50 protein-coding genes, 1 tRNA gene and 1 pseudogene (1 of these 52 running past the window's edge) are annotated in these 57671 nt (G+C 31.3%); 28 read left to right on the top strand and 24 right to left on the bottom strand.

The features are described 5' to 3' along the window. Together ABD771_RS03780 and rlmB are read left to right on the top strand one after the other, a co-directional pair. A protein-coding gene (locus tag ABD771_RS03780) for a BamA/TamA family outer membrane protein (RefSeq protein WP_345090882.1) crosses the window boundary here: on the top strand, positions 1 to 169 show its end. Its footprint begins 1496 nt before the window's first position; the window shows 169 of its 1665 coding nt (coding positions 1497-1665); its start codon lies off the left edge, out of view; its stop codon occupies positions 167 to 169. Between the two features lie 53 nt (positions 170 to 222). Beyond that, entirely contained in the window at positions 223 to 957 is a 735-nt protein-coding gene (gene rlmB / locus ABD771_RS03775) for a 23S rRNA (guanosine(2251)-2'-O)-methyltransferase RlmB (protein ID WP_345090879.1), read from the top strand. Positions 958 to 1082: 125 nt separating this feature from the next. Here the strand turns inward: rlmB and ABD771_RS03770 are convergent, their stop codons facing one another. Continuing rightward, positions 1083 to 1865 carry a rhomboid family intramembrane serine protease gene (locus ABD771_RS03770; RefSeq protein WP_345090876.1) on the bottom strand — a complete coding sequence of 261 codons (783 nt, stop codon included), beginning with the start codon at positions 1863 to 1865 and terminating at the stop codon, positions 1083 to 1085. 219 nt (positions 1866 to 2084) lie between these two features. On the opposite strand from ABD771_RS03770, the gene ABD771_RS03765 reads away from it, so the two are divergent. Beyond that, a complete protein-coding gene (locus ABD771_RS03765) occupies positions 2085 to 3362 on the top strand; it encodes a replication-associated recombination protein A (RefSeq protein WP_345090955.1) in 1278 nt (425 codons plus the stop codon). Between the two features lie 8 nt (positions 3363 to 3370). On the opposite strand, the gene ABD771_RS03760 is transcribed toward ABD771_RS03765, so the two are convergent. From ABD771_RS03760 to radC, 3 genes are read right to left on the bottom strand one after another with little or no spacing between them, the layout of a single operon-like run. Further along, on the bottom strand, positions 3371 to 4123 hold the full coding sequence (locus ABD771_RS03760) for a hypothetical protein (RefSeq protein WP_345090874.1): 753 nt from the start codon (positions 4121 to 4123) through the stop codon (positions 3371 to 3373). After that, entirely contained in the window at positions 4123 to 4806 is a 684-nt protein-coding gene (locus ABD771_RS03755) for a YjjG family noncanonical pyrimidine nucleotidase (RefSeq protein WP_345090871.1), read from the bottom strand. The genes ABD771_RS03760 and ABD771_RS03755 overlap by 1 nt, the downstream gene beginning before the upstream one ends. 50 nt (positions 4807 to 4856) lie before the next feature. After that, positions 4857 to 5540 carry a RadC family protein gene (gene radC / locus ABD771_RS03750; protein WP_345090866.1) on the bottom strand — a complete coding sequence of 228 codons (684 nt, stop codon included), beginning with the start codon at positions 5538 to 5540 and terminating at the stop codon, positions 4857 to 4859. A 96-nt stretch (positions 5541 to 5636) separates the two neighbouring features. Between radC and ABD771_RS03745 the strand changes: the two genes are divergently transcribed. Beyond that, positions 5637 to 6278 carry a DUF1287 domain-containing protein gene (locus ABD771_RS03745; RefSeq protein WP_345090862.1) on the top strand — a complete coding sequence of 214 codons (642 nt, stop codon included), beginning with the start codon at positions 5637 to 5639 and terminating at the stop codon, positions 6276 to 6278. Here the strand turns inward: ABD771_RS03745 and bla are convergent. The 3 genes from bla to ABD771_RS03730 all read right to left on the bottom strand — a co-directional run bounded on the left by bla (position 6250) and on the right by ABD771_RS03730 (position 9124). Continuing rightward, positions 6250 to 6999: a BlaB/IND/MUS family subclass B1 metallo-beta-lactamase gene (bla, locus tag ABD771_RS03740; RefSeq protein ID WP_345090859.1), complete on the bottom strand. Its 750-nt coding sequence runs from the start codon at positions 6997 to 6999 to the stop codon at positions 6250 to 6252. The two genes, ABD771_RS03745 and bla, sit on opposite strands and share 29 nt — an antisense overlap. 10 nt (positions 7000 to 7009) lie before the next feature. Next, complete coding sequence (locus ABD771_RS03735) at positions 7010 to 8365, bottom strand: UDP-N-acetylmuramate--L-alanine ligase (protein WP_345090856.1); 1356 nt, start codon at positions 8363 to 8365, stop codon at positions 7010 to 7012. A gap of 69 nt (positions 8366 to 8434) precedes the next feature. Next, the gene (locus ABD771_RS03730; protein WP_345090854.1) at positions 8435 to 9124 is read right to left on the bottom strand and encodes a tetratricopeptide repeat protein; all 690 of its coding nucleotides are present in this window, start codon (positions 9122 to 9124) and stop codon (positions 8435 to 8437) included. Between the two features lie 130 nt (positions 9125 to 9254). On the opposite strand from ABD771_RS03730, the gene ABD771_RS03725 reads away from it, so the two are divergent. Next, entirely contained in the window at positions 9255 to 15740 is a 6486-nt protein-coding gene (locus ABD771_RS03725; protein WP_345090851.1) for an alpha-2-macroglobulin family protein, read from the top strand. A 239-nt stretch (positions 15741 to 15979) separates the two neighbouring features. Here the strand turns inward: ABD771_RS03725 and ABD771_RS03720 are convergent, their stop codons facing one another. The 5 genes from ABD771_RS03720 to hpt form a co-directional block, all read right to left on the bottom strand. Further along, positions 15980 to 18130, bottom strand: a complete 2151-nt coding sequence (locus ABD771_RS03720; protein ID WP_345090849.1) for a S46 family peptidase — start codon at positions 18128 to 18130, stop codon at positions 15980 to 15982. 240 nt (positions 18131 to 18370) lie between these two features. Continuing rightward, the gene (obgE, locus tag ABD771_RS03715) at positions 18371 to 19405 is read right to left on the bottom strand and encodes a GTPase ObgE (protein ID WP_345090847.1); all 1035 of its coding nucleotides are present in this window, start codon (positions 19403 to 19405) and stop codon (positions 18371 to 18373) included. A 148-nt stretch (positions 19406 to 19553) separates the two neighbouring features. Then, positions 19554 to 20783, bottom strand: a complete 1230-nt coding sequence (locus ABD771_RS03710) for a hemolysin family protein (RefSeq protein WP_425556443.1) — start codon at positions 20781 to 20783, stop codon at positions 19554 to 19556. Between the two features lie 171 nt (positions 20784 to 20954). Next, the gene (locus ABD771_RS03705; RefSeq protein ID WP_345090842.1) at positions 20955 to 21527 is read right to left on the bottom strand and encodes an adenylate kinase; all 573 of its coding nucleotides are present in this window, start codon (positions 21525 to 21527) and stop codon (positions 20955 to 20957) included. Between the two features lie 35 nt (positions 21528 to 21562). Beyond that, entirely contained in the window at positions 21563 to 22093 is a 531-nt protein-coding gene (hpt, locus tag ABD771_RS03700) for a hypoxanthine phosphoribosyltransferase (RefSeq protein WP_345090838.1), read from the bottom strand. Positions 22094 to 22192: 99 nt separating this feature from the next. Here hpt and ABD771_RS03695 point away from each other — a divergent pair, with 99 nt between their 5' ends. The 10 genes from ABD771_RS03695 (at position 22193) to ABD771_RS03650 (ending at position 30558) form a co-directional block, all read left to right on the top strand. Further along, positions 22193 to 22726, top strand: coding sequence for a hypothetical protein (locus ABD771_RS03695; protein WP_345090835.1), 534 nt, complete (start codon positions 22193 to 22195; stop codon positions 22724 to 22726). A gap of 42 nt (positions 22727 to 22768) precedes the next feature. Further along, a complete protein-coding gene (locus tag ABD771_RS03690) occupies positions 22769 to 23920 on the top strand; it encodes a 5-(carboxyamino)imidazole ribonucleotide synthase (RefSeq protein WP_345090833.1) in 1152 nt (383 codons plus the stop codon). A 221-nt stretch (positions 23921 to 24141) separates the two neighbouring features. After that, on the top strand, positions 24142 to 24627 hold the full coding sequence (gene purE, locus ABD771_RS03685; RefSeq protein ID WP_298119717.1) for a 5-(carboxyamino)imidazole ribonucleotide mutase: 486 nt from the start codon (positions 24142 to 24144) through the stop codon (positions 24625 to 24627). Between the two features lie 98 nt (positions 24628 to 24725). Continuing rightward, positions 24726 to 26750: a M3 family metallopeptidase gene (locus tag ABD771_RS03680; RefSeq protein WP_345090829.1), complete on the top strand. Its 2025-nt coding sequence runs from the start codon at positions 24726 to 24728 to the stop codon at positions 26748 to 26750. A gap of 143 nt (positions 26751 to 26893) precedes the next feature. Continuing rightward, positions 26894 to 27397 (top strand): GbsR/MarR family transcriptional regulator, encoded by a 504-nt coding sequence (locus ABD771_RS03675; RefSeq protein WP_288132980.1) that lies wholly within the window; start codon positions 26894 to 26896, stop codon positions 27395 to 27397. A gap of 399 nt (positions 27398 to 27796) precedes the next feature. After that, positions 27797 to 28507 carry a YqjF family protein gene (locus ABD771_RS03670; RefSeq protein ID WP_345090825.1) on the top strand — a complete coding sequence of 237 codons (711 nt, stop codon included), beginning with the start codon at positions 27797 to 27799 and terminating at the stop codon, positions 28505 to 28507. Further along, complete coding sequence (locus ABD771_RS03665; RefSeq protein ID WP_345090822.1) at positions 28504 to 28866, top strand: hypothetical protein; 363 nt, start codon at positions 28504 to 28506, stop codon at positions 28864 to 28866. Before ABD771_RS03670 ends, ABD771_RS03665 begins: the two co-directional genes overlap by 4 nt. Beyond that, a complete protein-coding gene (locus ABD771_RS03660; RefSeq protein ID WP_345090819.1) occupies positions 28863 to 29303 on the top strand; it encodes a hypothetical protein in 441 nt (146 codons plus the stop codon). The genes ABD771_RS03665 and ABD771_RS03660 overlap by 4 nt, the downstream gene beginning before the upstream one ends. 11 nt (positions 29304 to 29314) lie before the next feature. Further along, complete coding sequence (locus tag ABD771_RS03655; RefSeq protein ID WP_345090816.1) at positions 29315 to 30097, top strand: fatty acid desaturase family protein; 783 nt, start codon at positions 29315 to 29317, stop codon at positions 30095 to 30097. A 2-nt stretch (positions 30098 to 30099) separates the two neighbouring features. Next, positions 30100 to 30558, top strand: coding sequence for an SRPBCC family protein (locus tag ABD771_RS03650; protein ID WP_345090814.1), 459 nt, complete (start codon positions 30100 to 30102; stop codon positions 30556 to 30558). Here ABD771_RS03650 and ABD771_RS03645 read toward each other — a convergent pair. After that, complete coding sequence (locus tag ABD771_RS03645) at positions 30535 to 31350, bottom strand: UbiA prenyltransferase family protein (RefSeq protein ID WP_345090812.1); 816 nt, start codon at positions 31348 to 31350, stop codon at positions 30535 to 30537. The genes ABD771_RS03650 and ABD771_RS03645 overlap by 24 nt on opposite strands. A 150-nt stretch (positions 31351 to 31500) precedes the next feature. Here ABD771_RS03645 and gcvP point away from each other — a divergent pair, with 150 nt between their 5' ends. The 7 genes from gcvP (at position 31501) to ABD771_RS03610 (ending at position 39110) form a co-directional block, all read left to right on the top strand. Then, positions 31501 to 34344, top strand: coding sequence for an aminomethyl-transferring glycine dehydrogenase (gcvP, locus tag ABD771_RS03640; protein ID WP_345090810.1), 2844 nt, complete (start codon positions 31501 to 31503; stop codon positions 34342 to 34344). A gap of 145 nt (positions 34345 to 34489) precedes the next feature. After that, positions 34490 to 34870 carry a group III truncated hemoglobin gene (locus ABD771_RS03635; protein WP_345090808.1) on the top strand — a complete coding sequence of 127 codons (381 nt, stop codon included), beginning with the start codon at positions 34490 to 34492 and terminating at the stop codon, positions 34868 to 34870. Positions 34871 to 34991: 121 nt separating this feature from the next. Further along, a complete protein-coding gene (locus ABD771_RS03630) occupies positions 34992 to 36053 on the top strand; it encodes a 3-oxoacyl-ACP synthase III family protein (protein ID WP_345090805.1) in 1062 nt (353 codons plus the stop codon). Between the two features lie 74 nt (positions 36054 to 36127). Further along, the gene (locus ABD771_RS03625; RefSeq protein ID WP_345090803.1) at positions 36128 to 36658 is read left to right on the top strand and encodes a methyltransferase; all 531 of its coding nucleotides are present in this window, start codon (positions 36128 to 36130) and stop codon (positions 36656 to 36658) included. Between the two features lie 17 nt (positions 36659 to 36675). Continuing rightward, positions 36676 to 37524, top strand: coding sequence for a glycosyltransferase family 2 protein (locus ABD771_RS03620; protein ID WP_345090800.1), 849 nt, complete (start codon positions 36676 to 36678; stop codon positions 37522 to 37524). A gap of 68 nt (positions 37525 to 37592) precedes the next feature. Then, positions 37593 to 38342 (top strand): MlaE family ABC transporter permease, encoded by a 750-nt coding sequence (locus ABD771_RS03615; RefSeq protein ID WP_345090797.1) that lies wholly within the window; start codon positions 37593 to 37595, stop codon positions 38340 to 38342. Between the two features lie 3 nt (positions 38343 to 38345). Continuing rightward, complete coding sequence (locus ABD771_RS03610) at positions 38346 to 39110, top strand: ABC transporter ATP-binding protein (RefSeq protein WP_298308861.1); 765 nt, start codon at positions 38346 to 38348, stop codon at positions 39108 to 39110. Position 39111: 1 nt separating this feature from the next. Here the strand turns inward: ABD771_RS03610 and ABD771_RS03605 are convergent, their stop codons facing one another. The 9 genes and pseudogenes from ABD771_RS03605 to ABD771_RS03565 form a co-directional block, all read right to left on the bottom strand. Beyond that, positions 39112 to 42912: a T9SS type B sorting domain-containing protein gene (locus ABD771_RS03605; protein WP_345090794.1), complete on the bottom strand. Its 3801-nt coding sequence runs from the start codon at positions 42910 to 42912 to the stop codon at positions 39112 to 39114. Positions 42913 to 42977: 65 nt separating this feature from the next. Further along, positions 42978 to 44039 carry a mannose-1-phosphate guanylyltransferase gene (locus ABD771_RS03600; protein WP_345090791.1) on the bottom strand — a complete coding sequence of 354 codons (1062 nt, stop codon included), beginning with the start codon at positions 44037 to 44039 and terminating at the stop codon, positions 42978 to 42980. Positions 44040 to 44495: 456 nt separating this feature from the next. Beyond that, on the bottom strand, positions 44496 to 45098 hold the full coding sequence (locus tag ABD771_RS03595) for a SprT-like domain-containing protein (protein ID WP_345090788.1): 603 nt from the start codon (positions 45096 to 45098) through the stop codon (positions 44496 to 44498). A gap of 12 nt (positions 45099 to 45110) precedes the next feature. Next, complete coding sequence (locus tag ABD771_RS03590; RefSeq protein ID WP_425556442.1) at positions 45111 to 45740, bottom strand: SDR family NAD(P)-dependent oxidoreductase; 630 nt, start codon at positions 45738 to 45740, stop codon at positions 45111 to 45113. Between the two features lie 157 nt (positions 45741 to 45897). Then, positions 45898 to 46536, bottom strand: a complete 639-nt coding sequence (locus tag ABD771_RS03585) for a hypothetical protein (RefSeq protein ID WP_345090785.1) — start codon at positions 46534 to 46536, stop codon at positions 45898 to 45900. Beyond that, complete coding sequence (locus ABD771_RS03580) at positions 46536 to 47414, bottom strand: ATP-grasp domain-containing protein (RefSeq protein WP_345090782.1); 879 nt, start codon at positions 47412 to 47414, stop codon at positions 46536 to 46538. The genes ABD771_RS03585 and ABD771_RS03580 overlap by 1 nt, the downstream gene beginning before the upstream one ends. A 157-nt stretch (positions 47415 to 47571) precedes the next feature. Then, complete coding sequence (locus tag ABD771_RS03575) at positions 47572 to 48279, bottom strand: NRDE family protein (protein WP_345090780.1); 708 nt, start codon at positions 48277 to 48279, stop codon at positions 47572 to 47574. Continuing rightward, positions 48267 to 48755 (bottom strand): DinB family protein, encoded by a 489-nt coding sequence (locus tag ABD771_RS03570; protein ID WP_345090777.1) that lies wholly within the window; start codon positions 48753 to 48755, stop codon positions 48267 to 48269. The genes ABD771_RS03575 and ABD771_RS03570 overlap by 13 nt, the downstream gene beginning before the upstream one ends. A gap of 250 nt (positions 48756 to 49005) precedes the next feature. Then, positions 49006 to 50047, bottom strand: a pseudogene (locus ABD771_RS03565) (acyl-CoA dehydrogenase family protein). Positions 50048 to 50142: 95 nt separating this feature from the next. Between ABD771_RS03565 and ABD771_RS03560 the strand changes: the two are divergent. The 4 genes from ABD771_RS03560 to ABD771_RS03545 all read left to right on the top strand — a co-directional run bounded on the left by ABD771_RS03560 (position 50143) and on the right by ABD771_RS03545 (position 54662). Next, positions 50143 to 51204 (top strand): anhydro-N-acetylmuramic acid kinase, encoded by a 1062-nt coding sequence (locus tag ABD771_RS03560; protein WP_345090775.1) that lies wholly within the window; start codon positions 50143 to 50145, stop codon positions 51202 to 51204. A 109-nt stretch (positions 51205 to 51313) separates the two neighbouring features. Beyond that, the gene (locus tag ABD771_RS03555) at positions 51314 to 52540 is read left to right on the top strand and encodes a Glu/Leu/Phe/Val dehydrogenase dimerization domain-containing protein (RefSeq protein ID WP_345090773.1); all 1227 of its coding nucleotides are present in this window, start codon (positions 51314 to 51316) and stop codon (positions 52538 to 52540) included. A 1-nt stretch (position 52541) separates the two neighbouring features. Beyond that, on the top strand, positions 52542 to 53696 hold the full coding sequence (gene nhaA, locus ABD771_RS03550) for a Na+/H+ antiporter NhaA (RefSeq protein ID WP_345090770.1): 1155 nt from the start codon (positions 52542 to 52544) through the stop codon (positions 53694 to 53696). A gap of 45 nt (positions 53697 to 53741) precedes the next feature. Continuing rightward, the gene (locus tag ABD771_RS03545) at positions 53742 to 54662 is read left to right on the top strand and encodes an energy transducer TonB family protein (protein ID WP_345090767.1); all 921 of its coding nucleotides are present in this window, start codon (positions 53742 to 53744) and stop codon (positions 54660 to 54662) included. A gap of 176 nt (positions 54663 to 54838) precedes the next feature. Here the strand turns inward: ABD771_RS03545 and ABD771_RS03540 are convergent, their stop codons facing one another. Beyond that, on the bottom strand, positions 54839 to 55234 hold the full coding sequence (locus tag ABD771_RS03540; protein WP_345090764.1) for an ExbD/TolR family protein: 396 nt from the start codon (positions 55232 to 55234) through the stop codon (positions 54839 to 54841). Continuing rightward, entirely contained in the window at positions 55218 to 55928 is a 711-nt protein-coding gene (locus ABD771_RS03535; RefSeq protein WP_425556441.1) for a MotA/TolQ/ExbB proton channel family protein, read from the bottom strand. Before ABD771_RS03535 ends, ABD771_RS03540 begins: the two co-directional genes overlap by 17 nt. Before the next feature lie 127 nt (positions 55929 to 56055). On the opposite strand from ABD771_RS03535, the gene ABD771_RS03530 reads away from it, so the two are divergent. After that, positions 56056 to 57276: a bifunctional folylpolyglutamate synthase/dihydrofolate synthase gene (locus ABD771_RS03530; RefSeq protein WP_345090761.1), complete on the top strand. Its 1221-nt coding sequence runs from the start codon at positions 56056 to 56058 to the stop codon at positions 57274 to 57276. A gap of 72 nt (positions 57277 to 57348) precedes the next feature. Beyond that, a tRNA-Val gene (locus ABD771_RS03525) sits at positions 57349 to 57423 on the top strand. Positions 57424 to 57671 lie beyond the last annotated feature (248 nt).

The following is a 57671-nucleotide window of genomic DNA, read 5'->3' as shown; positions in this document are numbered from 1 at the left end:
AGATAAAACCACTGATTCTAATGGTAATCTTCTTGGACTTGGTTTCGGATTTGGATTGTTGACAAAAAACGGACTTTTCAATTTGATTTACGCCAACGGAAGCACCAACGAACAAGCCATAAAACTTTCTAATTCTATAGTTCATATTAGTTTGAAAGCAACCTTTTAAACTCTTAACCATTTAAACTTTTAAACCTTCTTAAAAAAGTTTACCTTTGCGCCATGGAAAAAGAAAACCAAATCTTCGGAATTAGAGCAATTATAGAAGCTATAAATGCAGGGAAAGAAATCGATAAAGTATTCGTTCAAAGCGATGCCCAAAGTGAGTTGATGCAGGAATTGATGAAAACTATGAAAAAAAATAGCATCAATTTCTCATACGTTCCAGTTGAAAAATTAAACCGATTAACTCCAAATAACCATCAAGGTGCGGTGGCAACCATTGCTCCTATTTCGTTTGTAAAACTAGAAACTCTTGTTGATAGCGTTGTAGAAAGTGGAAAAATGCCTTTATTTTTAATCCTCGACCAATTGAGCGATGCTAGAAATTTTGGTGCTATAATTAGAACTGCCGAATGTACTGGTGTTGACGGAATTATTGTTCAAAAAACAGGCTCAGCACCAGTAAATGGCGATACTGTAAAAACTTCAGCTGGAGCGGTTTTTAATGTGCCAATTTGCAAAGTAGATCACATTAAAGACGCGATTTTCTATCTTCAAGGAAGCGGAATCAAAACAGTTGCCGCAACCGAAAAAACCGAAGATAGTATTTACGATATTTCATTAAACGAACCAGTTGCTATCATCATGGGAAGCGAAGACAGAGGAATTAATCCATCGGTTTTGAAAATTGTTGATGCTAAAGGAAAACTACCTATGTTCGGAACTATTGGTTCACTAAATGTTTCTGTGGCTTGTGGAGCATTTTTGTATGAGACAGTTCGCCAACGACAATAACAATTTTATTAGAAGCGAATGGCTTGGGCTTTATTTACAAACCATTTTCCCGCTATACATTACAATCTCGTCTCGTTCCAAAAAACGAGACGAGATTTTCATTCCTATCGGGGCTAAAAAGCAAACTATTCGTCTACTTGATCTTCTTCCTTACTCTCCTTAAAAACATAAACATATTTCACAGGTTCAGCTAAAATTTCTTCATATTCAACCATTAGTTCTTCAGGTTTTGGTGGATTTACGAAGTTGCCGTTTTCATCAAATCGTTTCATAAAGGCATCTTCTTGCGGATTGAAATCAGGTTTTTCCCATTCGTATTGTATGTCTTTTACGTAATCAGGTGTTTTGAATCTTACAGCAAAAACAAATCCTGTTAGTAATCCAGCTAAATGTCCTTCCCAAGAAATTTTGTGGTCTACATCTGGAAAAACATACCAAATCATTCCACCATATAAAACAACAACCACAAGTGATAATGCCATCAATCGATAATATTTGGTCATCATTCCTTTAAAGAAAATGAAGGAAACCAAAACATAAATTAATCCGCTGGCGCCAATATGATAGGATTCGCGACCAATAATCCAAGTGATTATACCTGAAAATAATATTCCGTATACCAAAACTTTTAGTGAAACTTCTCTGTAAAAATAAATTAGCGCAGTTGTTAAAATAAAAAGTGGCAACGAATTATTAGCAATATGACTCAAATCACCATGCAAAAACGGACTAAAAATTACACCTTGCAATCCTGAGAAAGTTCTTGGTAGAATTCCGTGATTACCTAAATCAATATTAAAAGAATTTTCTACATAAAACACAAACCAAATCACAACCAACAAAAAAGTTGGAACAATCCAAGTTGATGGTGAAAATTTAAAATGGTTTATTTCGTTATTGTGTCTCATAGTGACAATTGATTTATCAAAAATACAACCAATAATTATTTAATGCTATTTTGTCATAGTTTAATGTAAAAATGAATCGATGTGAAAGTGAAACAATTTATTATGAAAATTAGAAAATGTTTGAATATCAAATAACTCAAATTAATACTTAAATTTGTACAATTATCAATCTTTCTGAAAATTGATACATTGATAAATTATCAAATTGCCACATTAGAAATGGAAGCACCTTTAGCCGAACGCATTCGTCCGCAGAAATTAGAAGATTATATTAGTCAGTTGCACTTAGTTGGACCGAGCGGTTCGCTGACGCAACAGATTGCTCGTGGCGTTATTCCGTCAATGATTTTTTGGGGTTCACCAGGAACTGGAAAAACGACTTTGGCACAGATTATTGCTAAGCAAAGTAATCGTCCGTTTTATGAATTGAGCGCCATAAATAGTGGTGTGAAAGACATTCGCGATGTGATTGAAAAAGCAAAACAAAGTGGCGGATTATTCACGGCTAAAAATCCGATTTTATTTATTGATGAGATTCATCGTTTTAGTAAATCGCAGCAAGATTCACTTTTGGCAGCTGTAGAAAAAGGTTGGGTAACATTGATTGGAGCAACAACTGAAAATCCGAGTTTTGAAGTGATTCCTGCGTTATTGTCACGTTGTCAGGTTTATGTTTTAAATCCGTTTTCGAAGGAAGATTTATTAGCGCTTTTGGAACGAGCAATGAAATTGGACACTATAATTTCTTCCAAAAAAATAAAAATCAAAGAATCGGAAGCGTTGTTGCGACTTTCTGGTGGTGATGGACGCAAACTATTAAATATTTTTGAATTGGTTGTAAACGCAAGCCCTGAAGGTCAAATTACAATTACCAATGAAAAAGTTTTAGAATTAGTACAACAAAACACAGTTCTTTATGACAAAACTGGCGAACAACATTATGATATTGTTTCAGCTTTTATAAAATCAATTCGTGGAAGCGACCCAAATGGTGCTGTTTATTGGTTGGCTCGAATGATTGAAGGTGGAGAAGATGTAAAATTTATAGCCAGAAGAATGTTGATTTTATCAAGTGAAGACATTGGAAATGCAAATCCAACTGCTTTTATTATGGCAAATAATACGTTTCAAGCGGTTGCCACAATTGGTTATCCTGAAAGTAGAATTATCTTGAGTCAGTGTGCTGTTTATTTAGCAACATCTCCGAAAAGTAATGCAAGTTATATGGCGATAGGCGAAGCGCAAGCTATTGTAAAACAAACTGGCGATTTACCAGTTCCAATTCATTTGCGAAACGCTCCAACCAAATTAATGAAGGAATTAGGTTATGGTGATGAATACCAATATTCTCACAATTACGCAAATAATTTTAGCGAACAAGAATATTTACCTGATGCAATTAAGGAAACTAAATTCTACGATCCTGGAAGTAATTCTAGAGAAAATGGAACGAGAGAATTTTTAAAAAATCGTTGGAAAGATAAATATGGTTATTAGTAAATAGTTTAGAATTTTACTTCTACTTTTTCAGTAACTAATTTGTCGTTTTGATAGTATTCGAAAAACCATTCGTTGTTTTTTGAAAAGAAAACACCTTGAATTGTTCCTTTTGTAGCGATATAAACATCTTTTGTTGAAGTATTGAAGATTTTATAAATCACTTTTGGTTCAGAGTCTATGATTTGAAAACCATTTGTGATTGGTTGAACAAATAAAGATGAATTATCAACTTTAGAAGTATAAACCTTGACATTCTCGCTAGTTACAACAACCTTTTCTACATTTACTTTAGCTGGAGCTGGTTCACCAATCATCCCTAAACTCTTTTGTGAAGGTTGGTATTTGTGGGTTTTTAAAATACTAAAACTATCAAAAGCCATTCGTAAAGCTTGATTATAGGCAACTTTATATTCTTTATCTTTACTTGTTCCTTCTTCTGAAGTATATAAAATTGTTCCTCTACAGTCTTTTATAACAACTTTCACTCTTGTTGTGAAAAAATTATTATTAGGAATAACATCAACAAATACTTTATTACAATTATTTGCGATAAAATCATCAGGAGCAGTTTCATTACTTAAATAGGTTTCGAAACCATATTTTTCCATAAATAATTTAGTCAAAGCATTTAAGTTATACATGTTTTCTTCTTTCAAAAAGTTGAATTTTGAAGGCACCATTGCATACTTATAGTCATTCAAATTTTGACTAAATCCGATAGCAGAAAGTAATAAAAATAAAAGATAATATTTTTTCATTATAGGTAATTTTTTAATTCTATTAAGTGATTCACTTGTTTTATATGGGAAGGAATTTCAATTTTACTTTCGTTAAAAAATATTGCATCAATCCCAAAATCTAACGCTCCTTTAACATCAGCATCTATACAATCGCCAATCATAATACTATTCTGTTTATTGGCATTTGCCTTTGATAAAGCATACTCAAATATCTTAGGATTTGGCTTTTTTACACCAGCCATTTCCGAATTGGTTACAGAAATAAAATAATCTGAAATTCCTGAATTATTTAATTTTTTATATTGAACTTCTGCAAAACCATTGGTTATTATATGCAACTTATATTTAAGATTGAGATAGTCTAAAACTTCTTTTGCGCCATCAAATAACATGTTGTTTTCTGGCAAATAGGTAATATAATCAACTGACATTTGATTTATATCCTCATCAGAAATTGAATAGTTTAGCGCATCAAACGAATCTTTCAATCTTTTGTAACGTAGTTCCTCGTGAGAAATTTTATCAACTTGATACAATTTCCAACAAGCTTGATTGATTGGCGCGTAGATTTCTACAAACGATTTTGTATCCACTTTTGGGTGATTTTCTTTAAATATTTTATCAAAAGCCAGCTCAGAATTTTTATCAAAATCCCAAAGTGTATGATCTAAATCAAAAAAAATATCGGTAATATGTTTCAATTTTAAATTTATTAATTGACTTGAAAAATTGCTAAGTTTTGAATTTATAATTAGAAAATACCATTATCATTGAAACTATAATAACCATTTTCTGTAATAATAATATGATCCAATACAAAAATATCCATTTGTTGACCCGCTAATTTCAATTTTTTGGTCACTTCTTTGTCTGCATCACTTGCTAGCAATTTTCCAGACGGATGATTGTGTGTCAAAATTAACGAAGTTGCGTTATATTCCAATGCGGTTTTGAAAATTATTCTGCTGTCTACAACTGTTCCTGTAATGCCTCCTTTTGAAAGTTGTGATTTATGGATTACTTTATTGGAATTATTGAGATATAAAACCCAAAATTCTTCATGTGGCAATTCACCAATTATGGGTTGCATGATTTCGAAAACAACTTTGCTTGAAGTTATTTTATCTAAAGTAATCGCATCTTCAGATCGTCTTCTTCTTCCTAATTCTAATGCTGCTGCGATAGAAATCGCTTTTGCCTCGCCTATTCCTTTAAATTCGGTAAGTTGTTGAATGGATAATTTTCCGAGTTGATTTAAATTGTTGTTGGCTGAAAATAAAATGCGTTGACAAAGTTGCACTGCGCTTTCATTTCGAGAGCCGGAACCAATTAAAATAGCAAGTAATTCGGAATCTGATAAGGAAGATTTTCCTTTTAGTAGAAATTTTTCTCTTGGGCGATCGTCTTCAGCCCATTGATTGATAGGTGTGTACATAATTATTTTGGCGTTTATAAAGCACAAAGAACTATATTTTTTTAAAGAGTTCAAAATAAAATGATTAGAATTTTCGTTTGAATAAAAAAACAATTCATGAAACTACCTTTAATTCTTCTTGTGATTTTATTTTCTTTTGGATGCAAAAAAGCTGAAAAAAATAAATTGAAAACTGAAAACATTTCAGTTGCTGCGATTGAAAATCCTTCTACTTTTGAAGAGAAGCTTTCAAATGCTGCAATTTCAATTATTGATGAAAATGTAGTTTATACTCCAGATTATGTTTCATTAAAATATCCTAATGGTGATGTTCCTGCTAAAACTGGAGTTTGTTCAGACGTTGTAATTCGTGCCTACCGAAAACTTGGAATTGATTTGCAAAAAGAAGTTCACGAAGATATGAAAGCTAATTTTTCGAAATATCCAACCAAATGGGGTTTTAAAAAAACAGATACTAATATTGATCATAGAAGAGTTCCGAATCTTGAAGTTTTCTTTGAACGAAAAGGTAAAAAACTTAAAGTTTCAAATAATCCAAATGATTATAAAACAGGCGAAATTGTAACTTGGATGATTAATGGAAAATTACCTCACATTGGAATTATAACCTACAAAAAATCAATAGATGGAAACCCTATTATTGTTCACAATGTTGGTGGCGGACAAGTCGCAGAAGATTGTTTGTTTAGTTGGGAAATTGTTGGTCATTTTAAGTATGAGAAACAATTTGTTGAATAGATTCCTTAATATCGTTTTCTATTAACTTCAATGTATGTTTTAAGGATTTTTTACTTTTCCATCTTTGATGACCTGTAATTATATATTTTGGTTTTGGAAACAACTGGATAACTTTATTAATAGATTTTTCCCATTCTAAAACATTTGCATCGGATAGATTTCCTAAATCTTTAGCTTGACTACTTTTAACAAAACAACCTCCATATAGGATTTGTTCGTTTTCAAACCAAATCACAATATTATCTGGCGTATGTCCTTTTCCTGGATAAAATGTTTTAAATGAGTATTGTCCTAACTTAAAAAAGGTATCTTTTTCAAATAAATTAGAAGCTCGCTCTTCAACATTAATCTTGCATATTTCATCCGTTTGTTTAGTCGAAAAAGTTTTAATTCCTTTTTGATTATAAATCCCTAAAGAACCTGTTCTGTCATCATGAGAATGTGTTGCAATACACATAACTACTTCTTTATTGTGCTTTTTTCTTATGCTATCCAACAAAGGCAATGCTTGCGTTGTATCCCAAGGTGAGTCGAACATCACAACTCCTTCATTAGTCACAAGATATATTCCGTTTGCAGAAATTGGTTTGTTTTTGTAAAATTTATAAGTTTCATAAACATAGAAATCTCCGGTTAACTTTGTTATTTTTAAAGCAGATTTGTGCTGTCCAAACACAAAAACTGTGAATAAAACAAATACTATAATAGCATATTTTTTCATTGACAAATTTCTAATTGATTAACTCCTTAACCTCATCAAAATTCAATCCACCATAATTTCCTGAACTCATTAATAACAATGCAGAATTATCAAAGTTTTGACTGAATAAGAAATTCTTAAAATCGGCTGGATTGGTATAAATTATTAGATCTTCCCTTTGAAATGATTGCGCAATTTGGTCGTATGTTACTTCTTCTAGCTGCTTGATTTTTACAGCATCTGGAGAATAGAAAACAACGGCTACATCTGCTGCGTCAAGTGCGCCTTGATATTCTTTTAAAAATTCGGCATTCAAACTACTATAAGTGTGTAATTCTAAACACGCTATCAAAGTTCTATCTGGATATTGATTCTTAACCGCTTTTGTCGTTGCTGAAACTTTACTTGGTGAATGGGCAAAATCTTTATAAGCTACTTTTCCTTTTCCTTCTGCAATTTTTTCTAATCGTTTACTTGCTCCTTTAAAACTGGCTATGGCTTCATAAAAATCGGCTTCATCAACGCCCATATTTTGACAAATCCACTTTGCTCCTGCTAGATTATTCAAATTGTGAGCGCCAAAAACTTCTATTGGCATTGGACCTTCCGGCGTATCAAGCAAAGTAGTTCCATCTTCAACCGTGTAACTTGGCGTTTGATAAGCAATTTTTCTGATTGGGTTTTCAGAATTTTCGGCTACTTTTTTTACGGTTTCGTCTTCTTCATTGTAAACAAGAATTCCGCCTTTCGTAATTTGATTTACAAAAATTTCAAATTGCTCTACATAATTTTCAAAGGTTGGAAACACATTAATATGATCCCAAGCAATTCCCGAAAGTAATGCAATGTTAGGTTGATATAAGTGAAATTTTGGTCGTCTATCAATTGGAGAAGACAAATATTCATCACCTTCAAGGACAATAAAATCGTTACTTTCTGTTAGATGAACCATGGTGTCAAATCCTTCTAACTGAGCTCCAACCATATAATCAACTTCGATATTATGATAATGCATTACGTGTAAAATCATTGAAGTTATAGTTGTTTTTCCGTGTGAACCACCAATTACAACTCTTGTCTTATTTTTAGATTGCTCATATAAAAATTCAGGGTAAGAATAGATTTTCAATCCTAATTCTTTTGCTTTTAACAACTCAGGATTGTCTGCTTTGGCGTGCATTCCTAAAATAATAGCTTCAATATCTTGAGTGATTTTTTCAGGAAACCAACCCATTTCAATTGGCAGCAAACCTTTTTTTTCTAAACGTGATTTTGATGGTTCAAAAATCGCGTCGTCGCTTCCTGTAACTTGATATCCTTTATTGTGTAATGCTAATGCTAAATTGTGCATGGCTGCACCGCCAATGGCTATGAAATGTGTACGCATTTGAAATTCCAATTATTAAAATTCCAAATCCCAAACCTATAATTATTGGAATTTGGAATTTGAGTTTTGTTATTTTTTTTCGAATTGTTCTTTTAACTTTGTTGCTTTCGCCTTGTCTTTAATTTTATTCAAATATAAATTATATAATTTTTGAAAAGTGGTTTTTGAATTGCCAATTTCGTGTGCTTTTATATAATTTGCTTCTGCTTTTTTATAACGGTTGAAATATTCGTCGATGTAACCTTTGGAAAGGTAGCCATCTACTTTAGAAAGTTCCATTAATTCGTTAGAATATTTTACAGCTTTAGCCTCACTTCCACCAACAATTCCTGGCAATTCTATGTAAAGCATTACCAATGCCCAACGTGAATCGATATGTTTCACATCTAATTTTGCTGCTGTGAGAAAAGCGCTTTCCACATCATCAATCATTCCTAAAGCCTTGAATTTATTAACTGATTTGGCTTTCATTCCGAGAGCTCCACCATATTTGTACCAATAATTGGCTGTTTTAGGAAACTGAGTTTTTAAAACTTTATATTGTTTGATAGCTTCATCCCACTTTTTTTGATGCCCTGCGATATCACCAAGAAACTCAACCGTTTTGTAATGATTTGGATTGGATTTTAAATAGCTTTCAAAAAGAGTTTTAGCTTGATCGTACTTTTCTTGTTTGTAGAGTTTTTCTGCTTTTTCAAAATCAGTTTCAGCCATCATATTGAAGGAAATTAGAAGAAATAAAAAAGGTAGAAATTTCATGGGTTGTTATTATTTTTCAAAAATAAGAAATTGGTTTGAGTATGTTATTTTTTTAAACTAATTTTAATAAAATAAAACCAATTCCAACCTTTTTAAAAAAATCATACTCTATATATAGAAACTCACATTTATGAAAAAAATTACAATCTTACTTATTTATATATTTTCTATATCATCATTTGCACAGAAGTATGAAAAATCTTGGGAAAAAGTTATTAAGCTTGAAATTGATAATAAAACAAAATCGGCATTTCGCGAAGTAACAACAATTTACAATAAAGCAGTTACTGACAAAAATGAGGTTCAGATTATAAAGTGTTTTTTTTATAAATCCAAGTATATTATGTCTTTAGAAGAAGAGGCTCAATATAAAATTATTTCTAATTTAGAATATGAAATTAACAAGGCCTCAATTCCTTCAAAAGCATTATTGAATTTGGTTTATGCAAAATGTCTAAATTCTTATTTGTTAGTTAATAGATATAAACTTCAGAAAAGAACAAAACTTGATTCAATAAAAGCTAATGATTTTCTAACTTGGACAGATAAAGATTTTGAAGATAAAATTGAAATTACATATGAAGAAACGCTTGAAAATGAAGAAATTTTAAAAAATACTAATCTTAAAAACTATTCAGAAATTTTCGATTTCTTTAATGAAGAATACTTTAATAAATCATCATTATACAACTATTTAATCCAATCAAATATAGATTATTATAGTACTAAAATTAGAGAATGGCATTACTACAACCCTAATAATAATCAACAATCTAGAAACTTATTTTCTGTATCAAATGAAGAATTCAAAAAAATAAAATTTGATTCATTAAAAGATAAAAATATAAAAAAGATCTTACTTCTATATCAACAATTTGATTATCCTGCCGGATTATCTGAAATGGAATTAGAAAGGTTACTATTTTGCAATAATTACATTTTAAAATCTGATTTTAATTTTTTAAAGAAATTAGACCTTTTGAAAAAAGAGACATCTAATGAAATTTTAATGCAAAGAATTTTATTTGAAAAAGCTAGTATCTACAATAAATATGCATCAAAGGATAAATATCCTGATTTTAATATTAAAGCTGTTGCTTGTTTAGACAGCGTTCTTACTTTAAAAAACAGATCAAATACATTTAAAAAAGCAACTTTAAAACAACATCAAATTACATTAAAAGAGTTAAGCATAAAAATTCAAAAACAATCTTATGAAAATGAAAATACTCGTGCCTTTATTAGCTATAAAAACATAGACAAATTTGATATTAATTTCTATAAGATAACTTCTAAATTTGATAGTAAAGATCTTTTAAATGACAGTATCGTTAATAATTTTATTTCTAAAAACAAAATCTATAAATCACACGAATTCTCTTTAAAAAGTAATAATGATTATTTTAATTATACAACAGAAGTACTGTTACCAAAACTAGAACTTGGAAGTTACTTACTTAAAATTGAAAATTTTGATGATAAAAAAGCTATCTATAGAATAATTACTATTTCTAATAGTTGTGTTTTAGGATACGAAAACAAATCAAATTCAGTTTACCAAGTATTAGACAGAAAAACAGGTAAACCAATTGAAAATTGTCAAGTAAAAAGCAATGATTTTAATTTAATCACAGACAAAGAAGGAATAATTCAATTTGATGAAAGCAAAATAAAAAACTCAAACTATAATTATCGTAAGATAACTATTATAAATAAAAGTGATACATTAAATTTAGATGGGAATTATTTACATAATTTAAACAAATATGAGAATGAAGAAGATGAAGAAATAAAAGCAAAAGTATGTATTTATCTTGACAGAGGTATTTATAGACCTGGACAAACTGTTTACTATAAAGGAATAGCTATACAAAACCAAAATGGAGTTCATAAAGTGATTCCTAACTTTCTTGTTCACATTATAATTGAAGACGCAAATTATTCAGAAATAAAATCATTTGATGTTACAACTAATGACTTTGGCTCATTCAATGGAGAATTTATTTTGCCAAAAAATGGTTTAACAGGTGAATTCACAATAAGTGCCGAAGAACCTGAAAACTATGAAAACGATGCATTATTCAATAAAATCGAAGAGGAACACCCTATTTGGGATAATGGCAAATTTGAATATTCTGAAATTAGATTTAGCGTAGAAGAATATAAACGACCTAAATTTGAAATTAATTTTGAACCAATCAAAGAGAGTTATACTTTAAATGATAAAATAACAATTACTGGTAAAGCAAAATCATTTGCAGGAAGTTCAATATCTAACGCAAAAGTTTCCTATAGTATTAATAAGAGAAACTACACTAATAATGATGAATCTTTTATTTCTTCTAACACAACAACTGATAATCTTGGGAATTTTAAAATTGAATTTGTGGCAAAAGCTGACGAAGATTTTGAATTTGAAAAAAATCCAACTTATTACTACACCATAAAAGCTGACATAACCGATAATAATGGTGAAACCCATTCTGCAGAAACTAATATTACTATTGGAAAACAATCATTAAAACTCGACATTAAAATTCCAAGCAAAGTTATCTCAAACGAAAAAAACAATATTTTATTAAATAGTACTAATTTAAATAATCAATTTGTTACTACAAATGGAGAACTAAAGCTTTTTTTTATTGATGGATTTAAAAGAAAGTTTAAAAAACGTGTTTTTGAAAAACCAGAAATAAATCTAATTACTAATGAAGATTTTGAAAAATTATTTCCAAATGAAAATAATCAAAAAATCAATGAAGAAAATACCGTTGGAACCTTAGTGTTTTCAAAAAAAATAAACACTAGTGTAGATAAATCTATTGCATTAGATTTTATTTCTAATTACAAATCAGGCTATTATAAATTAGTTTTTACAGCTAATGATAAATCAAATAATAACATAGAAACTAAAGCTTCGTTTGAATTGTATCAAATTAATGACAAACAATCTTTTGCTGATGAATTAATCACCATACAACAACTTAACAAAGACCCAAAAAAAGATGGGTATGTTTTAGTTCAAATAAATAGTGCTGTACCTGAACTTTATTTATCTAGTTATGGCGTTTTTGATAGTAAAGTTTTTTTTGAAAAAAGCCTTTCAATTGAAAACAATAAGACTGAATTAAAGATACCCATTCAAAAAGAAATTAAAAATGTTTTTAAAATTGGATTGGAAACTGTTTATGACAATCAACGCTTCATATTTACCAAAGACGTTTTAATAATTGAAGATACTCCGAAAATAACTATAGAAACAGAAACATTTAGAAACAAATTAGAACCTGGAAAAAACGAAAATTGGTCGTTCATAATAAATGAAGATGGTCAAAAATTCGAATTTGAAGCATTGGCTTCAATGTATGATAGCTCACTAGACCAATTTAAAAGTAGTTATTGGAATAACTTAATTTCACAACAATATTATAGAAGTTATTTTTCTGGAAAAACTGCTATTGGATTTGAGACAATAGAGTTTTTCATAAATAATTTTAATTATAATTTTTCTACTATTGAATTTCAAAATGAAAGTAATCAATTAATGTGGTTTGGATTTGATTTTAACAATAAGAACAACCAAATAGTAACCAAAGAATATAAAAAACAAATCACCAAAAAAGCTAGAAAACCAATAAATGCTAAAACAATTTACGGATTTATAACCGATGGCAAACTACCATTACCAGGCGCAAATATTGTTATTAAAGGAACAACAAGAGGAGTGTCCTCAGATATGGACGGTTATTTTGAAATCGAAGCTGCTCCTGGAGAGACACTTATATTTTCTTTTGTTGGCTATGAAAACAAAATTATTACAGTTAATGAAGCTAAAAGCATAAAAGTATCTCTTAAAGAAGATGAGACTGTTTTAAATGAAGTAGTTGTTGGCGCAATGGGAATAAAAAGATCTAAAGACGCTACTGTTTCTGCTCAAAAACAAATTGGTTTCAAAGAACTTGTTCAATCTTCAAATCCAAATGCTATTCAAACTTTATTAGGAAAAATATCTGGTGTACAAATAAACACTACAGGAGTTGGAGAAAACTCAAATGTAAAAATTTCATTAAGAGGAAACAAAAGTATAGACGGCAGTAATGATGCTTTGATTGTTATTGATGGTAAAATTTCAGATGCAAATACACTAGCGCAAATGCCTATTGATTCTATAATTGACCTGAACATAATTAAAGGTGCACAAGGAGCTGCTCTTTATGGTTCACAAGGTGCAAATGGTGTAGTAATAGTTACTACAACATATGGAGCTCAAGAAATGTTAACCACTGTAAAAACAAGAACAAACAGAAACGAAACAGCTTTTTTCTATCCAAATCTTAAAACGGATGCTAACGGAAAAATACATTTTAGCTTTAAAAGTCCAGAAGAATTAACTCAGTGGAAATTTAGATTATTGGCTCATAAAAAAGATGCTACAATGGGCTATATAGAAAAATCCGTAATTACCCAAAAAGAACTGATGATAGTTCCAAATATGCCAAGGTTTTTCAGAGAAAGTGACACTATAGAAATTTCAGCTAAAGTGAGCAATCTAACTTCAAGTTCTAAAATTGGAACTGCTATTTTACAATTATTTGATGCAACTACAATGGAAAACATTGATAGTAAAACATTCAATTTAAATAGTGCAAAAAACTTTACAATAACTCCAACTGGAAATACAATTATGAAATGGAAAATTACAATTCCTCAAGGAATTCAAGGAATTCAATATAAGCTAATTGCTAAAGCAGATAATTTTTCTGATGGAGAAGAAAGTGTCTTACCAGTTTTAACAAATAACATACTAGTTACAGAGAGTATTCCTATTTGGGTTAGAGAAAACTCCAAAAAAGAATATTCGTTTGATAATTTAAAAAACAACATTTCAAATACTTTAACAAATCACCAATTTGTATTAGAATACACTTCCAATCCAACTTGGATAGCAATTCAATCACTACCCTATTTAATGGAATATGAACATGAATGTGCCGAGCAAACTTTTGCAAGGTATTATGCAAATGTATTGGCAACCAAAATAATAAATAGTAATCCAAAAATTGGAAAAGTATTTGAAGATTGGAAAAATTCAGGAAAGCCAGTGTCTAAATTAGACCTAAATGAAGAACTAAAATCATTAATTTTAGCAGAAACTCCTTGGATAAATGATATTGAAAACGAAGAAGAAAAAAAGAAAAAACTAGCGTTATTATTTGACTTAGAGAATATGAAGACCTCATCTAATAACATTTTTAATAAATTAAAAGAAAAACAAAGACCATCTGGAGGGTTTGCTTGGTTTGATGGAGGAACAGAGAATGAATATATTACAACTCATATTGTTGCAGGACTTGGTCATTTGCAAATACTTAAAACAAACAATGATAACAATTTGAGTTTTAAAGAAATCAATAATACTGCACTACCTTATTTAGATACTAAATATTTAGAAAGAAACATCAATATTGAAGTTAAAAACTATAAAAACAATCCTTATGAGGATTTACATTATTTATATGCTAGAAGTTTTTATTTAGATAGTTTTCCTATTTCGGAAAAAGTAAAACTAATTATTAATAAGCAACTAAAAACAATCAAATCGAATTGGCACAATTATACTATTTATAATAAAGGTTTAGCGTCATTAGTCTTAAATAGATTTGATGAAAAATTTACTGCTAAAAAGATAATTGAAAGTCTAAAAGAAAATTCATCTAACAATGAGGATTTAGGAATGTATTGGATTGAAAACACATCAGGTTGGAATTGGTATCAAGCACCAATTGAAACACAAGCATTACTTATTGAAGCTTTCTCTGAAATTAATAATGATTCAAAATCAGTTGATGAAATGAAAGTATGGTTATTAAAAAGCAAACAAACTAAAAATTGGCCAACAACAAAATCAACAACTGAAGCCATTTATGCTTTATTACTTCAAGGAAAAGATTGGCTTAGTATTAAGGATAATACAATTTTTAACATTGGTGATAAAAAAATAATGACACGAAAACTTTCTGAAAACGAAAAAGAAGCTGAAACAGGTTATATTAAAATGGCATGGAAGTCTAATGAGATTACTAAAGAAATGGCTTCTATTTCTATTCAAAACAAGACTGATGTTCCGGGTTACGGTGGTGTATATTGGCAATATTTTGAAGATTTAGACAAAATAAAAACTAATATTGGAAGTTTATTATCCACTACTAAAGAACTATTCATAAAGAAAAATACTGCTAAAGGTGAAGAATTACAAAGAATTACAGCCGAAAACACATTAAAATTGGGAGATTTAGTTACTGTTCGCTTAGTAATCACAACAAAAGAAGATCTAGAATTTATTCATTTAAAAGATATGAGAGCTTCTTGTTTTGAACCAGTAAATGTTCTTTCAGAATATAAATGGAATGATGGTTTAGGATATTACTTGAGTACAAAAGATGCTGCAACTCACTTCTTTTTTGACAAAATAAACAAAGGAACTTATGTTATAGAATATGATATTAGAGTGAATAATATTGGTGATTTTTCAAATGGAATAACAACAATACAAAGTATGTATGCTCCAGAATACACTAGCCATACTAAAGGATTAAGAGTAATTGTAAATGAGTAACATTTGTTCGATACAATTACTATCTAGCCCTGATTACCTCACTTGACTTTTATTTTATATAAGTGTTTGGTGAATGCTCAGCATTTGAAGCAACTGCCGTGCAGTGCGAAAAGCAGGAATATGGAAACAAAAAATTCCCGAGCCTTTCGCTCATAAAAAAACTCCGAACTAATTTCTTAATTCGGAGTTATTATTTTACGATTATCTCGTAATTCGTATTTTGTAATTCGTACTTTGGTTTATCTTACCAAAGTCATTTCGTCAACGATGTGTTTAGCACCTGAGAAATTTTCGATTACCCAAAGTACGTAACGAATATCTACGTTGATTGTTCTTTGTAATTTGTTATCAAAGATTACATCACCAGCCATTGCTTCAATGTTTCCGTCAAAAGCTAGTCCGATTAATTCTCCTTTTCCGTTAAGAACTGGCGAACCTGAGTTTCCTCCTGTGATATCATTATCCGTTAAGAAATTCACGTGAAGTGAACCATCTTTATCTGCATAACGACCGAAATCTTTGTTTTTGTTCATTTCTAAAACACGCGCTGGTAAATCAAATTCTTGATCTCCTTTTTTGTATTTTTTAACTTGACCTGCAAGTGTAGTGTAGTTATTTACAACTGCATCATTTCTTTTGTCAGCAGGAAGTGAACGAACTTTTCCGTAAGTTAAACGCAACGTTGAGTTAGCATCTGGATATTTAATAGCTCCAATTTTAGATTCTCTTAAACCTTCTACCAATAAACGGAATGAAGAGGCAAAATCATTTTGAGCTTTAGTTACTTCATCCGATTTTTTTCCGAAATGTGCAACCATATCATTTGACAAAGCATATAATGGATCGTTTGTTAGCATAGCTTCACTTGGTAAATCTAAGAATGCTTTAACTCTATCTACTGATGTAAAAATACTTAAATCAAATGCAGCGTTTACATATTTTGTAAAATCATTATTGTTAGCATCTCCAATTTGTTTTACCATAGGAGCAATTGCATAACCTGTTGATTTAGTTGCATATGTTTTCAATTGAGCTGCAAGAATGTCTTTTTCTGCAGGAATGTGTAATTCTTTAAACATTTCTGTAGCCATCTCAGTGATTTGAGGTGCCATTGTAGCACGTTTTGCAGCATCAGCTTTCACATACAAATCTAATTGTCTTCCTAAACTTCTTCCAATAGTTCCGAAAGAAGATGTTCTGAATAATTGTTGTAAGTAGTTATCGTGACGAGATTTCTCGTTTGTTAAAGCATAAAAATTATTTATGTTAGCAATTACGTTTCCGTATTTAGCTTTATTTGCTGGTTTGTTTGCCCATTTATTAAATTTAGCTTCTTGGGCTGCTTTAGATTTTGCAGTACCAAATTTGGTTAAAGCATCAATCATTCCCTGACGGTTTTTCCAATAATTAGCAGTTGAAGCATATTTAGAAGCATATACAAGATTCAAAGCATCACTTTGATTCATATATTTTTTCATTCCATCCATACCTGTTTTCGCACCTTCAACCCAAGCAGGATATGCAAATTTTACATTTTGCTCAATTCCACCGGCTGGCATCCAACGGTTAGTTCTTCCTGGATATCCAAGAATCATTGCAAAATCATTTTCTTTAACACCACTTAAATTAACTGGTAAATAATGTTTTGGTTTTAACGGAACATTATTTTCAGAATATTCTGCTGGAGAACCATCAGCGTTTGCATAAACTCTAAACATTGAGAAATCTGCTGTGTGACGTGGCCATTCCCAGTTGTCTGTATCACCACCAAATTTTCCTAAACTTTCAGGTGGAGTTCCAACTAAACGAACATCTTTATAATCTTGATAAACAAAATAATAGTATTCATTTCCTTGAAAAAATGGACGAACAGAAACTGTATATTTTCCACCTTCGTTATTTTCTTTTTCAATTTTAGCAATTTCAGCATTGATAGCTTTTTCTCTATCTGCTTCGCTCATACTTGAGTTTACTACTGCTAAAATTCTTTTTGTACAATCGTCCATACGAACAAAGAAGCGTACATATAAGCTTGATGGTTTCATTTCAGATTTTCTATCTGCAGCCCAATAACCATCTTTTAAATAGTTTTTTTCTGCTGATGATAATTCTGCAATAGCATCATAACCACAGTGGTGATTTGTTAAAACTAAACCATCTTTAGAGATGATTTCTGCTGTACAACCTCCGTTGAATTGTACAATAGCATCTTTCAAACTATGATTGTTGATGCTGTAGATTTCTTCGGCTGTCAATTGCAAGCCCATTTTTTGCATATCGCGGTGATTCAAACGTTCGATGAACATTAAAAACCACATTCCTTCGTCAGCTTTAACACTTGTTGGAACAAGCATAATGGCAGCAATTAAGGATAATAAAATTTTCTTCATAATTGAAAATATAAAAGGTTAATTGTTTGTTAGCTAATAGTCTATTTAAAATGCAATTTGTTACACTTTGAATTGAATATTGCAAAATTTTAGTGTTGCGAAATTACGATTTTTTGAGGATTATTTAAATTTTATGGTCGAAAACCTGAATTAATAAGTTAATTTTAACTTTACTTTAGGAAATCAAAACACAAAAAAAAGCCTCGAAAATTTCGAAGCTTTACTTTATTTAGAAATATCTTACAAACCGTGGCTGTTCTCAGGCTTTTCATCTTCTACATTTAGCATTTCCCAAAGTTTATCTTTTAATTCTGTTAAACCTTGCTGTGCAACAGATGAAATGAACATATATGGAATTCCGAGTTTGGATTTATCTAGATGTTGTTTCATTTCTGCTTTTAATTCATCATCAAGCATATCGCATTTTGAGATTACTAAAAGTCTGTCTTTATCTAGCATTTCTGGATTGTAACGACGTAATTCGTCTAATAGAATTTCGTATTCTTTTTTGATATCATCAGCATCAGCTGGAACTAAAAACAATAAAGTTGAATTTCTTTCAATATGACGTAAGAAATAATGTCCTAACCCTTTTCCTTCAGCTGCACCTTCAATAATTCCAGGAATATCTGCAATTACAAACGATTGAAATTCTCTGTAAGCAACAATTCCTAAATTAGGTTTTAAAGTTGTAAACGGATAATCTGCAATTTTTGGTTTAGCAGAAGTTAAAACTGAAAGTAATGTCGATTTTCCTGCATTTGGGAAACCTACTAAACCAACATCGGCAAGAACTTTTAATTCTAGAATAACATCCAATTCAGTTGAAGGCATTCCAGGTTGTGAATATCTTGGCGTTTGGTTTGTGGAACTTCGAAAATGCCAGTTTCCTAAACCACCTTTTCCTCCTTGAGCTAGAATTCGTTCTTCACCATGTTCTGTAATTTCAAAAAGAATTTCTCCTGTTTCGATATCTTTCACAACAGTTCCAAGTGGCACTTCAACGTATTTATCTTCTCCATCGTGACCTGTACTTCTGGAACTTCCTCCATCACCACCGTGACCACCACGCATGTGTTTTACAAATTTCAAATGGAATAATGTCCAAAGATTTTTGTTTCCTTTTATATAAACGTGTCCACCACGGCCACCATCACCACCATCTGGGCCGCCTTTTTCAATAAATTTTTCTCTGTGCAAATGCGTAGAACCTTTACCTCCTTTTCCGGAAGTAACATATATTTTTACGTAGTCTACAAAATTTCCTTCTGTCATTTTATTAGTGTTCAGTGTTCAGTGTTCAGTATTCAGTGATTTAGATTATCTAAAAAAATACTTTCACCTATCACTATTTATTTTTTCAATGAACAAATTCAATTCATCAGAAAAACTGAGAACTGATTACTGATCACTGAATACTTATTTAATTAATTTTAATATTTGTAACAAGAATCTTGTCTATTTTGACTCCATCCATGTCTAAAACTTCAAATTCTAGTTTGTTCCAAATTAGTTTTTGTCCTTGTTTTGGAATGATTCCTAATTCGGTTACGATCAATCCGCTTACTGTTGTTACTTCGTAATCTCCTATCAAATCGTCCATATCGAAATACGTTAGAAAATCGTGTAGAGAATAATGTCCGTCTACAAGCCAACTTCCGTCTTCACGAGCAACGATTTTGAATTCATCTTCATAGAAATCGGCAGCATCACCAACTAGCGCTTCTAGAATATCATTTAATGTAATAATTCCTTGAAAAACTCCGTGTTCATCGGTTACTAAAGCATAGTGCACTTTAGATATTTTAAAATTTTCTAGGGCTTTATATGCTGATGTATGTTCGATGAAATATACTGGTTCTTTAGTGATTTTCTTCAAATCAAACTCACCACCTTTTTCAAAACTTACGAATAAATCTTTTAGAAGAACAATTCCTTCAACATCATCAAGATTGTCTTCACAAACTGGATAAAACGAGTGTAATTCGTCAAGAACTTTGTCTTTTATTTCTTGAACAGAATCTTCATAAGAAAAGTAAACAATAGAATTTCTATGTGTCATTAACGAATTTACTTTTCTATCTCCAATGTGAAAAACGCGTTCCACAATATCGTGTTCGATTTCTTGAATTTCTCCGCCTTCTGTACCTTCTTTAATAATTGCTTTGATTTCTTCTTCGGTTACTTTTCCGTCGGCAGTAGGTTTTATTTGCAATATTTTCAGTAAAAAATCTGTAGAAGTTGTTAGTAACCAAATGAAAGGCATAGTAACCTTAGACACAATTTTCATTGGAACTGCAACGGCTTTTGCAATTGATTCTGGATAATTTAATCCAATACGTTTTGGTAATAATTCACCTAAAACCAAAGAGAAAAAAGTTAAAGTTACTACTACAATTCCAACCGCTATTGAATTTGCATAAGGTTTTAATGATTCAAATGATGCTACAAAATTTTGAACATCGGTTGTTATTTTATCACCTGAATAAATACCGGTTAGAATTCCGATTAATGTGATTCCAATTTGAACTGTTGATAAAAATTCGTTTGGTGAATTTGCCAAGTCTAAAGCCGCTTTGGCATTGGCATTTCCTTTTTTTGCAGCCGTTTCTAATCGGTTTTTTCTTGCCGAAATCAATGCGATTTCTGACATTGAAAAAACACCATTCAAAATGATTAGAAAAAGTATTATTAAAATTTCCATAGTTTAAAATTACAAAAAAAGAGCATAAATCCCTATTATCGGAAATAGCTCCTTTTGTGAGTGCAAATATCTGAAAAAAAATTGAATGCTCGAAATTTATCTCCAAGTCAATTCTTTAGACTATAATTTATCGAAAATTTGATTCAATCGTTCGTTAACTTCTAAAATGGTTCCAATACCATTTACAGAGTGAAATTTTCCTTGAGCTTTGTAATAATCCATCAAAGGTGCTGTTTTTTGGTTGTATTCGTCATAACGATTTCTGATTTTTTCTTCATCTTGATCGTCTGGTCTTCCAGAAGTTTTTCCTCTTTCTAACAAACGAGCTACAAGAATATTATCATCCGCTTCAAGTGCAACAGTAGCCGTAATATTTTGATCTTTAGATTCTAAAAATTTATCTAAAGCTTCTGCTTGCGCTAAAGTTCTTGGAAAACCATCAAATAAAAATCCTGCCGAATGTGGGTTTTTATCAACTTCGCTTTGCAACATTTGGATAGTTACTTCATCTGGAACTAAATCGCCTTTATCCATATAGGTTTTGGCTAATTTTCCTAAATCAGTATCATTTTTGATGTTAAATCTAAAAATATCTCCTGTTGAAAGATGCGTTAAATTGTATTTTTCTTTTAAAAATTCAGCTTGTGTGCCTTTTCCTGCACCTGGTTTTCCGAAAAGAACGATGTTGATCATTTTGATTAAGATTGTTAGATTATTGGATTGTTAGATTATTGTGCTAATTGATAAACGTCTGCTAGATTTCTTCCCAATCCGTCGTAGTCTAGACCATATCCAACGATGAATTTGTTAGGAATTCTAATCCCTACGTAATCAATTTTAATATCTTTTTTATAGGCTTCTGGTTTGAAGAATAAAGTTGCGATTTTTAAATGCTTTACTCCTTTTTCTTTGAAAATTGTTTTTAATTCTTCAATTGTATTTCCTGTATCTACAATATCTTCAACGATTACAACCGTTCTTCCTTCAAGATTTTCGTTGATTCCGATTAGTTGCTTAACATCATTGGTAGATTGTGTTCCTTCGTAAGAAGCCATTTTCATAAAACTCACTTCACACATTCCTCTGTAATGTTTCATCAAATCGGACATTACCATAAAAGAACCATTTAAAATTCCAACAAAAACTGGAACTTCATCAAAAAAATCGTCGTCCATTTGTTTGGCCATATTTGCAATTGCGAAGTCAATTTCTTCTGAAGAAATAAATGGCTCGAAAGTTTTATCGTGAAGGTGTATCATTGTGTTGTTGTTTTAAAAAATAAAGGAGCAAATTTACGAACTAATAACTATTTAATAACAAGTATTTTGACTTTTTTGCTAATTTAATATATTTACAAAATGAATACAGCATATTACAATCAAATTGCTAAAAGCACGGCACATAGGAAAAGTAGAGATGATAATAAAAATTTCATCTTTGCCAATCCTTATTATTTAAAGTATTTATTAGAAATTGCATTTAATGTTAAGGATAAAAACCATCATAAAGCGTGTTGGATTTTGGAATTGATTTGTGAAGAAAGAATGGATTTGTTTTTACCTTTTTTAGATAATTTTCGCGAAACGTTACATCAATACAAATCTGATTCTGCAATTCGTTCTATTTCTAAAATTTGTTTGTTTTTATCCAATTCTAAAAAATATTTATTAACCGAAAATCAAGAAGAAAAAATAATTGAAACTTGTTTGGATTGGTTGATTGAATCTAACAAAGCTGCAAATGCTACCTATACCATGCGAACTTTGTACAATCTTGGCAAAAAACACACTTGGGTAAATGAGGAATTAAAAGTTTTGCTTCAAAGAGATTGCAGCTATCAAACTCCCGGTTACAAATCGGCAGTGAAAGATATTTTGAAGCGATTAAAATAATTTTCAAATGTTTATCTTTGCACAAACAACTACAACAACACAATGAATTATTTCTCATCCGATTTTAAATTAGGAATTCTCGGTGGCGGACAATTAGGCAAAATGCTATTGACCGAAACTAGAAAATTCGACATTCAAACTTTGGTTTTGGAACCAAGCGAAGAAGCTCCGGCAAGATACAGTTGCAATGCTTTTTATAAAGGGAGTTTGATGGATTATGACACCGTTTACCAATTTGGAAAAATGGTAAATTTGTTAACCATCGAAATCGAAAACGTAAACCTTGATGCTTTAGACGTTTTGGAATCGGAAGGATTACCTATATTTCCATCACCAAAAACATTGCGATTGATTCAGAATAAAGGTCGTCAAAAAGACTTTTATGTTGAAAATAACATACCAACTTCACCTCATCAACGATTTGTAGATTTGAATGATTTGAGAAAATCGTTAGAAAAAGACGAATTAGAATTTCCTTTTGTATGGAAATGTGCACAATTTGGTTACGATGGAAATGGTGTAAAAATAGTTCGTTCAACAATAGATTTAATTAATTTACCCGAAGTGGAATGCATTGCAGAGCAAATGGTTCCGTTTAAAAATGAGTTGGCAGTAATTGTTACTCGTTCCGTTTCTGGAGAAGTGAAAACCTATCCTGTAGTGGAAATGGAATTCCATCCCGAAGCTAATCAAGTTGAATATGTAATTTGTCCTGCACGAATTGATGATAAAGTAGCTCAAAAAGCAACCGAGATTGCACTTAAAGTTTCTGAAGCTTTCAATCACGTTGGATTATTAGCGGTAGAAATGTTTCAAACAGAAGACAATGAAATTTTGGTAAACGAAGTTGCTCCAAGACCTCATAATTCGGGACATTATTCGATAGAAGCGAGTTATACTTCGCAATTTGAAAATCATTTACGTGCCGTTTTAGATTTACCATTAGGAAACACTGATAGCAAAGTTGCCGGAATTATGGTAAATTTGGTCGGTGAAGAAGGTTTTTCGGGTCAAGTAATTTACGAAAACATTGAAAAAATCATGGCGATTGATGGTGTAACGCCACACATTTATGGCAAAAGAGAAACAAGACCTTTCCGAAAAATGGGACACGTTACAATTGTAAATGAGAATATGGTTGAAGCTAGGAAAGTTGCGGAAGAAGTTAAGAATAGTATCAGAGTTATAAGTTAATATGGATGTTTTAGACATCATCATTAATTTTATTAATGTGACAGATTCTTCAAATCTTATAAATAAGAATTGGATAATTTTATCTGATAAAAATGAATATCAAGGAGAAAGAAATAAAGCATTTTTTTCATTTCTTATACTAATCATTCTTTACCTTTTCATAATTACATTTATAATCTATTTAATCAAATATTTATTTTTCAAATAATAAAACAACAATAATGAGCAAAGTAGCCATAATAATGGGAAGTATCTCCGATATGCCCGTGATGCAAGAAGCGATCGACATCTTAAAAGGATTTGACATCGAAACCGAAGTGGATATTGTTTCGGCACATAGAACTCCTGAGAAACTATTTGATTTTAGTAAAAATGCACACACTCGCGGAATTTCAGTAATTATTGCTGGTGCTGGTGGTGCGGCTCATTTACCTGGAATGGTTGCTTCTATGTCGCCTCTTCCTGTAATTGGAGTTCCTGTAAAATCTAGTAATTCTATCGATGGTTGGGATTCGGTATTATCGATTCTTCAAATGCCAGGTGGAGTTCCTGTAGCAACGGTTGCTTTAAACGGAGCTAAAAATGCCGGAATTCTAGCCGCACAAATCATAGGAAGTCATGATAAATGTGTGTTAGACAAAATCATTTTCTACAAAGAAAGTCTAAAAGAAGCGGTGAATAAAGCTGCATCTGAATTGAAAAAATAAAAATTGCACAGAGAATCACTGAGATTTGCTCAAAGAAAATAGTTCTTTTTTTGTAAATCTCTGTGAAAAAACTCTGTGAAACTCTGTGAAATAAAAAAATGAAAATACTTACCTCAATATTCAACACCAAACATAATACTGCACCTTTTTCGCAAATAAAATTAGAAGATTACAAAGCTGCTTTTATCGAAAATATCGCTCAAGCAAAAGCTGAAATTGATGCCATAATTACAAATTCTGATGCTCCAACATTTGAAAATACGATTGTTGCTTTAGATTTTTCTGGCGAACAATTGGATAGATTATCATCGATTTTCTTCAATTTGAATTCGGCAGAAACTTGTGACGAAATGCAAAAAATTGCTCAAGAAGTTTCTCCGTTGATGACTGAATTTAGTAATGATATCGCTTTAAATGAAGATTTATTCAAACGAGTTAAAGCCGTTTATGATCAAAAAGATAATTTGACTTTAACTACAGAACAAGCGACTTTATTGGATAAAAAATTCAAAGGATTTTCAAGAAATGGAGCTTTACTTAATGAAGGAGACAAATTAAAATTACGCGAAATTGATACTGAATTAGCCAAAATCAAATTGACGTATGGCGAAAATGTTTTGGCTGAAACCAACAACTATCAATTGCATATTACAAACGAAGCTGATTTAAAAGGTTTGCCTGATGGCACTAAAGAAATGGCAGCGAGTTTGGCAAAATCAAAAGAATTGGAAGGTTGGGTTTTCACATTAGATTTTCCTAGTTATTTACCTTTTGTTACTTATGTTGAAAATCGTGAATTGCGAAAAGAAATTGCAATAGCAGCTGGAAAAAAATCGTTTCAAAATAACGAATTCGATAATAAAGAAAACGTAAAACGCATTGTAGAATTACGTCATAAACGTGCTAATTTATTAGGATACAAATCACATTCTGATTTTGTTTTGGAAGAACGAATGGCTCAAAATCCTGAAAAAGTACTTTCTTTTTTGAATGATTTATTAGAAAAAGCAAAACCTGCTTCCCAAAAAGAATTTGCTCAACTAACTGCTTTCGCAAAAGAACTAGACGGAATTGACCAACTAGAAAAATGGGACGGCGCTTACTATTCAGAAAAATTGAAACAAAAATTATTCAACTTTGATGATGAAATTTTAAAACCTTATTTCAAGTTAGAAAATGTTTTAAATGGAGCATTTGCTATTGCAGAAAAACTATTCGGAATTACTTTTAAAGAAGTTTTTGATATAGACAAATACCATGAAGATGTTCAAACATTTGAAGTTTTGGATTTCGAAGGACAATTAGTTGCCATTTTCTACTCCGATTTTTTCCCAAGAAAAGGAAAACGAAATGGCGCTTGGATGACATCATATAAATCGCAAGCAGTGAAAAACGGAATCAATGAAAGACCACACGTTTCTATCGTTTGTAATTTTACTCCACCAACAGAAACGAAACCTTCACTCCTAACCTTCAATGAAGTAACAACTTTATTCCACGAATTTGGTCACGCATTACACGGAATGTTAGCCAATACAACTTATCCAAGCCTATCTGGAACTTCTGTTTATTGGGATTTTGTGGAATTACCAAGTCAAGTGATGGAAAATTGGTGTTACGAGCCAGAAGCTTTGGCTTTGTTTGCTAAACATTATGAAACAGGAGAAATCATTCCGCAAGAATATGTAGAAAAAATCAAAGAAAGCGCGAGTTTTTTAGAAGGAATGGCAACGTTACGTCAATTGAGTTTCGGAATTTTAGATATGACGTATCACGGAAAATCTCAAACTATTGCTGATGTCAAAGCTTTTGAAAAACAAGCCATGGAAGGTACAAGTCTATATCCTGATGTAGAAGAAAATTGCATGAGTACTTCTTTTTCACACATATTTCAAGGAGGATATTCCTCTGGATATTACAGTTACAAATGGGCAGAAGTTTTAGATGCTGATGCGTTTGCTTATTTTCAAGAAAAAGGAATTTTCAATAAAGAAGTGGCTACGAAATTTAAAGACAATGTACTTTCAAAAGGTGGAACAGAATTACCAATGGAATTGTATAAAAAATTTAGAGGTCAAGAACCAAAAGCTGATGCGTTGCTGAAACGTGCTGGATTGATTTAAAGTACGAGTTACGAAATACGAAGTCCGAAAAAAAATGACCGAAGTTCAGCTTCGGTTTCTTTTTAAAATAAACTTTCATTTTTTTTTGAAACTTTAAAAACTTTTATATATCTTTGTCCTATCAAAATGAAATAACCATCAAAATGGAATTCAAAGAAGCTAAAAATAAATTCGTTCAAACTTGGGGTGCATTGGGTAGTCAATGGGGAATTAACAAAACCATGGCTCAAATTCATGCGCTGTTGATGGTTTCGCACGAGGCAGTTTCGATGGAAGACATTATGGAAGAATTGCAAATTTCAAGAGGAAATGCTTCTATGAACTTAAGAGCCTTAATGGATTGGGGAATTGTTTACAAAGAATACAAAGCTGGTGAAAGAAGAGAATTTTTCACTGCCGAAAAAGATTTAGACGAATTAGCAGTGAAAATTTCAAGAGAACGTAGTAAACGTGAAATCAAACCTGCTTTGAAAGTTTTAAAAGAAGTTTCCTCAATAACATCTGACAATACAGCAGAAGAAAAACATTTTGTAGATCAAACCACTAAATTGTATGATTTTGTTCTAAAAGCAGATAATATGTTAGACAAAATGACGGAATACAAAGACAATTGGTTGGCAAAATTGGTTGTTAAAATAATGAAATAAAACTAAAAAAATTTAATCAAAACTTTCATTTTTTTCTGAAAGTTTAAAACAATAAATAATCATGAGACAGTTTGTATTTTACCTAAACTTAATTCTAACAATAGTAGCTCTTATTCCTGTTTTCATAGAAAATGTTGTTGGCTACAATTTAGATAGCAGTGATGGATTCTTAATGTTGCTTGGATTCTTTCAGGTTTTTATAGCCTTTACTTTAACGTTTTATGCTATTGCAAATGATAGACTCTTGCTAATTCTTTTAATAATTTATTGGTTTATTGTAACACTATTTTTCAAATTTTTCATAAATGAATTCTTTTATGCGTGCCTAATAATTGCACTTTATAATTTATACATAAACTATTGCAGCTTTTCTGATTCTAAATTTAATATACTTAACAAATGAGCTTCTTAACAGCAGAGTGGAATGATTTAGCAATGTTCAATTACGAAATTGATCCAAAAATTTTAGAAAATTATGTTCCAAAAGGTACCGAAATCGACTTATGGAACGACAAATGTTACATCAGTCTAATCGGATTTATGTTTGAAAACGTAAAAGTTTTAGGAATCAAAGTTCCTTTTCATATAAATTTTGAAGAAGTCAATTTACGATTTTATGTGAAAAGATTCGAAAATGGAATTTGGAAACGAGGCGTTGTTTTCGTTAAAGAGATTGTTCCGAAGCATGCCATTTCAATTGTTGCCAACACCTTATACAATGAACATTATCAAACCATGAAAATGCGTAATTCCAGAACTGAAAACGAAACTTCAAAATCTTTTCAATACGAATGGTATAAAAATGCTAAATGGAATTCTATCGCAATGACAACTGAGAAAAAAGCAATTCCAATTGAACCAAATTCAGAAGCCGAATTCATCACTGAACATTATTTTGGTTACACCAATTACAATAAAGATAAATCAATTGAATATGCTGTTTCGCATCCAAGATGGGAACAACTAAAAGTAATTCAATCAAAAATTAATGTTGATTTAGAAAGTATTTATGGTAACGATTTTAAATTTTTACAAGACTTGGTGCCAACATCTGAATTTCTAGCATTGGGTTCAAAAATTACTATTGAAGGTAAAAAAACTATACGATGAAAACTTTAAGAAAAATAAACAATATTGCATTTTATACTACATTAACTCTATTTATTACTTTATATCTTGGAATGTTAGCACAAATTCCACTTGGGATAATTCAAGTTATATCTGCAATTATTCTAACTTATATTACTTATCTGAAATCAAGATATGCTAAAAAACATTTAACAATATACTGGTTTGCAACTATAACAGAGCTCACTTTGCTTTATTTAGAGCAGTTTTACTATCAATCAAGTAATGATTTCATTGAACTTACATTAATGGTACTCTTCCCAATGTCAATTGCAATATATTTTTTTATTATTATGAGAAAAATCACAAGCGAATACGAACTTAAAAAAATAAACTTATGAACTTCATTATACCAAATTGGCTGATTATCCTAAGTGGAATAGGTCAAATATTTACAGCAATGATTTATCCTTACATCCGTCATCAAGTTTTTGATTGGTATAATGATGTGAAACAATTGAAACCATTAAACCAAGAAATTGCAAAAACCTACGGAAGATATATCCAAGGTTTAAACTTCTCATTTGGATTGATTGCCATTTTATTTACAAATGAATTAAAAGAACAGTCAGCTCTTGCAGTTGCATTAACTGGATTGATTGCTGCTTATTGGGTTGGAAAAGTAGCCACTCAAATTGCGTATTATCCAATGTATGACATTCCGAAAAGAACCTTATTTAAAGTTGGAAGCTATTTTATGAATACTCTTTTTGTTCTTTTTGCAGTGGTAAATACACTACTTTTCATTCATAATTTAATTGGGCATTATAAGTTGTAAAATATCAAAAAATGACACATCAAGAAATCCTTAAAAAAGTGGAGTGGAAAGATTTGAAAAACCTAACTTTCAAAGAAATGTTAATTGAAAATAATCTAACTATTCCGTGGTTTGTTATTTCGATAACTTTAGCTTATTTTGGATATTATCTTTTAGCGTTACCGTTTTCTGCCTTTTTCTTTTTAACCGGTTTGAGACAAGTTCATAATGGTTTCCACAATTCATTAGGAACTAATAAATTTTTAACTTGGTTTACAGTTTATTCAAATAGTATATTACTAATGGTTTCAATTCATGCAGTGAAATTCAATCACATTAGGCATCACAAATATTGTTTGTCTGATGAAGATTATGAAGGTAAATCAGCAAAAATGAAATGGTATGAGGCTATTTTATATGGACCAATTCATATGTTTTTAATTCATAAAGTCACTTTTGAACTTGGAAACAAAAATTACATAAAAAACATGATTTTAGAGTTGTGTTCCATTGCAATATTCGTATTTATTGCATTCTACTTTAAAATTGATTTTTTAATTTATCACATTTGTATAATGATTTTTGCTGAATTTCTAATGGCTTTTTTTGCTGTTTGGACAGTACATCACGATACAGAAGAAAATCCTGAAATGGCTAGAACTCAAAGAGGCAAATGGAAAAACAAAATAACCTTTAGTATGTTTTATCATTTAGAACATCATTTATTTCCAGCAGTTCCAACAATCAAACTACCAGAATTAGCAATGAGAATAGATAAAATATTACCAGAAATTGAAAAGAAAAATACTTTCTAATAATGACCACAATAAACCTTACAACTAAAATTAAAGCACCGATAGCAATAATCTTCGACTTATCAAGAAATATTGATGTTCATAAAATATCCACAGCAAAATCTAACGAAACTGCTATTGATGGGATAACTTCTGGCTTGATTAATAAAGGAGAAACCGTTACTTGGCGTGGTAAACATTTTGGATTCTATTTAACTCATAAAAGCATAATCTCAGCAATGGAAATTCCAAGTTATTTTGTGGATGAAATGGTTGAAGGTAAGTTTAAGTCCTTCAAACACGAGCATTCCTTCATCGATGGAAACGGATTTATAATGATGATTGATAAAATTCAATATCAAACGCCTTATGGTATTTTTGGAAAATTATTTGATGTACTTCTTCTGAAAAAACATTTAACTAATTTTATTTCTGATCGCAATAAAGTTCTAAAAGAATTAGCCGAAAACCACCAAAAATAACCACCAAAAAATAGGAATACTTTCCACCCAAAAAGAGGCATAATAGCGTGAACGATTTTCATTTGAAAACAACAAGAATAAAATCGTTGTTATTGCCAAAGCCGATTTCAAAGCAAAAAATTCTATTCTAAAATCAGTCGATAAAAATTCTAACAACACGAATAAAACCATCAACGTAACTCCTACTCGTTTGGTTTTTACGACTCCTATTTGCTGCGAAACGGTTTTCAAATGCGGATCATCTAATCTTAAATCGATGATTTCAAAAATTAATATCAATACAAAAATCAATATAAATCGTTGTGCTGCAACCAAAAACATATAACTTGTTAAAGGCAAACTGTTATTAATTATTGGGAGAAAAAGCGTCACTCCTACCCAACACAATGCCACAATGTAAATTTTAAATCCAGCCCAATTTCGAGCATTTTTTTTGTTGGGAAAGAACGGTAAAGTATATAATAATGTTATAGCGAGAAATACAAAACCAATGATTTTTGCAGTTTTTTCTAATTGCAAAAAATAATATCCAGTAGCTATCAAAGATAGAAAACTCAAAAAGGCAATTCCTTTTAATTGAAGTGACATTTGTACTTTTTTTGTTCTTGCTAAAGCATCATATTTTACAAAATTATATCCAACAATAGTTCCAAAAAAAGCGAAGTAAGAAGTAGCAAAATCATTAGAAATGCTAAACAAAATTTGCGTCAACTGCACCAAAGCATAAACAGACAAAGCCACATGAATGCTTGAATTGATGTAAAAACCGAAAAGTTTTCTAAAAAATCGCATGCTACAAAACTAATCATTATGTTAATAAACCTTGTTTTTAGTTAACAATTTCTCAAAATATTACCCTTTGTTTAACTTAAAAATAAAAGTTTAATAATTACTTTTGTTCTCTTAAAACAACACACAAACTTTATATATATAATTATTTAAATGAAAACAGACTCATTTGCATTACGCCACATAGGTCCACGTGAGAACGACCTACAACATATGTTTAAAACCATAGGAGTAGAAAGTCTTGACCAGTTAATTTATGAAACTGTGCCAGACAATATCCGTCTAAAAAAAGACTTGGATTTAGACGCTCCAATGACTGAATATGAATACCTAACGCACATTCAAGAATTAGGAAAGAAAAATAAAGTTTTCAAATCGTATATTGGTTTGGGTTATCATCCAGCGATTGTTCCTGCTGTGATTCAAAGAAATATTTTTGAAAATCCAGGTTGGTACACAGCTTACACGCCTTATCAAGCTGAAATTGCTCAAGGTCGTTTGGAAGCTATTTTGAATTATCAAACTACGATAATCGAACTTACAGGAATGGAAATTGCCAACGCATCACTTCTTGATGAAGGAACTGCAGCTGCTGAAGCAATGGCTTTATTATTTGACGTTCGTACACGTGATCAAAAGAAAAACAATGCTAGTAAATTCTTCGTTTCTGAAGAAATTCTACCTCAAACATTATCGGTTTTACAAACACGTTCTACTCCAAAAGGAATTGAATTAGTAATTGGAAATCACGAAACATTTGATTTTTCAACAGACTTTTTCGGAGCGATTTTACAATATCCAGGAAAATTTGGTCAAGTAAATGACTATGCCAATTTTATTGCAAAAGCTCATGAAAAAGAAATAAAAGTGGCTGTAGCATCAGATATTTTATCATTGGTAAAATTAACACCTCCAGGAGAAATGGGTGCTGATGTAGTAGTTGGGACTTCACAACGTTTCGGAATTCCGATGGGTTATGGTGGTCCACATGCTGCGTTTTTTGCAACTAAAGAAGAACACAAACGTTCGATGCCAGGAAGAATCATTGGTGTTACAATAGATGCTAACGGAAATCGTGCCTTGAGAATGGCATTAGGAACTCGTGAGCAACATATCAAACGTGAAAAAGCAACTTCTAATATTTGTACAGCTCAAGTTTTATTAGCTGTTATGGCTGGAATGTACGCCGTTTTTCACGGACCAAAAGGTTTGAAATATATTGCTAACAAAGTACATGCTTCTGCAGTAACTTTATCAGATGCTTTAAACAAATTGGGTGTTTATAATGTAAACACTTCTTTCTTTGATACTATTGCTGTAAAAGCAGATGCATCTAAAGTGAAAGCAATTGCAGAAAAACATGAAGTTAATTTCTTTTATATTGACGGTGAAACCATTTCAATTTCTGTAAATGAAACGACTTCAATTTCAGATTTGAATCAAATCATTGCCATTTTTGCAGAAGCAACAGGTAAAGAAAGTTTCAAAGTTTCTGAATTATCTTCAACAAATAACATACCATCATCATTAGAAAGAACTTCAACTTTCTTAACGCATGATGTTTTCAATAGTCATCATTCTGAAAGTCAGTTGATGCGTTATATCAAAAAATTAGAACGTAAAGATTTATCGTTAAATCATTCCATGATTTCATTAGGTTCATGTACGATGAAATTGAACGCTGCTGCCGAAATGCTACCATTATCAATGGCAAATTGGAATTCAATTCACCCATTTGCTCCAATTGAACAAGCAGAAGGCTACCAAATTATGCTTAAAAAGTTAGAGCATCAATTGAATGTTATTACAGGCTTTGCAGGAACAACTTTACAACCAAATTCAGGTGCACAAGGAGAATACGCAGGCTTGATGGCCATTCGTGCTTATCACTTATCTCGTGGTGATAATCACAGAAATGTATGCTTGATTCCATCATCAGCTCATGGAACCAATCCAGCTTCGGCAGCTATGGCAGGAATGACAATTATCGTAACCAAAACAATGGAAAACGGTAACATTGATGTAGAAGATTTAAGAGCAAAAGCCATCGAACATAAAGATAATTTATCAGCATTAATGGTTACTTATCCGTCAACGCACGGTGTTTTTGAAAGTGCTATTTGTGAAATCACAGAACTTATTCATGAAAATGGCGGTTTGGTTTATATGGATGGAGCGAACATGAATGCACAAGTTGGATTGACCAATCCTGCAACAATTGGTGCTGATGTATGTCACTTAAACTTACACAAAACTTTCGCAATTCCTCATGGTGGTGGTGGACCAGGTGTTGGACCAATTTGTGTAAACGAAAAATTAGTTCCGTTTTTACCAACCAACCCAATCATTCCTACAGGTGGAGATCAAGCGATTACGGCTATTTCTGCTGCGCCATATGGTTCGGCATTAGTTTGCTTAATTTCTTATGGATATATCTCTATGTTAGGTTCAGAAGGCGTTACAAATGCTACAAAATATGCAATTTTGAATGCCAATTATATGAAAACGCGTTTAGAATCGCACTATCCAGTTTTATATTCAGGAGAAATGGGAAGAGCGGCACACGAAATGATTTTAGATTGTAGAGCTTTCAAAGAAAAAGGTATTGAAGTTACCGATATTGCAAAACGTTTAATGGATTATGGGTTTCATGCACCAACCGTTTCTTTCCCAGTAGCTGGTACGTTGATGATTGAGCCAACTGAATCGGAAGATTTAGCAGAATTGGATCGTTTTTGTGATGCCATGATTTCTATTAGAAAAGAAATTGAAGCAGCAACTAAAGAGGAAACTAACAATGTATTGCACAATGCACCGCATACTTTAAATATGTTAACTGCTGATACTTGGGTTTTCCCTTACACCAGAGAACAAGCGGCTTACCCATTGGATTACATTGCAGAAAATAAATTTTGGCCAAGCGTTCGTCGTGTAGATGATGCTTATGGTGATAGAAATTTAGTTTGCAGCTGTGCTCCTATTGAAGCATATATGTAATTTGTAAGTACGGAAGTACAAAATCAGAAATACGAAGTTTAAAGGTTTCAAATTAATTTTTGAAACCTTTTTCTTTTATAAATATGACATAAATCAGCCTATTGAATTTGGAATCGTGTAACTTTGCACTTTAATTTTTTCTGAAATGAATGACGTTCAAAATCAAGATGACTTATATATTATTGTAGAGGATTTTTATAAAAAACTTTTAGCTGATGATAAAATCAGTTACATTTTTACTGATGTTGTCAAAATAAAGTTGGAGGAACACTTACCTATTCTAGTGACTTTTTGGTCGCAAGCTATTTTTGGAACGGGTGGATATTTTAATAATTTGACACAAATTCATTTGGATGTAAATATGAAATCCTATTTATCAAAAGAATTGTTTGAAATTTGGTTGACACATTTTGAAGCTGCCATTAACGAAAATTTTGAAGGTTTTAATTGCGAACGCATGAAAAATATGGCACACAATCTTTCAACGATTATGCAAATAAAAATCGCTCAGCAGAAAGCGGAATAATTACGACATCAATAATTTTAGCTATCTTTCTTTGTCTAATTCATAATTTATTCCACATTAACAATTGTTTCGATACAAGCAAAGGTTTTTATTAATAATTTAGTTCTATAATTTGTAAAAAATGAACATAAAAATAACAGGTTCTGGAAGTTATATTCCAACAGAAATAGTAACCAATAAAGACTTTTCAAATCATGTTTTCTTGAACGAAGATGGAACGCCGTTTCCACTTCCAAATGAGGTTATTACAGAAAAATTTTACGGAATTACTGGAATTGAAGAACGTCGTTATGCTTCTGATGATTTATTGACATCTGATATCGCTTTTATTGCAGCAAAAAAAGCAATTGAAGACTCAAAAATTGATCCTGAAACTCTAGACTACATCATATTTGCTCACAATTTTGGAAATCAAAAAAAAGGAGCTATTCAAGCAGACTTACTTCCAAGTTTGGCAACTCGTGTAAAGCACAATTTACGCATAAAAAATCCAAAGTGTGTAGCATATGATATGCTTTTTGGTTGCCCTGGTTGGGTTGAAGGTGTTATTCAAGCAACTGCATTTATCAAAGCCGGAATGGCAAAAAAATGTTTGGTTATTGGTGCTGAAACATTATCAAGAGTTACCGATCCGCATGATAGAGATTCAATGATTTATTCTGATGGTGCTGGTGCAACAATTATTGAAGCGGTTGATGGTGAAGCAGAAGGAATTCTAGCTCATGAATCGGCTACTTATGCTTATGATGAAGCCAGTTATTTATTCTTTGGAAATTCCTTTAACAAAGACCATGACCCTGATGTTCGTTACATAAAAATGCATGGTAGAAAGATTTATGAATTTGCCTTGAGCAATGTTCCAAAAGCCATGAAAGAATGTTTAGATAAAACTGGAATTGACATCAATCAAGTGAAAAAAATATTGATTCATCAAGCTAATGAAAAAATGGATGAAGCGATTATTCAACGTTTTTACAAATTATACGGACAAACGCCACCTGAAGGAATTATGCCAATGAGCATTCATAAATTAGGGAATTCAAGTGTTGCGACTGTTCCAACTTTATACGATTCTTTGATTAAAGGAAAAATTGAAAATCAAGAAATTCATAAAGGTGATGTAATTCTATTTGCGTCGGTTGGCGCCGGAATGAATATCAATGCGATTGTTTATAGAATGTAAAAGAAAGTACGAAGTAAGAAATACAAAGTACGAAGTAAAAATTAGTACATTTGCATCTTTAATTTTCAATGTTCATGTACGAAAAAACATTTCCCAATAAACGCTTTAAGCATACTTTAGAATTTTTACAAAAGCACGTTACTACATCAGAAATCATATTTGATTTAGGTGTTCCCAATCCTTTTTCAAAAATCATGGAAGAGAATGGTTATACTGTAAAAAACACCAAAGGTGAAGATTTAGACAACGACCAAACGGCTTTACAGAACGAAACTTATACGGTTTTTACAGCTTTTGAAATTTTCGAACATTTACTAAATCCTTACACTGTTTTACAAAATGTAAAATGTGATAAATTGCTGATTTCCATTCCGCTGTGTTTATGGTTTTCGCCTGCATACAGAAGCAAAACCGATATGTGGGACAGACATTATCACGAATTTGAAGATTGGCAATTGGATTGGCTTTTAGAAAAAACAGGTTGGAAAATTACTGCAAGAGAAAAATTCACACATCCAGTTAAAAAACTTGGTTTCAGACCATTGTTAAGATACTTTACTCCGAGATATTATATTGTTTTTGCTGAAAGAGTGAAAAGTAATTAGTAAATAGTGATTATCTAATGAAGTATTACATCGTCATTCCATCACACAACGAAGAATCTTTGATTTCTTTGACACTTCAATCTTTGGTAGAACAAACAGTTTTACCAACAAAAATTGTTGTGGTGAATGACAATTCTACTGATAATACTGAAGAAATTGTCAATTCATTTGTTTCAAAATATTCTTTTATATCTTTAGTTAATAAGACTTCTGATGCCATTCATTTGCCAGGAAGCAAAGTTATTCAAGCATTTCAAAAAGGATTAGAAACTTTGGATGAAAACTATGATTTTATTGTAAAAGCAGATGCCGATTTAATTTTTCCGAACAATTATTTTGAAACCATAATTAAACATTTCAAATCAAATGAACGAATTGGGATGGCAGGCGGTTTTTGCTACATAGAAAAAAATGGCGACTGGGTTTTAGAAAACCTAACTGATAAAGACCATATTCGTGGAGCATTAAAAGCTTATCGAAAAGAAACTTTCAAACAAATTGGCGGCTTAAAACCTGAAATGGGATGGGATACCGTTGACGAGTTACTTTGTAAATTCTACAATTGGAAAGTGGTTACCGATGAAAGTTTACATGTAAAACATCTCAAAACAACAGGCGCAAACTACAACAAAACAGCTCGTTACAAACAAGGAGAAGCGTTTTATTCCTTAGGATATGGATTTTGGATCACAGCTATTGCTTCCTTAAAACTGGCTATGTTGAAGAAAAAACCTTTTCTCTTTATAGATTACATAAAAGGTTTTTGGAAGGCAAAATCTTCTAAAAAACCACTTTTGGTTACTGAAGAACAAGCTAAATTTATTCGTAATTACAGACTTCAGAAGATGAAAGAGAAACTATTTTAAGTTAAAATCTCACAACTCATAACTTAAAACTCATAACTTCTCACTATTTTTGACCATATTTTAAAACTATGATGTTAATTCGTTATTTAACGCAAATAGGCCGGTATTTTTTAATGCTGAAAGAAGTCTTCAATAAACCCACAAAATGGTCGGTTATGAGAGGATTAATTTTCAAAGAAATAGACGATTTAATAATTGATTCCCTTGGAATTGTTGCTTTTATTTCCTTTTTCGTTGGAGGTGTTGTTTCTATTCAAACGGCGTTGAATTTAACCAATCCATTGATTCCAAAATATTTAATTGGTTTTGCTACTAGACAATCAGTAATCTTAGAGTTTGCTCCTACTTTTATTTCCATCATTATGGCAGGAAAAATGGGTTCGTTTATCACATCAAGTATAGGAACAATGCGTGTTACTGAGCAAATAGATGCATTAGAAGTAATGGGCGTAAATTCATTAAATTATTTAGTTTTCCCTAAAATAATCGCACTTTTATTGTATCCATTTGTGATTGGAATAGCTATGTTTCTTGGTGTTCTTGGAGGTTGGATGGCTGGAGTTTACGGTGGTTTTACAGCAAGTAATGAGTTTATACAAGGAATTCAAACCGAATTTATTCCATTTCATATCACTTATGCCTTTATAAAAACAGTTGTTTTTGCTATGATTCTAGCTACAATTCCTTCTTTTCATGGTTATTATATGAAAGGTGGAGCGTTAGAAGTTGGTAAAGCAAGTACCGTTTCATTTGTTTGGACATCTGTAGTAATCATCTTGGTGAATTATATTTTAACTCAATTACTTTTAACCAATTAACCGATGATAGAAGTAAAGAACGTAGAAAAATCTTTTGGAGAATCTAAAGTTTTGAAAGGAATTTCAGCCACTTTTGATGCTGGTAAAACTAATTTAATTATTGGTCAAAGTGGTTCTGGTAAAACTGTTTTATTAAAATCATTATTAGGAATTTTTACTCCTGATGTTGGTACGATATCTTTTGATGGAAGAATTTATTCTGAACTATCTGCGGATGAAAAACGTGCCTTGAGAACAGAAATTGGAATGGTTTTTCAAGGAAGTGCTTTGTTTGACAGCATGACGGTTGAAGAGAACATTGGTTTTCCATTAAAAATGTTTACCACAAAATCTCCTGAAGAAATTAGAGAACGAGTAAACACTGTAATTGATAGAGTTAATTTAGTTAATGCCAATCATAAAAAACCTTCAGAAATTTCAGGTGGAATGCAAAAACGTGTTGCTATTGCAAGAGCTATTGTAAACAATCCAAGATATCTTTTTTGTGACGAACCCAATTCAGGATTAGATCCAAAAACGGCTATTGTAATTGATAATTTGATTCATGAAATTACTGTTGAATACAATATAACAACAGTTGTAAATACTCACGACATGAACTCCGTTATGGAGATTGGAGACAAAATCATTTTTCTTAAAAATGGAATTCTTGCATGGGAAGGTTCCAAAAAAGACATCTTCAAAACTGATAATGAAGCTATAGTTGATTTTGTTTATTCTTCTAACTTGTTTAAAAAAATTAGAAAAGCACAAAATAAAGAAGAATAGTTTAGTACTCTCTTACCAAATAAACCCAACCTGTTTTTGGTTCGCTATTTTCAAAATTAATCAAATAATAATAAGTTCCGTCTGGCAATAATTTGTCACTATTCTTTTGTTGTCCATGCCATTGGTCAATATAATTTTCTTGTTCATATACAACCATTCCATAGCGATTAAAAATCTTTATCTCACGAATTCCTGTAAATCCTGATAAATCAAAAGAGTCATTAAGACCATCACCATTTGGAGATATCCCATTTGGAATAGTACATAATGTGCTTAAAACTTCCACTGATTGAGACGTGCTACATCCATCGATATTTGTAATAACAACAGAATAAGTTCCTTTTGGTTTGTTTGAAATTTGAATTGGATTTATTGTACTAGTAAAACCATCAGGACCTGACCACAAGAAAGTATCAGAGTTTGAAAATGTTCCATTAGCAGACACTGCGGTAATTGTGAAATTATTATTAATACAATTAGCTTCTATAGTAAATTGAGGAATAGGTTTTACCAAAATTGTTTTAGTTGTTGAAGAGGTACAACCATTTAAATTAGCTGTAACCGTATAATTTCCAGATAAAATTGTGGTACTATCGTTAAAAACCAAATTCTGAGTAGTAGCCGTAAAACCATTAGGTCCAGTCCATTGATAAGTTGCATTTGGTATAGTTTCTGTAAAAAACTGAATATCATCACCACTACAATAATTAGAATCAACATCTACAATTGGATCCATCGGAATAGGATTAAAAGTAATTGATACAAAAGATTCATCTATAGCATTACAAAATCCTGAAACCGTATATTTAAAATTGTAGACTCCATAAGGAATTCCAAGTGGTAGCCAATTACTTCCTGATAACATACCGCTATTTGTAATTTCTTGCCAAACGCCTCCTGTGTCGTAAGTTCCGTTCAATAATGTAAATAAATTAACTGAATTTGATGTTCCGCAAAGCACCAAATTTCCATCCAAACCAGCGTTGGGAATTGTACTCAAAGGAATTGTATAGGACAAAATTCTATCAACACAAGAACCTGGAATTGTTGAATAAATTCTAACATAATAAGTTCCTGCATCTGTAACTCCATTAAATGGATTGAAAGTTAAAACATTTGTAGTACTTAAAATAGTAGTCGTATTTGTTCCTTTCCACCATTGATAATTTAAAAAAGAAAATGCCTGAACCGACAACTCGCCTGATTGACCTTGACATAAATTACTAGGTGTTATTGAAGGTTCTGGCAAAGTCGTTATATCAAAAAGTCGATTAACAATATTACCACAAGTATCTTGAACTTGAAAATTATAAATTCCGGGTTGAAGTCCAGAAAAAATATTTGAAGTACCATTATTAACTAAAAAAGGCAAACCGTCTTTTGAAGTTATTCTATAGGTTAATGGAGGAATTCCATTGGCAACAATTATAATTTGTGTCCCTTGATTGACGCAAGGTAGCGCGTAAGCTGCTGTTATTTGCAACCCACCATTATATTCAAAACTTCTTATGTTTTCTATACATTTTAACAAACTTGGACTTCCATTAGAAAAATATTCATAAGTTTTCAAAATTCTAAATTGCCCAGTAGCAGCTATGTTTAAATTTGTGGTATTGTTTATTAAGTTAATTGAATTACTTGAACTAGGCATTGAGTTAGTTGGATATACTACTCCAGTTGTTGGATGCACCCATTGTCCTGTTATAGAATTGTATTTTTGTAACCAAAACTGTGATAAATATGCACTATTATCATTATAATTTAATACTAAATCAAACGAGCCACAATTTGAAACAACCTGAATATCCTCGGTAGTTGTATGGTATCCGGTTAATAACCTAGTTTCTGTTCTTTCTACATTACAAATATCTTTAGAATAGAAAGTATAGGTTCCTTCTGGTAAAGAATTCATATAAAATATGCCATTGGCGGCAATATTAAAACTAACATTATAAGGTAACGGAAATGAAAAAGTCGAAGGTGCTGCAATAATAGTTACTACTTGAAGAGGTCCGTTTGGACTTATTAATCCTATAGAATCAAAACCTACTCCACAACCTTTTCTATCCAATAACACTAATGGATCATTAGAAACTACATTAGAAATAGTAGCTGTTAAAGTGTATACCTGATTACAATTATCTGTTATCGCTAAAGTATAATTTCCTGCTGGTAAATTAGTTATCTGAACATACATACTATTTGGATTGGCTAAAGGAACCAAATAAGGTAATGTTTGGTTCAAAGCCGATGGCGCACTGGTAATTCTAATTGAGGATATTGTCCCACCAGCACTTGTAACCGTTATAATTCCATCATTAGAAGTGCAACCGGGAAAACTATTTCCAGCTGCTGTCATTGATACCACTCTTGGCAAAATTATTATTTCATATTGAAAACTATTGCCACACACATCAGTCCCTGTAAAATTGTATGTTCCAGAAGGTAACTGCATTGTAAAAACACCTGAGTTTATATTAAAAGAAACATTGTAAGGAAAAGTTTGATTTATTGTTGAAGGTCCGCTCGTCATTATAACAGACGTAACTAATGGACCGCCATTTGGTATTCTTACAATTGCTTCACCAGCACATGAATCAGGAACTGGCACAACTTCAAATCCGGGTAAAACAGCTACTATTGAGACCTGAGTTTGTACTGTTCTTCCGCAAGCATCAACAATCTGAATAGTGTAGTTACCAACAGGTAAATCATTTATACTGTTTGAACTATAAACTAAAACACTTGAATTAAATGGCCCAGGATGGTTGCTATTAAAAAGTGTAGGATTAAAACCAGCAGGTGCTGAAATAAAACTTGTTGTATAAGGCGGTAAAAAATCACAAAGTGAAACTTCTATTCCAGTAATGCAATTGGCATACAATTGCTGTGAATTAGCACTAAGTTGCCCAAAAATTGGAATAGCATTGTTAGAATAAATGTTGCCACAAGCATCAGTTACTTGTATATTAAAAGTATAATTTTGAGCATGAAAAAAAGGAACAATTAAAGACACTAATTGACTATTAGAACTTCCAGAACTCAAAGTTTGACTTTGAATAATTGGAGCACCACCAGAAGGCGGAAATGTTGTAGTTTGAATTGTAAGCGGATATCTTATTGAAGTATTTAAATCAGCCGTTACTAAAAAGGTACCTGATATTGTATTGCAAGTATTTAATGCACAGGTTTTGATAAAGTTACCTAAAGTTAGATTAGGCGGATTAGTAAAACTTAAGGTATAGGTCTGAACAACTCCTTCACCACAAGCATCGTTAACTCTAATGTTATAGGTTCCAGGCCCTAATCCAGCAAACATATTTGAAGCTTGTGGTGGTCTTATTACTGGTCCAGAAGTTATTTCATAAGTTACTGGATTTCCTGTTAAAACAGTCGCTACTATTGTTCCAATTGCACAACTTGTTTGCAAACTTGAAACTTGATAAGTAAGTAAAACTCTTGTATCATTTATTTGAATGCTTTGTTGGGCAGTGTTAGATAAATTACCCAACGTTTGAGTTGCAATAACTGTATAATTACCTGATTGCAATCCTGTAAAGGTTGTATTGGAAGTTGTCGCAATCGGAGTAGTTACATTTGGCAACAAATAAATTGAATAAACAATTGTTGCTCCTGGTGTGGTATTTTGAACATTAAAACTCAAGGAACCATTGCCTGTACAAGCCTCATCTGTTTTTGTTACAACCAAACTAAAACTTGACAATTGTGCAAATGAAAATTGGAAAAAAAATACAAGAAAGAAAATTAGATGTAATTGATTTTTAGTTCTTGTGCCTTTCATAAATTGTATTTTTTACATTAGATGTATAAATTTACAAAAGGTTGCGCTATTTTTTATAAAATTACTTACAAATTATTTGCTAAACCTGTTATTCGTTTAATATCCTGCTCTTTAGATTTTGGATAAATCATTAAAACTCCTTCTTTGTCAACTATGATGTAATCATGCAAACCATCTACAACTATAATCTTATCAGCATCGGAACGAATTATATTGTTTGAGGCATTTTCTAAAATAACTTTGGCATTAATAACTCCATTATTATTCTCATCCTTATCAATTTTTTCATGCAATTGTCCCCAAGTTCCTAGGTCATTCCAATCGAAAGTTGCTGGTAAAACATAAACATTTTTAGCGTTTTCCATTACAGCATAATCAATCGAAACATTTTCTGCAGAAGCATAGTTTTCTAAAATAAAATCTTTTTCAGAAGTTGTGTTATAACTTTCCAAACCTTGTAAAAATAAATTATTCATTTGCGGCTGAAACTTTTCAAAAGCAGAAGTTATAGATTTGGCACTCCAAATAAAGATTCCTCCATTCCAAAGGAAATTTCCTGCTTCAAGAAACGATTTTGCCGTCTCATAATCGGGTTTTTCTCTAAATTGATTTACTTTCTTAATAGGATTTACATCAGATTTATCAAATTCAATATAACCAAAACCTGTATTTGGAAATGTTGGTTTAATCCCTAAAGTCATTAAAGCATCTTCTTTTTCACAAAAATCAAAACATTGTTTCAAATTATTTGCAAACTCCTCTTCATCTTCAATCCAATGATCGCTTGGTGCTACAACCATAACCGCGTCAGGATTCAACTTTTGAATTTTTAATGATGCATATAAAATACATGGTGCCGTATTTCGCATTGCTGGTTCTAACAAAACTTGCTCTTGACTAACCATTGGCAATTGTTCTAAAACTAAATCATTATATAATTCATTGGTTAATATAAATATATTTTCCGCAGGAATTAATTCTGATAAACGACTGAAAGTTTTCTGAATCAATGTATGTCCAGAACCCAACATATCATGAAATTGTTTTGGAAATTCTGTTGTAGAAACGGGCCAAAATCGTGATCCAACACCACCAGCCATCAATATTGCGTAATAATTATTGTTCATATTTATTTTGAAGAACGAAATGTCTTCATTTTTTTAATTAGAGATACAAATATATTTATAATAAATAGGAGTTGTAACGAGATTAATACTAAAATTGAAATAATTATGTACTTATTATAATCTGGCTTATCAAATAAAAATTCACTTGATTGATATTCTAATAAATTGTAATAATTAAAATAAATAATTAGAAAAAATAAAAATATTGTTCCAAATATGTGAACCTTTGAAAGAACAGAAAATAAAATAATTTTAAATTTTTCAAAAATAAAATATAATAAGCCTATCATCATTGTAAAAAAAGAATTCATTATGTAGAAATCAACTTCACTAATAACATAATAAGTATCATATATATTAATATCAAAAGTCATCTTATAATGGACTAAAAAACTAATAACAAAAAAAATCACAGAGGTTAGAAACAATAAATAATAAGCCTTAAATTTCTTCATCTTATCCAGGAATTATTTCAACCTCAGCGTTGGCGTTAAACAAAAAAGTTCTTCCTGTGTTTACTTCAATACATTCATATCGTTTAACTCGAAGTCCTTTTTTCTGAAAAATTCTACCGTTTTTTATTCTGAACAAACTACCACTTGGTACTTCGTGAATGTAATGAACATCTGGTTTCCTTTCGTCAAATTGTTTTAAAGCAAAAGCTAATTTGCCATCAGTATCACTACTAGCAGTTGGATTTCTAAAATGATTCGCCACCAAAGGCAAAACAGAATGTGGAAAAATCTCTGGTCGAATAAAAGGAACCATCAATCTTTGAAACGTCATCTTCCACTCTACTCCATGAGGTAAAATTTTTCCTCCGTATTTTTCAAAAGCCACTAAATGGGAAATTTCGTGAACTAATGTTATCAAAAATCGGTATTTATTTAAATTGGCATTTACAGTAATTTCATGTTTACCTGAAAGTCCTTTTCGATAATCACCATGTCGCGTTTGTCGTTCGTTAACGATTTTTAAATGCACCGAATTAGCTTTGATTAATTCAAAACACAATTCGACAGCATGTTCAGGAAGGTATTTTGATAGGACTTCACTCAATTTAAAAACATTTTATGGAGTTGAACTAGAAACCTGCAATACTTTTCCATTATAAAATTTATTTCCTGTCAAAGCAAAATTGAAAATATAATCGGCCATTTCTTTTGGTGAAATTGGTGCTTCATATCCTGGAAAAGCTTCTTGTAACATTTCGGTATTTACAGCTCCGAGTGCTAAAACATTGAATGCAATACCTTGTTCTTTATATTCTTCTGCCAATAATTCTGATAAAGTAATTACGGCGCCTTTACTAGATGAATAAGCTGCTAATCCCGGGAATTTCATACTTCCTTGAATTCCGCCCATAGAACTTATTGAAACTACATGACTTCCTTTTGGCATATAAGGCAAACACGTTCTTGTTAAATTAGCTACTCCAAAAACATTTACTTTGTAAACACTTTCAAAATCTTGTTGTGTCAGCTGTGAAAAAGGTTTATTGATTAAACTTCCAGCATTATTAATTAGAATGTCTACTTTTATCCAAGTGGAAGAAATAAATTTATCAATGATATGCATTTCGTCTTCTACAGCAATATCTATAGAAAGACAAGTAATGTTTGGGTTTTCTATTAATTCTTGTGGTGTTTTTCTTGAAATGGCCAAGACTTGATGTCCGGCATTTGCAAATTGTAATGCCATTTCGTAACCAATTCCACGAGAAGTTCCTGTAATAATAATGTTTTTACTCACAATTTAAAATTGTTTTTTGATGTTCGTGACTCGAGCCATTTTGGCGAACTGATGAAATAATCTTCAATTCCATTTGTTTCTTTACTTGATGGTAAAGATAAAAAAACTATTTAGAATACTTTTTATAAAACTTAAATCCTTGTACTAATCCCAAAATTATAAATACTAAAGGAATTATTACTTTCATTAAATACTTTGCCAAAAAATCAGTTTGATTGGTTACATAATCTAAAGATAAAATCAAAACTAACATTCCTAAAAAGGTTCCGAAAATAGTTCCGAAAACGTAGAAATATTTTCTTGATTTCGAAACTTCTATATAATTTCCATTTAATAGATACAAATTCCAACTTGTCCAAAACGGAATTTGAATAAAGTTTAAACAACTTAATATTACTCCAACAACAAATGGAGAATAATCAACATATTTGTCTAAAACTGATTGTGAAGATGCTTCTTTGGAAGCACTTGAATAAAAAATATAAGCCAATAAAAACATAAAAACGATAGAAAATCCTTCAATAAATTTAATCAGTTTTTTATTTTCAATTAATTTATTAGCAAATATCAAAGTGAAATAAATTACAAAAAACTCAATTGAAATCACTCCAAGTAAATAGAAAATGGTTTCGTTTAATCCGAAACTTTTATAAACTTCATAACCCACAATATTCAAATAACCAAGCGGAATTGAGCCAATAAAACTGACTAAAAATCCGACGAATATGTTTTTTAAAATTTGCATTAAAAATTTACAATCTTATTACTTTGCTCTAAATGTAATCTATATTCTTTAATTCCTTCTTTATGAGAGAGATATGGAACTCCTTTTTTATGATTTTCAATGCTAATTTTGTACATGTAAGTAATATGTCGCGCTAATTCTTTCCAAGCAAAAAATAGAGAATGTTTTGGATCATAAATGTGAGTTGGTTCGCTTGCTGCACCATTTACTTCAACAATTGCAAAGTTCTTCCCATCTTCTAAATCAGTCCAATTATAATACATAACATCTAATCTTCCAAAGTAAAATTCTGGAATTTCTTGACACATATCGTCAATTACTTTGGTTAATTTATCTGAAATTAAATTACTTGCATCAATAAATTTTGCTCCACGAGCATGATTTCCATAAGGCACCAAATTTCGCTTCTCGCCTTTCATCAAAATATCTTTTAACAGATGCCCGTATTCCTGTTTTAATATCTTTAATTGTAAAGCATATCTCGGATTTCTTATAATTAAATCTTCTACACTAGAAATTCCGTCACCTTCAACAATTAGAAATTCTTTAGAAACAATACCTGTTACTTTCCCTTTCTTTTCACTAGGAAATCTTACATAGAAAATACCTACTTCATTTTCAAAAGGAATTAAATCTTGAATTAAATAATCAAAATTTGCATTTGAATTATAGGCTTTTAATTCTTCAAAATCGTGGATTTTCTTTACTGCTGAGCCACGCAAACCAATATCGGGTTTTGCAATAAATGGAAATTGAATATTCGAACTTTGAAAAACTGAAATTACCTTTTCAAAATCATTATTTTCTAAAATCAATTCTGTTTTTGGATAATATTTCTGTGGAATTAAATTGTAAATTTCCTTTTTGCTTTCAGCCATAAATCCACCATTTTTAATCTTAGGATTACAGGAATTAAAAAAGAAAATTGTTCGTGACTTTAAAGCATAAAAAGCCCACAAAAAATAAATAGGAATATAGACAATTTGAAACGGCCAATATTCCCAATGAAAAAGTTTATGAATAAATAATTTCAAACTAAGTTATTGTAATTGAATTAGTGAACTCTTGTTGATTTTGTAAATCGTGGTACGAAAGTACGACTTTATTTTCTTGGATAACAGTTTGTGTTATGCTCAGCGTTTTCATCTCATCGTTTCTATTGATAATCAATCCGTTCTCAGAATCATCATTTTTTGCATAACGATGAAATTGAAAAAGTTTTTCAGAAGAGACTTCATTAGAAACTATAAAATTTTGAAATAATTCAACTCTATGTTCCCTAATTTCCTTTGGATATAAAGTTGACGAAGACCAAATATGACTTTGATTTACATCTAAATTTAAAGTAGATTTTTCGATTTCATTCCAACGTAATTGATACAATTTTTTGTCCTGAAATAATACAATTGTAAAGGGTTCTATACCAAATAAATCGATAGCACTCCATTCCTCAATGGGTGAATCTGAACTTATTAAATCAAGAACAATTAATCCGCGACTTTTTCTGTAAGATGGTTTTAATTGATGTTTTTCATCGGCACCATTTAGTAATACTAAAACAGTTCCGTTCTCTGCAACAGCATACCAAGTTCCACCAGCTTTTTGGTCTTTTGGAAAATAGATGTTTTTGTTATTTACAGTGTATTTTTGAGGTTCAATTGCACTTGGACGAGCTACTTTTTCATCACGATTGTGTGTTAAAATTGCTTTTCCGTTAGAAAAAACAAAACTTACTGTGCACATTGATTTCTATATTCAATTGTAGAACGAGCTACTCCAAAATTTTCATCAATTTTAATTGAATCATTTTGTAAAACCGCCACTTTTATCAAAGCTTGGTGATGAATACAATGTTCTAAATTGTAAAGCAATTCTCGATTGTAATTACTTTCTATTTCTAAAGTCTCGCCGTCAATAACTTGGTGTAAAAGAAAATTTTTGTTTGGCTTTTCAAGGTTATTTTTTACAGTTTCAATAGCAGATTTTGCAGTTTCTGTACAGGTTTGAATAGCATAATCTCTTTTTCTGCTATCATAATTTATGACACCACTTTCATATTGATTTTCTAAACATTGAAAAAGTTCAATTATGTGACGTGTGTGCTCACCAATTGTAGCATTACTCAAGCCATGACACTGACAAGTATAATCATCAGCCGATAATTGAGATAACAAGTCATTTAACTCGTTTAATGTATTTTGAATAGAAGGGATTAACATATATATAGCATCTTTTTTACATTTACGTTATAAAGTACAATCAAGATTATTAAAATTTAAACTTTAACAAATCTAAAAATTTGTATTTTTGATTGTAAACTAATAGTAAACAACAAAGAAACGTAATTATTGCCAAAATAAAAAGTGTTCTGATATCGTTTTAACATTTAAAAAAAACATACATGAATTAAATATAAAAAACCCTTTAAGAAAAAAGCTTAAAGGGTTTATAAATATAGTAAATTGAAGATTAAACCAATCCTCTAGAAATTACAATACGTTGAATTTCAGAAGTTCCTTCATAAATTTGAGTGATTTTAGAATCACGCATCATTCGTTCTACATGGTATTCGGCTACATAACCATTTCCTCCGTGAATTTGAACTGCTTCATTAGCAACTTCTAAAGCAATTTCAGAAGCATATAGTTTTGCCATAGCTCCAGAATGTGCAATATCTTTACCTTCATCTTTTTCGCAAGCTGCTTTCATTACTAATAATTTAGCTGCTGTAACTTTTACATACATATCAGCCAATTTGAAAGCAATAGCTTGGTGATTGAAAATTTCTTTTCCAAATGCTTTTCTTTCTTTAGAATATTTCAAAGCAATTTCATAAGCACCAGTTGCAATTCCTAATGCTTGCGATGCAATTCCGATTCTTCCACCATTTAAAACATTCATTGCAAAAGCAAATCCGAATCCGTCAGCACCAATTCTATTTTCTTTTGGAACTTTTACATCATTGAATAATAAGGAATGTGTATCACTTCCGCGAATTCCCATTTTTTTCTCTTTTGGTCCGATATCAAAACCCTCCCATCCTTTTTCTACAATAAAAGCATTGATTCCTTTATGTCCTTTTTCAACATCGGTTTGAGCAATTACTAAATAAGTTGAAGCTGTCGAACCATTTGTAATCCAGTTTTTTGTACCGTTTAATAAATAGTAATCTCCTTTATCAATTGCAGTTGTTTTTTGAGAAGTCGCATCACTTCCAGCTTCTGGCTCTGACAAACAAAAAGCACCAATAACTTCACCTTTTGCAAGAGGAACTAAATATTTCATTTTTTGTTCTTCGTTGCAATATTTCTCCATTCCAGCACAAACTAATGAGTTATTTACCGACATGATTACTGCGGCCGACGCATCTACTTTTGCAATTTCAGTCATTGCCAAAACATAGGAAACACTATCTAAACCAGCTCCACCATATTTAGGATCAACCATCATTCCCATAAAACCTAACTNCTTGCTGAATCATCAAATGCTCTTCGGTAAGATTAAAATCCATATTTTTGTATTAGTTTATTTAGTAAATCGATAATTTTAGTGTCCAAAAATAGCACATTTTCATCAATTTCTAAAACGTTTTCGTAAATTTAGCCAATGTTTAAAGAAACTTACAAAATTATAGGAGTAATGTCAGGCACTTCGCTTGACGGAATCGATTTAGCACACATCAATTTTACCATAAAAGACAACAAATGGCGTTATCAAATTTTGGAATCCGAAACCATTTCGTATTCTCATGACTGGTTAAACAAATTGAAAGTAGCCGTAAGTTTTTCTGAAGAAAATTTGATTGAATTAAATGAAAATTACACCGAACTTTTAGGAAACATAATTAAATCATTTATCGAAAGAAACTCAATTTCAAATATTGATGCCGTTTGTTCTCATGGACATACCATTTTACATCAACCTCAAAATGGTTTCACACTACAAATTGGAAATCTTCCACAAATTGCAGAAATAATTCAAGAAAAAGTCGTTTGTGATTTCCGAGTTCAAGATGTGAAATTGGGTGGACAAGGCGCACCATTAGTACCAATTGGCGATAGAATTTTATTTTCAGAATATGATTATTGTTTGAATTTAGGTGGTTTTTCTAATGTTTCATTTGAAGATAATTCAAAACGAATTGCTTTTGATATTTCGCCTGTAAACACCGTTCTAAATTTTTACTCCAATAAATTAGGATTAGATTACGATGACAAAGGAAAAATCGCTCGTTCAGGAAAAGTTGATTCTAATTTATTGAATGAATTAAATGCTTTAAATTATTACAAAAAATCGTTTCCAAAATCACTCGGTTTTGAATTTGTAAAAGAAATTGTGCTACCATTAATTGAAAAATATTCGATTTCAATTGAAGATAAAATGCATACATTTACCGAACACATTGCTTTGCAAACTTCATTAGCATTACCAAACAAAACAGGAAAAATTCTAATAACTGGTGGTGGAGCTTACAATGATTTTTTAATTGAAAGAATGCAATATCACTTACCAAATATCCAAATCATAATTCCGAATAATAAAACATTAGAATTTAAAGAAGCGTTGATTTTTGCGCTTTTAGGAGTTTTGAAATTACGAGATGAAATCAATGTTTTGAGTAGCGTTACTGGAGCGAAGATGGATCATTCATCTGGTGTAGTTTATTAAAATAGTATCAATTCTACAAAACTCACTATTTTTAAAAACCTTATATTTGCACCACAAACAAATTAACTAACTAAAAAGCAACATCTGAAACAAATTCAGATTAAATACAATGAAAGATTTACTTAAAAAATTTGAAAACAAACAACCCGAAATAGTATTCAATTGGAAAGATAGCGAAACCGAAGCCGAAGGTTGGACTGTAATCAACTCACTTCGTGGTGGCGCAGCTGGCGGTGGAACTCGTATGAGAAAAGGATTAGACATGAACGAAGTTTTATCATTGGCAAAAACAATGGAAGTGAAATTCTCAGTTTCTGGTCCGGCAATTGGTGGTGCAAAATCTGGAATCAATTTTGACCCAAATGATCCTCGCAAAAAAGGCGTTTTGCAACGTTGGTACAAAGCCGTTTCGCCTTTATTGAAAAGTTATTACGGAACTGGTGGCGATTTGAATGTTGATGAAATTCACGAAGTAATTCCCTATACAGAAGAATGTGGTGTTTGGCATCCGCAAGAAGGTGTTTTTAACGGCCATTTCAAACCAACCGAAGCGGATAAAATCAATAGAATTGGACAATTGCGTCAAGGTGTAATCAAAGTAATTGAAAACCCAAAATTCTCACCAGACGTTTTAAGAAAATATACTGTTGCTGACATGATTACAGGTTATGGTGTGGCCGAAGCAGTTCGTCATTACTACAACACTTATGGTGGTGATTTTAAAGATAAAAAAGCCATCATTCAAGGATTTGGAAATGTAGGCTCAGCCGCAGCTTTTTATCTTGCTGAAATGGGCGTAAAAGTTATCGGAATTATTGATCGAGATGGTGGAATAATAAACGAAAACGGATTCTCATTTGAAGAAATCAGACGATTATTTTTGAATAAAGACGGAAACAAATTGGTTGCCAAAAATATGATTCCATTTGAAGAAATCAATCAAAAAATATGGACTATTGGTGCAGATATTTTTGCTCCTTGCGCAGCTTCTAGATTAGTAACAAAAGACCAATTAGATAATTTAATAGGTTCAGGTTTAGAAGTGATTTCTTGTGGTGCGAATGTACCATTTGCAGATAAAGAAATTTTCTTCGGACCAATTATGGAGGAAACTGATAGCAAAGTGAGTTTGATTCCTGACTTTATTTCTAATTGTGGAATGGCAAGAGTTTTTGCTTACTTTATGGAGAAAAAAGTTCAAATGACTGACGAAGCTGTTTTTTATGACATTTCTGAAACCATAAAAAAAGCTATCGAAAAAACATACAATTTAAATAATTCAAAAATAAATATCAGCGCAACGGCATTTGAAATTGCATTAAAACAATTGGTGTAAAATGAAACCAAAAGGATTATTCCAATCATTTTTTGAAAGTGAAAAAGCTGGCGGATTGGTTTTATTAATCTGTACAGTCATTTCTCTTGTCTTGGCTAACTCTTCAATTTCAGAGGAATATATTTCTATTTGGCATTACCAAATCGGTAGTCATAGTGCTGAGCATTTGATAAATGATGGTTTGATGACCATTTTCTTTTTATTAATTGGATTGGAATTAGAACGTGAAGTATATATTGGCGAGTTATCTAAAATAAAAGACGCTATTTTACCTATTTCAGGAGCTTTGGGCGGAATGTTGATTCCGGCCTTAATTTATTTTGCTTTCAATGTTGGAACATCAACAGAGAATGGAATTGGAATTCCAATGGCTACAGATATTGCATTTGCTATTGGGATTTTATCATTATTGGGAAACAGAGTACCTGTTTCGCTCAAAATTTTTCTTACCGCTCTTGCTGTAATCGACGATTTAGGTGCTATAATTTTAATTGCACTTTTTTATACCAAAACCATTTACTTTACCAATCTAATTATCTCTCTTTCTATTTTTGGAGTTCTTCTGATAATGAACCGATTGAAAGTAACTAACTTGATTTTATATCTTGTTGGAGGAATTTTTATGTGGTATTTTATGTTAAATTCTGGAGTTCACGCTACGATCACTGGCGTTTTATTAGCCTTCGCTCTTCCTTTTGGAAATGGAAGTTCTAAAACTATTTCGTCTCAATTACAACATTGGTTGCATCATCCTGTAGCTTTTATCGTTATTCCAATTTTTGCATTGTGTAATACAGCCATTGTGATTAGCAAGGATTGGATTCACAATTTTTCTGAATCCTATTCATTAGGCATCATTTTTGGATTGGTACTTGGGAAACCAATAGGAATTTTTCTTTTTACTTATTTGTCTGTAAAATTAAAATTTACTCATTTGCCAGAGGACTTAAGTTGGAAGAAAATTATTGGCGTTGGATTTCTTGGTGGAATTGGTTTTACTATGTCCATTTTTGTTACGCTTTTAGCATTTGAAGACCATCAAATAATTACCAACTCAAAATTTATGATATTAATTGGTTCTTTGATTTCTGGCTTAATTGGTTTTATTTGGCTAAAGAAAAGTTTATCAAATGTTAATCCCTTGCACGAAGAATAACAATTTTTAGTATATTTCGACGTTAAAACATATAAAACAGTACTAATGAGTTTAGATTCTACACCTGCTGACAAAAGAAAATCGCTAATAATCGCGACACTTATCTATGCTGTATTGCTATTGATTATGTTTTTCATACGCTTTTGGCCTCCATCTGATGCTGAATTGTTAACAATGGCTGGCGGCGGTGGCGGTGGTGGCGTTACTGTTAACTTTGGAGATACTGACTTTGGTTCTGGTGCAGACTATCAAAGTAAAGAGTTAGATGTTAAAGAAGTTTCAAAAAACAATGAAGCACAACCAACTCCTTATGAAGATATAATTTCTGAAGATACTGATGCTGATAAAACAGATGCTGTAATTCCGAAAACAAAACCAGTAAAAAACCCAAAACCAATTGTAAAACCGGAAATTAAAAAACCTGTTGAAGTAAAAAAACCTGTTAAAAAAGTTGATGATGCTTTAGCCAATATCTTAAAAGGAAATAAAAAAGGTGGTGATGGAAACAGCGGAACTTCAGGAAATCAAGGACGTGCTAATGGCGACATCAACTCTAGCGGTTATTCAGGAACTGGTGGTTCTGGTGGCGGAACTGGTGGTGGAAACGGACCTGGCAATGGGACAGGAACAGGGCCTGGAAGCGGTTCAGGAAGTGGTGGCGGAAACGGAAGTGGTAATGGTTTAGGAAACGGTTCTGGATATGCTTTAAATGGTAGAAAAGCATTAGAAAAACCTAATCCATCAAATAATTGTAATGAAGCTGGTAAAATTGTAGTGGAAGTAACAGTTGATAAGAATGGAAAAGTAATAAGTGCCGAAAGAAAAAGAGGTGTTTCGGGAGCAAGCGTGAGTAGTTGCTTAATGGCAGAGGCAAAAAAAGCCGCATTGAATACAAAATGGTCTCCTAGTCCTACAGGTGCAGAAAAACAAGTTGGAACCATAACTTATAATTTTAGCTATGAATAAATATTCAATACAATGGCTATCTAGTCTTGATTACTTCACATAACTTTTATTTCAATTGGAGTTCAGTGAACTTCGTTTGAAATGAAAATAAAAAATGCTTCCATTGTTTGGAAGCATTTTTTATTGTAATGAAAAGCAGGAAAATGGATTGCCAATAAATCCCGAACCATTCGCTCCTATTTAGAATTATTAGTTGCTATAACAAACTTCAATTTGTTCTTCACGCCTATTTGTAATACATCAACTAAATCTTGTACTTGAAGATTAAATGGAATTCTAACCATAACTGTCTGGTCTTTAGCATCACCCATTTGAGCTAGCAAAGAAGCTTCAAGTTGATCGAAAGCTACTTCTTGTTTGTCAAGATAAAATCGTTTATCTTCTGTTACGGACAGACTTATAAGTTGCTTGTTTGTCTTCTCACTTGTTTTAGACTTTGGTAACGTCATTTTTATCACATTAGGATTTGCCAATGTGGAAATGATTAAGAAAAACAACAACAAGAAAAACATGATGTCGCTCAAAGATGATGTAGCGACTTCTGCATGAAATCGTTTATTTCGTTTTACCATTTGGACGTTGAATTATGTTAACAAAATCAAGTACTTGTTTTTGAATTGCTAAGGTGAAACTATCAATTCTACCATTATATAAGTGATAAGCTGAATAAGCAATAATACCAACAACTAATCCTGCTCCCGAACTAATCATTTTTTCATACAAACCACCTGAAATATTACCTATACTAATATCTTCCGTTTGAGAAATACTGTAGAAAATTTTAATAACTCCTGAAATAGTTCCAATAAAACCAAAGGTTGGTGCAATACCTGCAATAAGTCCTAATTGACCAAGTTTCTTTTCCATTTCACCAACTTCAATATTAGCAGCACGCTCCATATTTGATTCAATTTCTGAAATTGGTCTTCCAATAGTAAGTATACCTTCTCTAAGCACATAACCTGATGCTGTATTACTTCTGTCGGCAACCGAAACTGCCATATCAATATTTCCTGCATTCAAATTATCACGAATATCTCTAATCAAATTTGGATCAATCACAGCGCGCTTTTGGATATATAAAAAACGTTCAATAATTATATAAAAGGTATAAAAAAGCAAAAGAGCGATTGGAATAAGGAAAAAACCTCCTTTTAAAATAAATCCTAAAACGGAAATTTCAGTTGTATTTACAGTGCCTTCAATTACTGCTCCTGTAGCTTGTGCGATGGTATCATTTTGGACTTGTAGAAAAAAATTAATCATATAAATTAGATTTTTGATTTAGTTGTTAAAAATAATCTCAAATTTGCACTAAAGATAAATTCTAATACAATATTAAACTACAAAATTGGGAAAATATTTTGTTTTAAGATTATTTTATTAAAAAGAAATGAACTATCAAGAAACTATAAATTGGATGTTTAGCCAACTACCTATGTATCAAACACAAGGTGCATCGGCATATAAAGAAGATTTAACAAACACGCTGTTACTTGCTGAGCATCTTAATCATCCTGAATGTGATTTAAAATGTGTTCATGTAGCTGGAACAAATGGAAAAGGCTCTACTTCTCACCTACTAGCATCCGTTTTACAAGAGGCAGGCTATAAAGTTGGACTTTATACATCACCACATTTAAAAGATTATAGAGAAAGAATCAAGATAAACGGTAAAGAAATTTCAAAGGAATTTGTATGTGAATTCATTTCAAAAAATAAATCTTTCTTTGAAGAAAACCAATTAAGTTTCTTCGAAATGACCGTGGGACTAGCTTTTGAATATTTCAAAAAAGAAAAAACGGATATCAATATAATTGAAGTTGGAATGGGTGGAAGATTAGATTCAACCAATATTTTAAATCCATTAATTTCAGTAATTACAAATATTGGTTTAGATCACACACAATTTCTAGGAAACACATTAGAAGCTATTGCATTTGAAAAAGCTGGAATAATTAAAAATACCGTTCCAATAATAATAGGTGAATATAAAAAAGAAACAAAAAATGTTTTTCTAAATAAAGCCAAAGAAACCAATTCTGATATTTTCTTTGCATCAGATTTAATTAAGGAGACATATCAATCAGAATTATTGGGTGATTATCAAACTCATAATAAAAAAACTGTTCTTCAAACCATTAAAGTTTTACAAAGTCAAAATAAATTTAAAATAACTGAGGAAAACATTAGAAATGGATTACAAAAAGTAATAAAAAACACCGGATTGCAAGGAAGATGGCAGCAATTAAATGAAACTCCGAAAGTAATTTGTGATACAGCTCACAATTCACATGGATTAAAAATAGTTCTAAATCAACTCCAAAATGAAAAATTTGAACAATTACATATTGTATTAGGAGTAGTAAATGACAAAGACTTGAATGAAATTTTGCCTTTATTTCCTAAAAACGCAAAATATTATTTCTGCAAACCAAATATTCCAAGAGGATTAAATGCAGAAATTTTACAAAAAAAAGCTGCGGATTTTCAATTAAACGGAAAAGTATATAATTCTATTTCAAACGCTTATCAAGAAGCTTTGAAATCATCTACCAAAAAAGACTTTATATACATAGGCGGAAGTACTTTTGTGGTAGCAGAAGTTTTATAAAAAATGTTTGCAGAATTAAAAATAAGCCTTATATTTGCACCCTGATTAAGAGAAATCATAATCATGATAAAAGGGCGATTAGCTCAGCTGGTTCAGAGCACCTCGTTTACACCGAGGGGGTCGGGGGTTCGAACCCCTCATCGCCCACAAAAAAAGACAAATTCATTTTTTTGAATTTGTTTTTTTTTGTCCTTCTCTAAAAGCAATTAATTTATTATGCATTATCAAATTTCTTATATTAAATAAAAAAACTCCTCATTTTTGAGGAGTTTTTTTGTTTGTTTAATATGTTGTTTTTTTATCTTTTTAATGAGAAATGGGCTTTAAATTGTTTCATTGCACCAGCTTCAGGATAGTCAACTGTAAACCAGTAATCCGTTGATGGCATTAGGTTT

The sequence above is a fragment of the Flavobacterium chungnamense genome, from assembly GCF_039539165.1.
In the GTDB taxonomy this organism is placed as follows: Bacteria; Bacteroidota; Bacteroidia; order Flavobacteriales; family Flavobacteriaceae; genus Flavobacterium; species Flavobacterium chungnamense.
Note: the sequence above shows the minus strand (reverse complement) of the source record. Positions and strands in the feature narration are given on the sequence as shown.

Bases quoted from the DNA above. Each gene is read 5' to 3' on its own strand.
- rlmB (WP_345090879.1), top strand. From the start codon at position 223: ATGGAAAAAGAAAACCAAATCTTCGGAATTAGAGCAATTATAGAAGCT.
- ABD771_RS03770 (WP_345090876.1), bottom strand. From the start codon at position 1,865: ATGAGACACAATAACGAAATAAACCATTTTAAATTTTCACCATCAACT.
- ABD771_RS03765 (WP_345090955.1), top strand. From the start codon at position 2,085: ATGGAAGCACCTTTAGCCGAACGCATTCGTCCGCAGAAATTAGAAGAT.
- ABD771_RS03760 (WP_345090874.1), bottom strand. From the start codon at position 4,123: ATGAAAAAATATTATCTTTTATTTTTATTACTTTCTGCTATCGGATTT.
- radC (WP_345090866.1), bottom strand. From the start codon at position 5,540: ATGTACACACCTATCAATCAATGGGCTGAAGACGATCGCCCAAGAGAA.
- ABD771_RS03745 (WP_345090862.1), top strand. From the start codon at position 5,637: ATGAAACTACCTTTAATTCTTCTTGTGATTTTATTTTCTTTTGGATGC.
- bla (WP_345090859.1), bottom strand. From the start codon at position 6,999: ATGAAAAAATATGCTATTATAGTATTTGTTTTATTCACAGTTTTTGTG.
- ABD771_RS03735 (WP_345090856.1), bottom strand. From the start codon at position 8,365: ATGCGTACACATTTCATAGCCATTGGCGGTGCAGCCATGCACAATTTA.
- ABD771_RS03730 (WP_345090854.1), bottom strand. From the start codon at position 9,124: ATGAAATTTCTACCTTTTTTATTTCTTCTAATTTCCTTCAATATGATG.
- ABD771_RS03725 (WP_345090851.1), top strand. From the start codon at position 9,255: ATGAAAAAAATTACAATCTTACTTATTTATATATTTTCTATATCATCA.
- ABD771_RS03720 (WP_345090849.1), bottom strand. From the start codon at position 18,130: ATGAAGAAAATTTTATTATCCTTAATTGCTGCCATTATGCTTGTTCCA.
- obgE (WP_345090847.1), bottom strand. From the start codon at position 19,405: ATGACAGAAGGAAATTTTGTAGACTACGTAAAAATATATGTTACTTCC.
- ABD771_RS03710 (WP_425556443.1), bottom strand. From the start codon at position 20,783: ATGTCAGAAATCGCATTGATTTCGGCAAGAAAAAACCGATTAGAAACG.
- ABD771_RS03705 (WP_345090842.1), bottom strand. From the start codon at position 21,527: ATGATCAACATCGTTCTTTTCGGAAAACCAGGTGCAGGAAAAGGCACA.
- hpt (WP_345090838.1), bottom strand. From the start codon at position 22,093: ATGATACACCTTCACGATAAAACTTTCGAGCCATTTATTTCTTCAGAA.
- ABD771_RS03695 (WP_345090835.1), top strand. From the start codon at position 22,193: ATGAATACAGCATATTACAATCAAATTGCTAAAAGCACGGCACATAGG.
- ABD771_RS03690 (WP_345090833.1), top strand. From the start codon at position 22,769: ATGAATTATTTCTCATCCGATTTTAAATTAGGAATTCTCGGTGGCGGA.
- purE (WP_298119717.1), top strand. From the start codon at position 24,142: ATGAGCAAAGTAGCCATAATAATGGGAAGTATCTCCGATATGCCCGTG.
- ABD771_RS03680 (WP_345090829.1), top strand. From the start codon at position 24,726: ATGAAAATACTTACCTCAATATTCAACACCAAACATAATACTGCACCT.
- ABD771_RS03675 (WP_288132980.1), top strand. From the start codon at position 26,894: ATGGAATTCAAAGAAGCTAAAAATAAATTCGTTCAAACTTGGGGTGCA.
- ABD771_RS03670 (WP_345090825.1), top strand. From the start codon at position 27,797: ATGAGCTTCTTAACAGCAGAGTGGAATGATTTAGCAATGTTCAATTAC.
- ABD771_RS03665 (WP_345090822.1), top strand. From the start codon at position 28,504: ATGAAAACTTTAAGAAAAATAAACAATATTGCATTTTATACTACATTA.
- ABD771_RS03660 (WP_345090819.1), top strand. From the start codon at position 28,863: ATGAACTTCATTATACCAAATTGGCTGATTATCCTAAGTGGAATAGGT.
- ABD771_RS03655 (WP_345090816.1), top strand. From the start codon at position 29,315: ATGACACATCAAGAAATCCTTAAAAAAGTGGAGTGGAAAGATTTGAAA.
- ABD771_RS03650 (WP_345090814.1), top strand. From the start codon at position 30,100: ATGACCACAATAAACCTTACAACTAAAATTAAAGCACCGATAGCAATA.
- ABD771_RS03645 (WP_345090812.1), bottom strand. From the start codon at position 31,350: ATGCGATTTTTTAGAAAACTTTTCGGTTTTTACATCAATTCAAGCATT.
- gcvP (WP_345090810.1), top strand. From the start codon at position 31,501: ATGAAAACAGACTCATTTGCATTACGCCACATAGGTCCACGTGAGAAC.
- ABD771_RS03635 (WP_345090808.1), top strand. From the start codon at position 34,490: ATGAATGACGTTCAAAATCAAGATGACTTATATATTATTGTAGAGGAT.
- ABD771_RS03630 (WP_345090805.1), top strand. From the start codon at position 34,992: ATGAACATAAAAATAACAGGTTCTGGAAGTTATATTCCAACAGAAATA.
- ABD771_RS03625 (WP_345090803.1), top strand. From the start codon at position 36,128: ATGTACGAAAAAACATTTCCCAATAAACGCTTTAAGCATACTTTAGAA.
- ABD771_RS03620 (WP_345090800.1), top strand. From the start codon at position 36,676: ATGAAGTATTACATCGTCATTCCATCACACAACGAAGAATCTTTGATT.
- ABD771_RS03615 (WP_345090797.1), top strand. From the start codon at position 37,593: ATGATGTTAATTCGTTATTTAACGCAAATAGGCCGGTATTTTTTAATG.
- ABD771_RS03610 (WP_298308861.1), top strand. From the start codon at position 38,346: ATGATAGAAGTAAAGAACGTAGAAAAATCTTTTGGAGAATCTAAAGTT.
- ABD771_RS03605 (WP_345090794.1), bottom strand. From the start codon at position 42,912: ATGAAAGGCACAAGAACTAAAAATCAATTACATCTAATTTTCTTTCTT.
- ABD771_RS03600 (WP_345090791.1), bottom strand. From the start codon at position 44,039: ATGAACAATAATTATTACGCAATATTGATGGCTGGTGGTGTTGGATCA.
- ABD771_RS03590 (WP_425556442.1), bottom strand. From the start codon at position 45,740: ATGGCATTACAATTTGCAAATGCCGGACATCAAGTCTTGGCCATTTCA.
- ABD771_RS03585 (WP_345090785.1), bottom strand. From the start codon at position 46,536: ATGCAAATTTTAAAAAACATATTCGTCGGATTTTTAGTCAGTTTTATT.
- ABD771_RS03580 (WP_345090782.1), bottom strand. From the start codon at position 47,414: ATGGCTGAAAGCAAAAAGGAAATTTACAATTTAATTCCACAGAAATAT.
- ABD771_RS03575 (WP_345090780.1), bottom strand. From the start codon at position 48,279: ATGTGCACAGTAAGTTTTGTTTTTTCTAACGGAAAAGCAATTTTAACA.
- ABD771_RS03570 (WP_345090777.1), bottom strand. From the start codon at position 48,755: ATGTTAATCCCTTCTATTCAAAATACATTAAACGAGTTAAATGACTTG.
- ABD771_RS03560 (WP_345090775.1), top strand. From the start codon at position 50,143: ATGTTTAAAGAAACTTACAAAATTATAGGAGTAATGTCAGGCACTTCG.
- ABD771_RS03555 (WP_345090773.1), top strand. From the start codon at position 51,314: ATGAAAGATTTACTTAAAAAATTTGAAAACAAACAACCCGAAATAGTA.
- nhaA (WP_345090770.1), top strand. From the start codon at position 52,542: ATGAAACCAAAAGGATTATTCCAATCATTTTTTGAAAGTGAAAAAGCT.
- ABD771_RS03545 (WP_345090767.1), top strand. From the start codon at position 53,742: ATGAGTTTAGATTCTACACCTGCTGACAAAAGAAAATCGCTAATAATC.
- ABD771_RS03540 (WP_345090764.1), bottom strand. From the start codon at position 55,234: ATGGTAAAACGAAATAAACGATTTCATGCAGAAGTCGCTACATCATCT.
- ABD771_RS03535 (WP_425556441.1), bottom strand. From the start codon at position 55,928: ATGATTAATTTTTTTCTACAAGTCCAAAATGATACCATCGCACAAGCT.
- ABD771_RS03530 (WP_345090761.1), top strand. From the start codon at position 56,056: ATGAACTATCAAGAAACTATAAATTGGATGTTTAGCCAACTACCTATG.